This window comes from Rhodosalinus halophilus, assembly GCF_003298775.1.
GTDB lineage: Bacteria > Pseudomonadota > Alphaproteobacteria > Rhodobacterales > Rhodobacteraceae > Rhodosalinus > Rhodosalinus halophilus.
In genome coordinates this window covers 226,134-280,090 of sequence record NZ_QNTQ01000001.1, presented here as the reverse complement: position 1 = coordinate 280,090, position 53,957 = coordinate 226,134, and the positions used below count along the sequence as shown (strand labels likewise).

At 71.0% G+C, this 53,957-nt stretch carries 52 protein-coding genes, 3 tRNA genes and 1 riboswitch (2 of these 56 cut by a window edge); of the genes, 23 read left to right on the top strand and 32 right to left on the bottom strand.

Annotation, left to right across the window (positions count from 1 at the left end; all coding sequences use genetic code 11):
- Positions 1–1,544 carry the 5' portion of a tetratricopeptide repeat-containing sulfotransferase family protein gene (locus DRV85_RS01270; RefSeq protein WP_113287609.1) on the bottom strand. Its footprint begins 214 nt before the window's first position, so 1,544 of the gene's 1,758 nt are visible here — the first part of the coding sequence; it begins with the start codon at positions 1,542–1,544; its stop codon lies beyond the left edge, outside the window.
- A gap of 93 nt (positions 1,545–1,637) precedes the next feature.
- Here DRV85_RS01270 and DRV85_RS01265 point away from each other — a divergent pair, with 93 nt between their 5' ends.
- The 5 genes from DRV85_RS01265 to DRV85_RS01245 all read left to right on the top strand — a co-directional run bounded on the left by DRV85_RS01265 (position 1,638) and on the right by DRV85_RS01245 (position 5,900).
- Positions 1,638–2,303 (top strand): SOS response-associated peptidase, encoded by a 666-nt coding sequence (locus tag DRV85_RS01265; protein WP_113287608.1) that lies wholly within the window; start codon positions 1,638–1,640, stop codon positions 2,301–2,303.
- Positions 2,304–2,355: 52 nt separating this feature from the next.
- Entirely contained in the window at positions 2,356–3,159 is an 804-nt protein-coding gene (locus DRV85_RS01260) for a phytanoyl-CoA dioxygenase family protein (RefSeq protein WP_113287607.1), read from the top strand.
- A 282-nt stretch (positions 3,160–3,441) separates the two neighbouring features.
- A complete protein-coding gene (locus DRV85_RS01255; protein ID WP_233495363.1) occupies positions 3,442–4,578 on the top strand; it encodes a 2OG-Fe(II) oxygenase in 1,137 nt (378 codons plus the stop codon).
- Positions 4,579–4,606: 28 nt separating this feature from the next.
- Positions 4,607–5,149, top strand: coding sequence for a sigma-70 family RNA polymerase sigma factor (locus DRV85_RS01250; protein ID WP_113287606.1), 543 nt, complete (start codon positions 4,607–4,609; stop codon positions 5,147–5,149).
- Positions 5,133–5,900: a hypothetical protein gene (locus DRV85_RS01245; RefSeq protein ID WP_113287605.1), complete on the top strand. Its 768-nt coding sequence runs from the start codon at positions 5,133–5,135 to the stop codon at positions 5,898–5,900. The genes DRV85_RS01250 and DRV85_RS01245 overlap by 17 nt, the downstream gene beginning before the upstream one ends.
- A gap of 121 nt (positions 5,901–6,021) precedes the next feature.
- Here the strand turns inward: DRV85_RS01245 and hutU are convergent, their stop codons facing one another.
- From hutU to hutI, 4 genes are all read right to left on the bottom strand, one after another.
- Positions 6,022–7,692 carry a urocanate hydratase gene (hutU, locus tag DRV85_RS01240; protein WP_113287604.1) on the bottom strand — a complete coding sequence of 557 codons (1,671 nt, stop codon included), beginning with the start codon at positions 7,690–7,692 and terminating at the stop codon, positions 6,022–6,024.
- 67 nt (positions 7,693–7,759) lie between these two features.
- Positions 7,760–8,554, bottom strand: coding sequence for an N-formylglutamate deformylase (hutG, locus tag DRV85_RS01235; protein WP_113287603.1), 795 nt, complete (start codon positions 8,552–8,554; stop codon positions 7,760–7,762).
- Complete coding sequence (gene hutH / locus DRV85_RS01230; protein WP_113287602.1) at positions 8,551–10,080, bottom strand: histidine ammonia-lyase; 1,530 nt, start codon at positions 10,078–10,080, stop codon at positions 8,551–8,553. Before hutH ends, hutG begins: the two co-directional genes overlap by 4 nt.
- Positions 10,077–11,273: an imidazolonepropionase gene (gene hutI, locus DRV85_RS01225; protein ID WP_113287601.1), complete on the bottom strand. Its 1,197-nt coding sequence runs from the start codon at positions 11,271–11,273 to the stop codon at positions 10,077–10,079. Before hutI ends, hutH begins: the two co-directional genes overlap by 4 nt.
- A gap of 68 nt (positions 11,274–11,341) precedes the next feature.
- Between hutI and DRV85_RS01220 the strand changes: the two genes are divergently transcribed.
- Positions 11,342–12,703 (top strand): formimidoylglutamate deiminase, encoded by a 1,362-nt coding sequence (locus tag DRV85_RS01220; protein WP_113287600.1) that lies wholly within the window; start codon positions 11,342–11,344, stop codon positions 12,701–12,703.
- A 4-nt stretch (positions 12,704–12,707) separates the two neighbouring features.
- Here DRV85_RS01220 and DRV85_RS01215 read toward each other — a convergent pair whose 3' ends face one another.
- On the bottom strand, positions 12,708–13,625 hold the full coding sequence (locus DRV85_RS01215; protein WP_113287599.1) for a hypothetical protein: 918 nt from the start codon (positions 13,623–13,625) through the stop codon (positions 12,708–12,710).
- Positions 13,626–13,717: 92 nt separating this feature from the next.
- Between DRV85_RS01215 and DRV85_RS01210 the strand changes: the two genes are divergently transcribed.
- The 3 genes from DRV85_RS01210 (at position 13,718) to DRV85_RS01200 (ending at position 17,698) form a co-directional block, all read left to right on the top strand.
- Positions 13,718–13,791, top strand: a tRNA-Gly gene (locus tag DRV85_RS01210).
- An 86-nt stretch (positions 13,792–13,877) separates the two neighbouring features.
- Entirely contained in the window at positions 13,878–15,671 is a 1,794-nt protein-coding gene (locus tag DRV85_RS01205) for an ABC transporter transmembrane domain-containing protein (protein ID WP_113287598.1), read from the top strand.
- 140 nt (positions 15,672–15,811) lie between these two features.
- Positions 15,812–17,698, top strand: a complete 1,887-nt coding sequence (locus DRV85_RS01200) for an acyl-CoA synthetase (RefSeq protein ID WP_113287597.1) — start codon at positions 15,812–15,814, stop codon at positions 17,696–17,698.
- Between the two features lie 343 nt (positions 17,699–18,041).
- Here the strand turns inward: DRV85_RS01200 and DRV85_RS01195 are convergent, their stop codons facing one another.
- The 11 genes from DRV85_RS01195 to DRV85_RS01145 all read right to left on the bottom strand — a co-directional run bounded on the left by DRV85_RS01195 (position 18,042) and on the right by DRV85_RS01145 (position 28,820).
- On the bottom strand, positions 18,042–18,338 hold the full coding sequence (locus DRV85_RS01195; RefSeq protein WP_113287766.1) for an ArsR/SmtB family transcription factor: 297 nt from the start codon (positions 18,336–18,338) through the stop codon (positions 18,042–18,044).
- Positions 18,339–18,455: 117 nt separating this feature from the next.
- Complete coding sequence (locus DRV85_RS01190) at positions 18,456–19,700, bottom strand: mandelate racemase/muconate lactonizing enzyme family protein (RefSeq protein ID WP_113287596.1); 1,245 nt, start codon at positions 19,698–19,700, stop codon at positions 18,456–18,458.
- A 97-nt stretch (positions 19,701–19,797) separates the two neighbouring features.
- Positions 19,798–20,880 carry a Zn-dependent alcohol dehydrogenase gene (locus tag DRV85_RS01185; RefSeq protein ID WP_113287595.1) on the bottom strand — a complete coding sequence of 361 codons (1,083 nt, stop codon included), beginning with the start codon at positions 20,878–20,880 and terminating at the stop codon, positions 19,798–19,800.
- An 84-nt stretch (positions 20,881–20,964) separates the two neighbouring features.
- Positions 20,965–22,191, bottom strand: coding sequence for an MFS transporter (locus DRV85_RS01180; protein ID WP_113287594.1), 1,227 nt, complete (start codon positions 22,189–22,191; stop codon positions 20,965–20,967).
- Positions 22,188–23,498: a lyase family protein gene (locus DRV85_RS01175; RefSeq protein WP_113287593.1), complete on the bottom strand. Its 1,311-nt coding sequence runs from the start codon at positions 23,496–23,498 to the stop codon at positions 22,188–22,190. Before DRV85_RS01175 ends, DRV85_RS01180 begins: the two co-directional genes overlap by 4 nt.
- On the bottom strand, positions 23,495–24,208 hold the full coding sequence (locus DRV85_RS01170; RefSeq protein WP_113287592.1) for an alpha/beta fold hydrolase: 714 nt from the start codon (positions 24,206–24,208) through the stop codon (positions 23,495–23,497). Before DRV85_RS01170 ends, DRV85_RS01175 begins: the two co-directional genes overlap by 4 nt.
- Entirely contained in the window at positions 24,201–24,989 is a 789-nt protein-coding gene (pcaD, locus tag DRV85_RS01165) for a 3-oxoadipate enol-lactonase (protein ID WP_113287591.1), read from the bottom strand. Before pcaD ends, DRV85_RS01170 begins: the two co-directional genes overlap by 8 nt.
- Positions 24,989–26,158, bottom strand: coding sequence for a 4-hydroxybenzoate 3-monooxygenase (pobA, locus tag DRV85_RS01160; RefSeq protein WP_113287590.1), 1,170 nt, complete (start codon positions 26,156–26,158; stop codon positions 24,989–24,991). Before pobA ends, pcaD begins: the two co-directional genes overlap by 1 nt.
- A 146-nt stretch (positions 26,159–26,304) precedes the next feature.
- Complete coding sequence (locus DRV85_RS01155; RefSeq protein WP_113287589.1) at positions 26,305–27,309, bottom strand: threonine ammonia-lyase; 1,005 nt, start codon at positions 27,307–27,309, stop codon at positions 26,305–26,307.
- Complete coding sequence (locus DRV85_RS01150) at positions 27,306–28,133, bottom strand: alpha/beta fold hydrolase (protein ID WP_113287588.1); 828 nt, start codon at positions 28,131–28,133, stop codon at positions 27,306–27,308. The genes DRV85_RS01155 and DRV85_RS01150 overlap by 4 nt, the downstream gene beginning before the upstream one ends.
- Positions 28,134–28,820, bottom strand: coding sequence for a haloacid dehalogenase type II (locus tag DRV85_RS01145; RefSeq protein WP_113287587.1), 687 nt, complete (start codon positions 28,818–28,820; stop codon positions 28,134–28,136).
- A gap of 186 nt (positions 28,821–29,006) precedes the next feature.
- On the opposite strand from DRV85_RS01145, the gene DRV85_RS01140 reads away from it, so the two are divergent.
- Complete coding sequence (locus tag DRV85_RS01140; protein WP_113287586.1) at positions 29,007–29,435, top strand: FKBP-type peptidyl-prolyl cis-trans isomerase; 429 nt, start codon at positions 29,007–29,009, stop codon at positions 29,433–29,435.
- 45 nt (positions 29,436–29,480) lie between these two features.
- Here the strand turns inward: DRV85_RS01140 and DRV85_RS01135 are convergent, their stop codons facing one another.
- Positions 29,481–30,149, bottom strand: a complete 669-nt coding sequence (locus tag DRV85_RS01135; protein ID WP_113287765.1) for a helix-turn-helix transcriptional regulator — start codon at positions 30,147–30,149, stop codon at positions 29,481–29,483.
- Positions 30,150–30,348: 199 nt separating this feature from the next.
- Between DRV85_RS01135 and DRV85_RS01130 the strand changes: the two genes are divergently transcribed.
- Genes DRV85_RS01130 through DRV85_RS01115 form a run of 4 tightly spaced genes read left to right on the top strand, consistent with a single transcriptional unit; the run spans position 30,349 to position 32,851 of the window.
- Positions 30,349–30,576: a twin-arginine translocase TatA/TatE family subunit gene (locus tag DRV85_RS01130; protein WP_113287585.1), complete on the top strand. Its 228-nt coding sequence runs from the start codon at positions 30,349–30,351 to the stop codon at positions 30,574–30,576.
- A 3-nt stretch (positions 30,577–30,579) separates the two neighbouring features.
- Positions 30,580–31,074 carry a Sec-independent protein translocase protein TatB gene (tatB, locus tag DRV85_RS01125; RefSeq protein WP_113287584.1) on the top strand — a complete coding sequence of 165 codons (495 nt, stop codon included), beginning with the start codon at positions 30,580–30,582 and terminating at the stop codon, positions 31,072–31,074.
- Positions 31,071–31,994 carry a twin-arginine translocase subunit TatC gene (gene tatC, locus DRV85_RS01120; protein ID WP_113287583.1) on the top strand — a complete coding sequence of 308 codons (924 nt, stop codon included), beginning with the start codon at positions 31,071–31,073 and terminating at the stop codon, positions 31,992–31,994. The genes tatB and tatC overlap by 4 nt, the downstream gene beginning before the upstream one ends.
- On the top strand, positions 31,991–32,851 hold the full coding sequence (locus tag DRV85_RS01115) for an ATP-binding protein (protein WP_113287582.1): 861 nt from the start codon (positions 31,991–31,993) through the stop codon (positions 32,849–32,851). The genes tatC and DRV85_RS01115 overlap by 4 nt, the downstream gene beginning before the upstream one ends.
- A gap of 48 nt (positions 32,852–32,899) precedes the next feature.
- Here DRV85_RS01115 and DRV85_RS01110 read toward each other — a convergent pair whose 3' ends face one another.
- From DRV85_RS01110 to DRV85_RS01100, 3 genes are read right to left on the bottom strand one after another with little or no spacing between them, the layout of a single operon-like run.
- Positions 32,900–33,787, bottom strand: a complete 888-nt coding sequence (locus tag DRV85_RS01110) for an NAD-dependent epimerase/dehydratase family protein (protein WP_113287581.1) — start codon at positions 33,785–33,787, stop codon at positions 32,900–32,902.
- Entirely contained in the window at positions 33,784–34,611 is an 828-nt protein-coding gene (locus DRV85_RS01105) for a glycosyltransferase (RefSeq protein WP_113287580.1), read from the bottom strand. Before DRV85_RS01105 ends, DRV85_RS01110 begins: the two co-directional genes overlap by 4 nt.
- Entirely contained in the window at positions 34,608–35,828 is a 1,221-nt protein-coding gene (locus tag DRV85_RS01100) for an NAD-dependent epimerase/dehydratase family protein (protein ID WP_113287579.1), read from the bottom strand. Before DRV85_RS01100 ends, DRV85_RS01105 begins: the two co-directional genes overlap by 4 nt.
- Before the next feature lie 383 nt (positions 35,829–36,211).
- Between DRV85_RS01100 and lon the strand changes: the two genes are divergently transcribed.
- Both lon and DRV85_RS01090 read left to right on the top strand, forming a co-directional pair.
- Positions 36,212–38,614: an endopeptidase La gene (gene lon / locus DRV85_RS01095; protein ID WP_113287578.1), complete on the top strand. Its 2,403-nt coding sequence runs from the start codon at positions 36,212–36,214 to the stop codon at positions 38,612–38,614.
- Positions 38,615–39,066: 452 nt separating this feature from the next.
- Positions 39,067–39,141: transfer RNA gene (locus DRV85_RS01090), tRNA-Val, on the top strand.
- Between the two features lie 166 nt (positions 39,142–39,307).
- Here DRV85_RS01090 and DRV85_RS01085 read toward each other — a convergent pair.
- Entirely contained in the window at positions 39,308–40,063 is a 756-nt protein-coding gene (locus tag DRV85_RS01085; RefSeq protein ID WP_113287577.1) for an MBL fold metallo-hydrolase, read from the bottom strand.
- A 36-nt stretch (positions 40,064–40,099) separates the two neighbouring features.
- On the opposite strand from DRV85_RS01085, the gene DRV85_RS01080 reads away from it, so the two are divergent.
- Both DRV85_RS01080 and DRV85_RS01075 read left to right on the top strand, forming a co-directional pair.
- Positions 40,100–41,233 (top strand): pyridoxal phosphate-dependent aminotransferase, encoded by a 1,134-nt coding sequence (locus DRV85_RS01080; protein WP_113287576.1) that lies wholly within the window; start codon positions 40,100–40,102, stop codon positions 41,231–41,233.
- A gap of 197 nt (positions 41,234–41,430) precedes the next feature.
- Positions 41,431–41,507, top strand: a tRNA-Asp gene (locus DRV85_RS01075).
- 175 nt (positions 41,508–41,682) lie between these two features.
- Here DRV85_RS01075 and DRV85_RS01070 read toward each other — a convergent pair.
- Together DRV85_RS01070 and DRV85_RS01065 are read right to left on the bottom strand one after the other, a co-directional pair.
- Entirely contained in the window at positions 41,683–42,108 is a 426-nt protein-coding gene (locus DRV85_RS01070) for a Fur family transcriptional regulator (RefSeq protein WP_113287575.1), read from the bottom strand.
- 71 nt (positions 42,109–42,179) lie between these two features.
- Positions 42,180–43,019, bottom strand: coding sequence for a PhzF family phenazine biosynthesis protein (locus tag DRV85_RS01065; RefSeq protein WP_113287574.1), 840 nt, complete (start codon positions 43,017–43,019; stop codon positions 42,180–42,182).
- 104 nt (positions 43,020–43,123) lie between these two features.
- Here DRV85_RS01065 and DRV85_RS01060 point away from each other — a divergent pair, with 104 nt between their 5' ends.
- The 5 genes from DRV85_RS01060 (at position 43,124) to dusA (ending at position 47,447) form a co-directional block, all read left to right on the top strand.
- On the top strand, positions 43,124–44,032 hold the full coding sequence (locus DRV85_RS01060) for a DMT family transporter (protein WP_113287764.1): 909 nt from the start codon (positions 43,124–43,126) through the stop codon (positions 44,030–44,032).
- A gap of 71 nt (positions 44,033–44,103) precedes the next feature.
- Positions 44,104–44,308: riboswitch (cobalamin riboswitch) on the top strand.
- A 116-nt stretch (positions 44,309–44,424) separates the two neighbouring features.
- On the top strand, positions 44,425–44,730 hold the full coding sequence (locus tag DRV85_RS01055) for a hypothetical protein (protein WP_113287573.1): 306 nt from the start codon (positions 44,425–44,427) through the stop codon (positions 44,728–44,730).
- Positions 44,731–44,788: 58 nt separating this feature from the next.
- Positions 44,789–45,565, top strand: coding sequence for a cobalamin-binding protein (locus tag DRV85_RS01050; protein ID WP_113287572.1), 777 nt, complete (start codon positions 44,789–44,791; stop codon positions 45,563–45,565).
- Complete coding sequence (locus tag DRV85_RS01045) at positions 45,562–46,239, top strand: adenine nucleotide alpha hydrolase (protein ID WP_199525738.1); 678 nt, start codon at positions 45,562–45,564, stop codon at positions 46,237–46,239. The genes DRV85_RS01050 and DRV85_RS01045 overlap by 4 nt, the downstream gene beginning before the upstream one ends.
- Positions 46,240–46,427: 188 nt before the next feature.
- Complete coding sequence (dusA, locus tag DRV85_RS01040) at positions 46,428–47,447, top strand: tRNA dihydrouridine(20/20a) synthase DusA (RefSeq protein WP_275401706.1); 1,020 nt, start codon at positions 46,428–46,430, stop codon at positions 47,445–47,447.
- A 16-nt stretch (positions 47,448–47,463) separates the two neighbouring features.
- Here dusA and DRV85_RS01035 read toward each other — a convergent pair whose 3' ends face one another.
- The 8 genes from DRV85_RS01035 to DRV85_RS01000 all read right to left on the bottom strand — a co-directional run.
- On the bottom strand, positions 47,464–47,913 hold the full coding sequence (locus DRV85_RS01035) for a MarR family winged helix-turn-helix transcriptional regulator (protein ID WP_113287570.1): 450 nt from the start codon (positions 47,911–47,913) through the stop codon (positions 47,464–47,466).
- Positions 47,913–49,745 carry a feruloyl-CoA synthase gene (locus DRV85_RS01030; protein WP_113287569.1) on the bottom strand — a complete coding sequence of 611 codons (1,833 nt, stop codon included), beginning with the start codon at positions 49,743–49,745 and terminating at the stop codon, positions 47,913–47,915. The genes DRV85_RS01035 and DRV85_RS01030 overlap by 1 nt, the downstream gene beginning before the upstream one ends.
- Positions 49,746–49,836: 91 nt before the next feature.
- Positions 49,837–50,286, bottom strand: a complete 450-nt coding sequence (locus DRV85_RS01025; protein ID WP_113287568.1) for a Na+/H+ antiporter subunit G — start codon at positions 50,284–50,286, stop codon at positions 49,837–49,839.
- 7 nt (positions 50,287–50,293) lie between these two features.
- Positions 50,294–50,563: a K+/H+ antiporter subunit F gene (locus DRV85_RS01020; RefSeq protein ID WP_113287567.1), complete on the bottom strand. Its 270-nt coding sequence runs from the start codon at positions 50,561–50,563 to the stop codon at positions 50,294–50,296.
- Positions 50,560–51,051 (bottom strand): Na+/H+ antiporter subunit E, encoded by a 492-nt coding sequence (locus DRV85_RS01015; protein WP_113287566.1) that lies wholly within the window; start codon positions 51,049–51,051, stop codon positions 50,560–50,562. Before DRV85_RS01015 ends, DRV85_RS01020 begins: the two co-directional genes overlap by 4 nt.
- Positions 51,051–52,658 carry a monovalent cation/H+ antiporter subunit D gene (locus DRV85_RS01010; protein WP_113287565.1) on the bottom strand — a complete coding sequence of 536 codons (1,608 nt, stop codon included), beginning with the start codon at positions 52,656–52,658 and terminating at the stop codon, positions 51,051–51,053. The genes DRV85_RS01015 and DRV85_RS01010 overlap by 1 nt, the downstream gene beginning before the upstream one ends.
- Entirely contained in the window at positions 52,655–53,011 is a 357-nt protein-coding gene (locus DRV85_RS01005) for a Na+/H+ antiporter subunit C (RefSeq protein WP_113287564.1), read from the bottom strand. Before DRV85_RS01005 ends, DRV85_RS01010 begins: the two co-directional genes overlap by 4 nt.
- Positions 53,012–53,013: 2 nt before the next feature.
- A protein-coding gene (locus tag DRV85_RS01000; protein ID WP_113287563.1) for a monovalent cation/H+ antiporter subunit A crosses the window boundary here: on the bottom strand, positions 53,014–53,957 show its final stretch. The gene runs 1,921 nt beyond the window's last position; only the last 944 of its 2,865 coding nucleotides appear in the window; its start codon lies off the right edge, out of view; the stop codon is at positions 53,014–53,016.

Below are 53,957 nucleotides of genomic sequence, written 5' to 3'. Positions count from 1 at the left end.
CTCCAGCCCTCGATGTCCTGCACGAGCTCTGCATAGGGCACGTCGAGGATGCGTTCGGGGAAGAGCGCCTGCCAGCGGGCCATGTAGCGCCGGTAGAGGTTCGCCATCTGCGCGATGGCTTCGAGATCGGCGGTGAAGCCCATTGCGGCGGCGGGGAAATGCGTCCGCCAGATGGAGAGAGCCACGTCGCGCGGGTCGCGCACGAGGTGGACGAAGCGCGCCTCCGGCAGCGCGGTCGCCAGGTAGCCGATCAGCCGGTAATTCGCCGGCATCTTGTCCACGAAGGCGCGCGTGCTCTCGGGCATCTCCGGCAGGGCGGCGCGGTAGGCGCGTGCGAGCGCCGCGGCCTCATCGGCCCCGAATCCCGCCTCGCCCGCCACCTGTGGCATGGTCAGCCGCGCGGCGGTGTCGAGCTCGCCCGCGCCGAAGACCGCCGGATGGGCCGAGATCATCTGCTCGGTCAGCGTGGTGCCGGACCGCATCATGCCGAGAACGAAGATCGGCACGGGCCCTGCGAGGGGTTCGGCCGCGGGCGGTGGGGCATCTTCGGGAAACTGGCTCAGGATGCGCGCGCACTGCGCCTCGGCCGCCGCGAAGTCGTGCGGCCGCAGCCGCGCATCCGCGGCGTTGCCCTCGGCGATGTGCCGGGCCTCCGCCGCGGCGTCGCCCAGCTGGCCGTGGACGCGCGCGGCCGCGAACTCGAGCAGCAGCCTGGCGGAGTCCTCGCGCGCCTTGTGCAGCGCCGTCTCGATCTGCGGAAGCAGCGCCGCGTTCTCTTCGGCGGTCTGAAGCTGGACGAGATCGTAGAGCCCGTCGGGCGACTGCGGCGCAAGGGTGAGCAGACGCTTCAGCGCTTCCTTCGCCTCGTCCGTCCGCCCCGCCTGGTTGAGCAGCACCGCGTGGCGGTGCAGCACCTCGGTGTCGCCCGGATCGAGCGCCGCGGCGCGCGCGATCGCCTCCAGCGCCTCGGCGTCGCGACGCAGGCCCGAGAGCGCCTCGGACAGGCGCATCGCCACCTCCGCGCTCTGCGGCGCGCGCCGCTCGGCCGCGCGGCAGTCCTCCAGGGCGCCCGCGAAATCGCCCCGGTCCATCCGCAGCGCGGCGCGCAGAAGCCACGCCTTCACCATCTTCGGCGCGAGCTCCAGCGCCCGGTCCGCCGCCGTCTCGGCCGTCTCGGCGCGGCCGGCGCGCATGTGGCAGAGTCCCTGCTGATACCAGAGCTCGGGGTCGCGCGGCCGCTTGGCGAGCAGCTTGTCCAGCGTGGCCTGCGCCGTCTCGAGCCGGTCGAGCGCGACCAGCGCCTGGATCAGGTTCTGCGCGGGCTCGGGGAAGCCGGGGTTGAGGGCCATCGCCTTGCGGAAATACGCCACCGCCTGCCGGCTGTCGCCGTCGTGGACCAGCGCGAGTCCGGCGAGATTGGCGAAGAAGGCCTCGCGCGGCCAGCGTTTCATCGCCCCCTTCGCCGCCTTGAAGGCCGCGCGCAGCTTGCCCGCCTGCAGAAGCCCCGCGATCTTCTGCGCCTCCATGCGCGGATCGGCTGCCATGCGCGTCCCCCTTGCCTTGGCCCCTCTGCTAGCGGGCGGGCGGCAGGCGCGCAACTCTGGCGGCCGCAGGGCCGACAGGCTAGGCTCGGGCGTATGTGCGGACGTTTCGCCGTGACCCTGCCCCCGGACGCCATGGCGCAGCTCTTCGCGGCCGTGCCCGCCAACGATCTGCCGCCGGTGCCCAACTACAACGTCTGCCCGACGAACCCGGTGCATGCGGTCTGGTCCGGGGACGGGCAGCGCCGGCTGGGCGCCATGCGCTGGGGGTTCCTGCCGCACTGGTACAAGTCGCCCACGGACGGCCCGCTGCTGATCAACGCGCGGGCCGAGACGGTGGCGGAGAAGGCCGCCTTCCGCACCGCCGCGCGCGAACGCCGCTGCCTGATCCCCGCCTCGGGCTTCTACGAATGGACGAAGGACGCCGAAGGCACGCGCTACCCGTGGTATTTCCGCCGCGCGAACGGCGAGCCGATGGCGTTTGCCGGGATCTGGCAAGACTGGGAAGGCGACGGCGAGGCCTATCGCAGCTGCGCCATCGTCACCTGCCCGGCCAGCCGCGACCTCGCCGCGATCCATCACCGCATGCCCGTGGTGCTGGAGCCCGAGCACTGGGCGCTCTGGCTGGGCGAGGCGGGGCATGGTGCGGCGGCGGTGATGCAGGCGCCGCCCGAGGGGACGCTGGAGTTCTTCCGAGTGAGCCGCGCGGTGAACTCCAACCGCGCCTCCGGACCGGAGCTCATCGCGCCGGTCGAGGCGTGATCTGGACAGCGCGCGCGACGCGGGGCAGGCTCTCGCGGGAAGGAGAGCCGCCATGCCCCACCCGCTGCTGACCGAAGACCTGATCGACGCCTACGCCCGCGACGGCGCCGTGGTGATCCGCGGCCTCTTCGCCGACCAGGTGGAGCTTCTGCGCGCGGGCGTCGCGCGCAACATGAAAGAGCCGGGGCCTTATGCCGCCGAGAACACGCAAGAGGGCGACACCGGGCGCTTCTTCGACGACTACTGCAACTGGACGCGCATCCCCGAGTTCGAGCAGGCGATTCACGCCTCGCCCGTGGCCGAGGTGGCGGCCGACCTGATGCGGTCGGACACCGCGCAGCTCTTCCACGATCACGTGCTGGTCAAGGAGCCGGGGACGTCCAAGCCCACGCCATGGCACCAGGACGGGCCCTACTACTTCGTCTCCGGCCGCCAGACGGTGAGCTTCTGGGTGCCGCTGGACCCGGTGCGCGAGGCGACCCTGCGGCTGGTCGCGGGCAGCCACCTCTGGGATCGCCCGGTGCTGCCCACCCGCTGGCTCAAGGGCGAGAATTTCTATCCCGACCCGGAAGCCTATCGCCCGGTGCCCGACCCGGACGCCGAGGGAATGCGCGTGCTGGAATGGGAGATGGCGCCAGGCGACGCGGTGGCCTTCCACTTCGACACGCTGCACGGTGCGCGCGGCAACGCGGCGGCCGCGCGCCGCCGCGCCTTCAGCCTGCGGCTGGTGGGCGACGACGCCCGTGTCGTCGAGCGACCCGGCCGCACCTCGCCGCCCTTTCCGGGGCACGACATGGTCCCGGGCCAGCGCCTGCGCGCGGACTGGTTCCCGGTGATCTGGCGGCGCGCGGGCTGAGACGCGGGGTCATCGCGCGCGGCCTCCCTCGAGCTGGCAGCTCGCCACCGCCCGCGGCAGCGCCCGAACGGCGCTTCGCAGACTGGTCGACACGGGCGGCGGCGGGACCGCAGTCGCCCTCGGAATTGGCGGTCGGCATCCGTCTTTCGCCCGGCGTCCCGGCCTCTCCGGAGTCTTTCCGCGCGAACTCGGGATGAAAGCGGCCGGGGTCTCCGTATGTATCGCGAACAGACGGGGACACTCGAAATGACTTCTCCTCCGCCGCCGATCGATTCGAGGACCATGCTCACGCCGGGCGATCCGGCGCCCGGCTTCAGACAGCGCAGCGCCGCCAACCCCCGCTTCGTTTTCGACAGCGCGGCGGGGCGGTATCTCGTGCTGTGCTTTTTCGGCAGCGCAGCCGATCCGCATGCACAGGCGGCGCTGGCGGCGGCCTATGGCCGGCCCGAGCTCTTCGACGACGATCGGGCGTGCTTCTTCGGTGTCAGCATCGATCCCGAGGACGAGGCGACCGGGCGCGTGGCCAACCGTATTCCCGGGTATCGGCATTTCTGGGATTTCGATCTGACGGCCTCGCGCATCTACGGCGTCGCCGCGAGGGATGCCGAGCCCGCTGCCGGCCCCATCACGCTGGCGCGGCAATGGGTCGTCATCGATCCGACGATGCGCGTCATCGCCGCGATCCCGTTCCGCAAGGACCGGGGCGATATCACCGAGGTCATGGATCTGCTGGAGGAGTTGCCGCCGCCCGCGCGGTTCGCGGGGGTCGAGATCATGGCGCCGATCCTGTTCCTGCCGCGCGTCTTCGAGCCCGAGCTCTGCCGACACCTGATCGGCCTATACGAGGCGCAGGGCGGGGAGGAGAGCGGCTTCATGCGCGAGATCGGCGGGCGCACCGTCGGCGTCACGGACCCGAGCTTCAAGCGGCGCAAGGACTACGAGATCGAGGATGACGCGCTGATATCCGCCCTGCAGGCGCGGTTCCTGCGCCGCGTCGTGCCCGAGATCGCCAAGATCCACCAGTTCAACGCGACGCGGATGGAGCGCTACATCGTCTCCTGCTACGCCGCCGAGGACGGCGGGCATTTCTCGGCCCACCGGGACAACACGACGAAAGGCACCGCGCATCGCCGGTTCGCCGTCTCGGTGAACCTCAACGACGATTTTGACGGCGGCGAGGTGTGTTTTCCCGAATACGGACCGAGAAGCTTCAAGGCTCCGCCGGGCGGCGCCGTCGTGTTCTCCTGCTCGCTGCTCCACAAGGTGAGCAAGGTGACGCGCGGGCGTCGCTACGCGTTCCTGCCCTTCCTCTACGACGACGCGGCCGCCCGTATCCGGGAAGACAACGCGCGCTATGTCGGCGAGACCGGATCAGGGTATCGTGCGCAAACCGCCGTCCAGACGGAGACGTCCGCATGAACCGAATGGCAAGCCCGGTCTGAGCTGCATGCGCGGGGGCGATCTGGATATCGTGGGTCAGCTCGACAGCCTGCGTCGCTACGCGCGGGTGCTGACGCGTGACCCGGAGGCGGCGGACGATCTTGTCCAGGCGACCTTCCTGCGCGCGCAGGAGCGGCATGCCACCTTCGCCGAGGGCGCGGACCTGCGCGTCTGGCTGATGGCGATCCTGCACAACCTTTTCATAGACGGGCGGCGCAGCGAACGGGCGGCCCAGGCGCGGGATCAGGCCTGGTCCGCGACGCGGCCGGCCTTCGTGCCGCCCTCCGGGGAAATCGCGGCCAGGCTCGCGCAGCTGCGCGCCGCCTTCCTCGCCCTGAACGCCGAACAGCGCGAAGCCTTGCACCTCGTGGCGGTGGAGGGATTCAGTGTGGCCGAAGCGGCGGAGATCCTGGGCGTCCCGCCGGGCACGGTGATGTCCCGCGTCGGCCGGGCGCGCGCGGCGCTCCGGGCCTTCGAGGACGGGGAAAAGGAGACGCGATCGGCGAGCCCCCTGAGGATCGTCGGAGGGCGCGATGAACGACAGGACTGAGCCCGATCCGGAGGTCGAGGCCGATCTGCTCGCGCTTTTGCAGGGGCAGCTCGAGTCGCATCGCACCTGGGCCGTCGCGGAGTACCTCGCCGAGCGGCCCGGGCGGACGGCCGGCCTGCTCAAGGATATGCGCGATGCCGCGGCCCTGCGGCTGGCGCTTTCGATGGAAAACGAGCCGCCGGCGCCCCGGCTCGTGGCCGAGGCCCGCCGTCTTCAGAAGCGGCTTCGCGGACGGCGCCTGCTGCGTCGCGTCGTGCCCTACGCGGCGGCCGTCGTGCTGTTCGGGGCAGGCTGGACGAGCCATGTGGCCTGGGAGGTCACCCGCCCCGCGGGCGCGCCGCCACTGGTCGAGGCCGCGCTCGACGCGCAGGCGGCGCTCGAGCTGCGGCACTGGATGGCGTCGCAGCCCGAGAGCGCGGACCTGGACGCGCAGGAGATCGTCGCCGCGCTGGGCATCGACCTGCCACCCCTGCCGGCGGACTGGACGGTGCGCGACGTGCAGGTCGTCGCGACACCGGAGCGCCCCGGCATCGCGATCGCCGCCGATGCGCCCGAACTGGGGCGGATACTCCTGCTGGCCGTGGCGCGCAGAGCGCAACAGGCCGAGCACCCGCCCACGGCCTTCGAATACGAGGGCAGGACCATAGCGTTGTTCGAGCGCGGCCGGTCGTCCTTCGTTCTCGTCGACGGGTCGGGGCATCCCGAGCAGCTCGCGACCGGTGCGACGAAACTCCTCAGAAGGCTGAACTGAAGCCGGCACGCCCCGGGCCGTCCCGAGCGGGAAAGGGCGTCTCCTCCGCGCGCGCATTGCGGCGGGCCGCGGGCTTGGCTTCTCGCTTCGGTCCGGTGCCGATTGCCGGATTGGCGAAGCGCTACCGCCCCAGGATGCCGGGCAGGCGCAGCCCGTGCTCGCGGGCGCAGGCCAGCGCATCGTCGTAGCCCGCGTCCGCATGGCGCATGACGCCGGTGGCGGGGTCGTTCCAGAGCACGCGTTCGATGCGGCGGTCGGCCTCGTCCGTGCCGTCGCAGCAGATCACCATGCCGGCGTGCTGGGAAAAGCCCATGCCGACGCCGCCGCCGTGGTGCAGCGAGACCCAGGTGGCGCCGGAGGCGGTGTTGAGCAGCGCGTTCAGAAGCGGCCAGTCGCTGACCGCGTCGGAGCCGTCCTTCATCGCCTCGGTTTCGCGGTTGGGGGAGGCGACGGAGCCCGAATCGAGGTGGTCGCGCCCGATCACCACCGGCGCGGACAGCTCGCCGTTGCGCACCATCTCGTTGAAGGCGAGGCCCAGGCGGTGACGCTGGCCAAGGCCCACCCAGCAGATGCGCGCCGGCAGCCCCTGAAAGGCGATGCGGTCGCGCGCCATGTCGAGCCACTGATGCAGGTGCGGGTCGTCGATCAGCTCCTTCACCTTGGCGTCGGTGCGGTAGATGTCCTCGGGGTCGCCCGAGAGCGCGCACCAGCGGAAGGGGCCGATGCCGCGGCAGAAGAGCGGGCGGATGTAGGCCGGCACGAAGCCGGGAAAGGCGAAGGCATCCTCGAGCCCTTCTTCCTTGGCCACTTGGCGGATGTTGTTGCCGTAGTCGAGCGTGGGCACCCCGCGGTTCCAGAAGGCGACCATCGCCTCGACGTGATTGCGCATGGAGGCGCGCGCGGCGGTCTCGACGGCCTGCGGGTCGCTTTCCTGCTTCGCGCGCCACTCCGCGACGCTCCAGCCCTGCGGCAGGTAACCGTGCAGCGGATCATGCGCGCTGGTCTGGTCGGTGACGATATCGGGGCGCACGTCGCGCGCCGCCAGTTCGGCGAAGACGTCGGCGGCGTTGCCGATCAGGCCCACGGATTTCGCCTCTCCGGCCTGCGTCCAGCGCGCGATCATCTCCAGTGCCGCGTCGAGATCGTGCGTCTTTTCGTCGAGGTAGCGGGTGCGCAGGCGGAAATCGGCCCGGCTCTCGTCACATTCCACGGCGAGGCAGCAGGCGCCGGCCATCACCGCGGCCAGCGGCTGCGCGCCGCCCATGCCGCCAAGCCCGCCGGTAAGGATCCAGCGCCCGGTGAGGTCGCCGCCGTAGTGCTGGCGCCCGGCCTCGGCGAAGGTCTCGTAGGTGCCCTGCACGATGCCCTGCGTGCCGATGTAGATCCAGCTGCCGGCGGTCATCTGGCCGTACATCATGAGACCCTTGCGGTCGAGTTCGCCGAAATGCGCCCAGTCGGCCCAGTGCGGCACGAGGTTGGAGTTCGCGATCAGCACGCGGGGGGCGTCCGAATGGGTGCGGAAGATGCCCACCGGCTTGCCCGACTGCACCAGCAGCGTCTCGTCCGCCTCGAGCTCGCGCAGGGCGGCCACGATGCGGTCGAAATCCTCCCAGGTCCGGGCGGCGCGGCCGATGCCGCCGTAGACCACCAGTTCGTGCGGGTTCTCGGCCACGTCGGGGTGGAGGTTGTTCATCAGCATCCGCATCGGCGCCTCGGTGAGCCAGCTCTTCGCCGTGATCTCGGGGCCGGTGGGCGGATAGATGTCGCGGGCGTTATGGCGAGGGTCGGTCATCGGGCGCTCCGGCTGCTGACGGACAAGGTGAAGCGATGCTTCAGGATAAGTGCATAAGCTTCTGAGATCATGTGTGGCACGAGTTTCGGGCGAACCGCTCGACGGCTGCGAGCACGCGGGCCAGGACGGCGCGCAGGCGGGTGGCGCGGCCGGCGTCCCAGGTCCAGGGCGGGGCCTCGGCCATGTAAGTGCGCTGCGCCAGTTCCATCTGGATCGCGTGCAGGCCCTCGGCGGGGCGGCCGTAGTGGCGCGTGGTCCAGCCGCCCTTGAAGCGTCCGTTGATCACGGTGTCGTAGCCCTCGGCCTCGCGGCACAGCTCTGCCACCGCGGCCTGCAACTCGGGCGCGCAGGTGGTCCCGTCGTTCGTGCCGATGTTGAAGTTGGGCAGAACCCCTTCGAACAGATGCGGAATCTCGCCCCGGATCGAGTGGCAGTCGTAGAGCACCGCCAAGCCGTGGCGCGCGCGGACCCGGTCGAGTTCGGCGGCCAGCGCCGCGTGATAGGGCGCGTGCCAGAGCGCGCGGCGGCGCTCGACCTCCGCCGCGTCGGGCGGGTTGTCCCAGATCGGAGTGCCGTCGAAATCGGTGAGCGGGACGAGCCCGGTGGTGTTCTGCCCGGGATAGAGGCTTTCGCCGTCCGGCGGGCGGTTCATGTCGATCGCGTAGCGGTGCACGGTGGTGCGGACCACTGTCACACCGTCCAGCAAGCCGCTGTAAAGCCTGTCGATATGCCAGTCGGTATCTGCCAGCGCGCGGCCGCGGTCGTTGAGCGCCTCGCGCACCCCGTCGGGCAGCCAGGTGCCCGTGTGGGGCATCCCCAGCACCACCGGTCCGTCGCCGCGGATGACCTCCAGAAAGCTCACGCCCCGAGCTCCGGCAGGGCGAGCCCCTGGGTCAGCACGCCCTCGCGGACCAGACCGGCGGCGGCGGCGAGGTCGGGGGCCATGTAGCGGTCCTCGCGCAGGGCCGGCACCTGCGCGCGCAGCCGCTCCAGCACGCCGGCGAGCGCGGGGCTCGTCATCAGCGGCGCGCGGAACTCCACGCCCTGCGCGGCGGCGAGCGCCTCGATCCCCAGGATGGCCTCCAGATTGCCGACCATCCGCCAGAGCCGCCGCGCGCCGTGGGCGGCCATGCTGACATGGTCCTCCTGATTGGCGGACGTGGGGGTGGAGTCGGTCGAGCAGGGATTGGCGAGGTGCTTGTTCTCGCTCATCAGCGCGGCGCTCGTCACCTCGGCGATCATCAGGCCGGAGTTGAGGCCGGGCTCCGGTGTCAGGAAGGGCGGCAGGTCGAAGCTGAGCGCGGGATCCACCATCAGCGCCACACGACGCTGCGCGATGGCGCCGATCTCCGCCAGCGCCAGAGCGATCTGGTCGGCGGCGAAGCCCACGTATTCGGCGTGAAAATTGCCGCCCGAGACGATGCGCCCCTCGTCCGCCAGCACCAGCGGGTTGTCGGTGACGGCGTTGGCCTCGACCTCCAGCGTCCGGCCAGCACTGCGCAGCAAATCCATCGCCGCGCCAGTGACTTGCGGCTGGCAGCGGATGCAATAGGGATCCTGCACGCGGGTGTCGCCCTCGCGGTGGCTTTCGCGGATCGCGCTGCCGGCCATGAGCGCGGCCTGCGCGCGCGCCACCTCGATCTGGCCGGGATGCCCGCGCAGGGTGTGGATCGCGTCCGCGAGCGGGTCGGTCGAGCCCATGATCGCGTCGGTCGAAAGCGCGCCGGTGACGATCGCGGCGCGCGCCGCCTCCCACCCGCGAAAGAGCGCGGCCAGCGCGCAGGCGGTGGAGAACTGCGTGCCGTTGATCAGGGCGAGCCCCTCCTTGGGGCCAAGCTGCACGGGCGCGAGGCCCGCCTGCGCCAGTGCCTCGGCCGCCCGCATCCGCGTGCCCGCGACCTCCGCCTCGCCTTCGCCGATCATCGCGGCGGCCATGTGGGCTAGCGGCGCGAGGTCGCCCGAGGCGCCGACGGAGCCCTGCACCGGGACCACGGGCAGCACGTCGCGCTCCAGCATCGCTTCCAGCAGCGCCACGACCTCCCAGCGCACGCCCGAGGCGCCGCGCCCGAGCGACAGGAGCTTGAGCGCCAGCATCAGCCGCACGGTTTCGGGCTCCAGCGCCTCGCCCACGCCGGCGGCGTGGCTCAGGATCAGGTTGCGCTGCAGCTTGGCGGTGTCGGCGGCGGGGATGCGCACCGTGGCGAGCTTGCCGAAGCCGGTGTTGACGCCGTAGACGGCGGCCTCGCCCTCCGCCGCCTGCCGCACCAGCGCCGCCGCGGCCTCCACCCCCGGCCGCGCCGCGGGGTCGAGCCGTGCGGCGGCGCCGCCGCGCCAGAGACGTTCGAGGGTGGCGAGCGTGGTCGCGCCGGGCGTCAGCACCACGCTCACAGCCGGCCCCCGACGATGCGGCGATGCAGCGGGTTGAAGCCGATGCGATAGGCCAGTTCGGCGGGCTCTTCCACGTCCCAGACGGCCAGATCGGCGCGCTGCCCCTCGGCCAGCGTGCCGCGGTCCGACAGCCCCAGCGCCCGCGCCGCTTGCTTCGTCACGCCGGCCAGCGCCTCTTCCGGCGTCAGGCGGAAGAAGGTGCAGGCCATGTTCATCGTCAGGAGCAGTGAGGTCAGCGGCGAGGAACCGGGGTTGCAGTCGGTGGCGAGCGCCATGGGCACGCCGTGCCGGCGGAAGGCGGCGACCGGCGGCGCCTGCGTCTCGCGCAGGGTGTAGAAGGCGCCGGGCAGCAGCACCGCGACGGTGCCGGCGCCTGCCATCGCTCTGGCATCTTCCTCGGTCGCATATTCGACGTGATCCGCCGAGAGCGCGCCGTAGCGGGCGGCAAGCGCCGTGCCGCCCATGTGCGACAGCTGTTCGGCGTGCAGCTTCACCGGCAGGCCGAGCGCGCGGGCGGCATCGAAGACGCGCCCGATCTGGGCCGTGTCGAAGGCGATGCCTTCGCAGAAGCCGTCCACCGCATCCACGAGGCCCGCGTCCTGCGCGGCACGCAGGGCGGGGATCGCCACCTCGTCGATGTAGGCGTCGGGGCGGCCCCTGTAGTCGGGCGGCACCGCATGCGCGCCGAGGAAGCTGGTGCGCACCGTCACGTCGCGCCGGTCTGCGAGCGCGCGCGCCGCGCGCAGCATCCGAAGCTCAGTGTCGATGTCGAGCCCGTAGCCCGACTTGACCTCCACCGTCACGGCGCCTTCGGCGATCAGCGCGTCGAGCCGGGGCAGGGCGGCGGCGATCAGCGCCTCCTCCGAGGCCGCGCGGGTCGCCTCGACGGTCGAGAGGATGCCGCCGCCTGCGCGCGCGATCTCTTCGTAGCTGGCACCTTCCAGCCGCATCTCGAACTCGCGCGCGCGGTGGCCGCCGGCGACCAGGTGGGTGTGGCAGTCGATCAGCGCGGGCGTCACCAGCCGGCCGCCGAGGTCGGTCGCGGGTTCAGCGCGCCAGGCCTCGGGAAGCGCCTCCCTCGGCCCGATCCAGGCGATACGCCCGGCCTCGATCGCCACCGCGCCGTCGGGAATCAGGCCGTAGCGGTCCGGCCCGGTCATGGTTGCGAGGCGCGCACCGGTGAGCAGGGGCATGGAGCACCTTGATAAACGTGATGTTGGGGATATTATGTCTGCATTTAATATGGAGTCAACGGGGCCGCATGCAGGTGATTCACGCAGCGCAGGCGCTCTTGCCCGCGGGCTGGGCGCGCGACGTGCGGGTGGAGGTGGATGCCGAGGGCCGGATCGCCGCCGTCACCGCCGGCGCGCGTCCCGAGGGGCGGCGCGTCGATCTGCTGCTGCCTGCGCCGGTCAACGTGCATTCGCATGCCTTTCAGCGCGCGATGGCGGGTCTTGCCGAACGGAAGGGACCGGCGCGCGACAGCTTCTGGACCTGGCGCGAGCTGATGTATCGCTTCCTCGGGCGGCTGACGCCCGATCAGGTGCAGGCCATCGCCGCCTTCGTGCAGATGGAGATGCTGGAGGCCGGGTTCGGGGCCTGTGTCGAGTTCCACTATCTGCACCACCAGCCTGACGGCACGCCTTACGACGATCCGGCCGAGATGAGCGGGCGGATCGCCGCAGCCGCGGCGCAGAGCGGCGCGGGCCTCACGCTGCTGCCGGTGCTCTACCGCTTCGGCGGCTGCGACGGCCGCGCGCTCGCCGGCGGGCAGCTGCGCTTCGGCAACGATCCCGAGCGTTTCGCGCGGCTGATGGAGGGAGCGGCGCAGGCCGTGGCGGCGCTGCCCGCCGACGCCGCGCTGGGCACCGCGCCGCATTCGCTGCGGGCCGTCGCGCCCGAGGATCTCGCGCTCTGCCAGGTGCTTGCGGGCGAAGGGCCCGTGCACATGCATCTGGCCGAGCAGCCGGCCGAGGTCGCCGAAGTGCAGGCGGCGCTGGGCGCGCGGCCCGTGGAATGGGTGCTCGCCCATGCCGAGCCCTCGGCGCGCTGGTGCTTCGTTCACTGCACGCAGATGCAGCCGCAGGAGACGGAAGGGCTGGCGCGCACCGGCGCGGTCGCCGGCCTCTGCCCGCTGACCGAGGCGAGCCTGGGCGACGGCATCTTCGACGGGGTGCGCTGGACGGCAGCCGGCGGCGCCTTCGCCGTGGGATCGGACAGCAACATCCGCATCTCGCTGGCCGAGGAACTGCGCCAGCTGGAGACGAGCCAGCGCCTGCGCGACCACACCCGCGCGGCGCTGGCGACGGAGGCCCGCTCGACGGGCCGGCGGCTGCTGGAGGACGCGGCGCGCGGCGGGGCGCAGGCCGCGGGCCGGCAGGCCGGCGCGATCGCACCGGGGCGCTGGGCGGACCTGCTGGCGCTGGACGGCGCGCATCCCGACCTCGCCGGGCTTAGCGGCGACAGGGCGCTCGACACCTTCGTGATGGCCGGGGGGCGCGGCATGGTCGCCGATGTCTGGTCCGCCGGGCGGCACATGGTCCAGGACGGGCGGCACCTGGCGCGCGACGCGATCGTGTCGGCCTACCGCAGGGCCACGGGCGACCTGCGCGCGGCGCCCTGAGGGGTCAGACCCCGGCGAGCCCCGCGCCCGGATAGTCCTGCACGACCCGCCAGACGAGATCGCGCATCCAGGCGGATAGCTCGCGCTCCGGCTGCCCGCGCTTGCCGATCCGCGCGGGAAGTGCGCGCGGGTCACGTCCGTAGATCACCGCGTAATGCGCCAGCGAGACGAGATAGGCGCCCGCGTCGTTGACGTGAATATCGTCTTTGAAGAGGTCCGAGATATCCGAAAGGCCCGGCGCCGCGCCACGCGCGATGGCGTCATGCACGGCGGCCATGATGAGCGGGCCGGGGATCATCCGCATGGCCGGCGCCCCGGCGGGGCGGTTCGCGTTGACATGCGTGCGGATCGCCTCCCAGCGCGCCATTTCCAGCGGGAGCCGGTCGCGGAAGGGGATGTGGCCCTCGGGATCGTTGTGGGGGTTCTCGAAATCGGGCCCGCTCACGACATGCACCCAGCTGGCGTAGAGGATGGTCTCCGCCCCCTTGCCGCCGGCCCCTCGCGTCCAGGCATGGGTGAACCAGCGCAGCGCCATCTCTTCCGAGTCGTGCCATGGCGCGGTGTTCGAAAGCGAGATGCGCTCGGTGAGCACGAGGACGTCGTAATCGGCGATGTCCGCACGTGCGTCGGGCATGCCGGTGATCCGGGTCTCCCAGCGCAGGTCCATCGGGCTGCCCGGTATGGTGGAGCGGTCGATGCGCCGCGCCGCCGCCCGTCCGGCGCCCGCGGCCCCCACGAGCGCCTCGAGCATCGGCACGATCGGGTCGGTCAGGCTGTGCCCCGACTGAACGACGCGAAGGTCCAGCGGGCGCGGGAAGCCGCGATCCGTCGCCGCGGTCGCGCCCGGCAGCATCGCGGCCGTCGCGCATCCGCCGAGAAAAGCGCGTCGCGGGATCGTCGCGGCACGGTGGGCGGTCGGCATTTCGTGCGGTTTCCCTTCGATGAATGTCCTGCGGCGGCGTTGCCGTTCCGCGTTGACGCGCCGCGAAAGAGGGGCTAGAGGCTCGGTCCAGCGCGGGTATAGCTTAATGGTAAAGCCCCTGCCTTCCAAGCAGGTGATGTCGGTTCGATTCCGTCTACCCGCTCCAATCCGCCGCATGCGATCGCATTCCGTCACGGGTTGACCCCTGCGCCCCGCGTGGCATTAACGATCCGACGCGGACAGGGAGAGCGCATGGCCGAGGCCCCGCCAGTTCAGCAGAAGGAGCGCGAGAAATCGCGCCGCATCGGGGCTCTGGCCGAGCTCTGGCCCTTCATCAGGCCCTATCGCGCGCTGCTGGCCGCGGCGCTCGTCATGCTGGTGGCGACGGCGGTCGTCTCGCTCGTCCTGCCTATCGCGGTCCGTCGCGTGGTGGACAACTTCAACGTCGAGGACGGCGCGATCCTCGATCAGTATTTCGCGGCCGCGCTGGGCATCGCCGGCCTCTTCGCGCTGGGCTCCGCGCTGCGCTACGCGCTGGTGACGCGGCTGGGCGAGCGCGTCGTCGCCGATATCCGCAAGGCGATCTTCGACCGGGTGATCGGGATGAGCCCGGCCTTCTACGAGAAGGTGATGACCGGCGAGGTTCTCAGCCGGATCACGACCGACACCACGCTGATCCTCTCGGTGATCGGCTCGTCGGTCTCCATCGCCCTGCGCAACCTTCTGATCTTCTTCGGCGGCCTCGCGCTGATGCTGGCGACCTCGCCCAAGCTCACGGGGCTCGTGCTGCTGATCGTGCCGGTCGTGGTGGTGCCGATCCTCGTGCTGGGCCGGCGGCTGCGCAAGCTCTCGCGCCAGAACCAGGACTGGATCGCGGCCTCCTCCGGCAACGCGTCGGAGGCGCTGACCTCGGTACAGACGGTGCAGGCCTTCACCCACGAGGTGCTGAGCCGGGCCGAGTTCGGCCGCGTCACCGAACTGAGTTTCGACGCCGCGCGGCGCCGCGTGACGACGCGGGCGGTCATGACGGCGATCGTGATCTTTCTCGTCTTCACCGGGGTGGTGGGCGTGCTCTGGATCGGCGCGCGCGACGTGCGCGCCGGCGGCATGACGGCGGGCATGCTCGTTCAGTTCGTGATCTACTCGGTGATGGTCGCGGGCTCGGTCGGCGCGCTGTCGGAGATCTGGGGCGAGTTGCAGCGCGCGGCCGGGGCGACCGAGCGGCTGGTGGAGCTTCTGCGCGCCACCGACGAGGTGCGCGACCCCGAGGTGCCGCAGCCGCTGCCCGATCCGGTGACGGGCGAGATCGCCTTCGAAGACGTGCATTTCGCCTATCCCGCCCGCCCCGATGTCGCCGCGCTCGACGGCGTGAGCCTTACCGTGAGTCCCGGCGAGACGATCGCGCTCGTGGGCCCCTCGGGCGCCGGCAAGACGACGATCATTCAGCTTCTGCTGCGGTTCTACGACCCGGCCTCGGGGCGCATCCTGCTCGACGGCGTTCCGCTCGACGCGATGCGCCGCGATGCCTTCCGGCGGGCCATCGCGCTGGTGCCGCAGGATCCGGTGATCTTCGCGCAGTCGGCGCGGGAGAACATCCGCTTCGGCCGGCCTGAAGCCACCGACGCGGAGGTGGAGGCCGCCGCCCGGGCCGCCGCCGCGCACGACTTCATCAGCAAGCTGCCCGAGGGCTACGACTCCTACGTCGGCGAGCGCGGCGTGATGCTCTCGGGCGGTCAGAAGCAGCGCATCGCCATCGCGCGCGCGATTCTGCGCGACGCGCCCGTTCTGCTGCTCGACGAGGCCACCAGCGCGCTCGACGCGGAATCCGAGCGCGCCGTGCAGCACGCGGTGGACCGGCTGCGCGCCGGGCGGACGACGATCATCGTGGCCCATCGCCTCGCCACCGTGAAGAAGGCGGACCGCATCGTGGTGATGGATCAGGGCCGCATCGTGGCCGAGGGCCCGCACGACCGGCTCGTGGCCGAGGACGGCCTCTACGCCCGACTCGCGCGGCTGCAGTTCACCGACGGGATCGCGGCGGAGTAGGGCGCTCATCGCGCCCCTGAGGGCCCCGTGGCGCGCCGATCCGACGCCCCGTAACCCTTGCGCCGCGTCGCGCCGCGCCGCATCTAGAACGACGACGCAGGCGGCGCGGCCCGCCGCGCCTGGGAGGGAGGATCGCGATCATGGCCTTCGAGTCCGTGGCCGACAAGCACGCCATCGAGTCCGAGATGACCTGGGAGGCGCGCGAGCTGCCGCGCACGATCCACGGCGTCCTGTCCGAGGTGGAGCGGAAGTTCCCCGGCCGGCCGGCGATGAGCTTCCAGATCGAGTCAGGGCCGAAGGACAAGGCCGAGACGCTGACCTGGCGCGAGCTCAAGACCAAGGTCACGCAAGCCGCCAACATGTTCCGCGACATGGGCGTGGGCGAGGAGGATACTGTCGCCTACGTGCTGCCCATCTGCAACGAGGCCACCGTCACCTTCCTGGGCGGGATGATCGCGGGGATCGTCAACCCGATCAACCCGCTGCTCGAGCCCGAACAGATCGGGGCCATCCTGCGCGAGACAGGCGCCAAGGTGGTGGTCACGCTGCGCGCCTTCCCCAAGACCGACGTCGCGCAGAAGGTCTGCGAGGCGGTGCGGCACGCGCCGCAGGTGCATACCGTCCTCGAGGTCGATCTCAACCGCTACCTGACGCCGCCCAAGAGCTGGATCGTGCCGCTGATCAGACCGAAGGCGGCGCATGGCCACCATGCCGACGTGAAGCGCTTCGACGCGGAGCTCGCGAAGTATCCCGGCGACCGGCTGCAGTTCGGCGACTCGGCGGGCGACCGCGTGGCGGCCTATTTCCACACCGGTGGCACGACGGGCATGCCCAAGGTGGCGCAGCACCGTTACTCGGGGATGATCTACAACGGCTGGGTCGGGCACCGCCTGCTCTTCACCGAGGAGGACGCGATCATCTGCCCGTTGCCGCTCTTCCACGTCTTCGCCTGCCACGTGATCGTCATGGCCGCGCTGGCCTCCGGCGCGCATGTGGTCTTCCCGACGCCCGCGGGCTACCGGGGCGAGGGCGTCTTCGACAATTTCTGGAAACTGGTGGAGCGCTGGCGGATCACCTTCGTCATCACCGTGCCCACCGCCGTCTCGGCGCTGATGCAGCGCAAGGTGGACGCCGACATCTCGAGCGTGCAGATGGCCTTCTCCGGCTCGGCGCCGATGCCGCTGGAGCTTTTCAACCGTTTCGAGAAGGCCTCCGACGTCACAATCGTCGAGGGCTACGGCCTCACCGAGGCGACCTGCCTCGTCTCCTGCAACCCGCCGGAGGGCACCAAGAAGGTGGGCTCCGTCGGCATCCCCTTCCCCTATACGGAGGTGAAGATCGTCAGGGCCGGCGAGGGCGGGCTCGTGGAATGCGCCACCGACGAGGTGGGCGAGATCTGCGTCGCCAATCCGGGCGTCTATGTCGGCAACACCTACACCGATGCGGAGAAGAACCGGGATCTCTACTACGAGGGCCGCTTCCTGCGCACCGGAGACCTCGGCCGGCTCGACGAGGACGGCTATCTCTGGATCACCGGCCGGGCGAAGGATGTCATCATCCGCGGCGGCCACAACATCGATCCCGCCGAGATCGAGGAGGCGCTGCTGGCGCATCACGACGTGGCCTTCGCCGGCGCCATCGGCCAGCCGGACGCGCATGCGGGCGAGCTGCCCTGCGCCTATGTCGAGCTGGTCGAGGGCGGCAGCGTGACGGCCGAGGAGCTGATGGAGCACGCGCGCGTGCACATCCACGAGCGCGCGGCCTACCCCAAGCATATCGAGATCCTGGACGAGCTGCCCAAGACGGCCGTTGGCAAGGTCTTCAAGCCCGACCTGCGCAAGCGTGCCATCGCGCGCGTCTATGGTCAGGCGCTCGAGGAGGCGGGACTCGGTGCGCGCGTGGCCGAGGTGGTGGACGACCCCAAGCGCGGTCTGGTCGCCAGGATCGAGGGCGCGGCCGACCGGGGCGAGATCGCGCAGGCGCTGTCGGCCTACACGCGGCCCTGGGAGATGGCGTCGCAGGACTGAGACTCCGCGAAGGGGGGCTGTCTGCCCCCCTCGGCGGCTGCCGCCGCCTCACCCCCCGAGGATATTTCGCTCCAAGAAGAAGGACAGGGGGGCGGCGCGGGGGCGTCCCGATCGCGATGACCCCGAGAGGCGGCGGTATTGGCTGCCGCGTGGCGCGGCGCGCAACGCACGCGCCACAAGGGGCGCGCCTTGGGCGGCGCAGGCCGCTCCGGCCTTCAGGCGGACTCCTTCCACGACCTGACGCTCGGTCAAGCACAGCGCGCTCGGCCGCAGCGGCGGCCTCACCCAGGGATCCGGTGGCGTCTGAAGTGCGCGGGGCGTCGCGGCCCTGCGAGGCTCGCCATCAGGCGGGTTTGTCGGCTTTCTTGCAGAAAACCGAGTAGAGCAGGCCGATGACCTGCCGGGTGCTGTCGTCGGCCAGGCGGTAATAGATCGTCTTGCCCTCGCGTCGGGTGGCGACGAGCTCTTCCTCGCGCAGGCGGGCGAGCATCTGGCTCACGGCGGCCTGGCGCATGCCCAGCAGATCCTCGAGTTCGCCCACGGATTTCTCGCCCGAGCCCAGGTGGCAGAGCACCATCAGGCGCCCCTCGTGCGCGAGGGTCTTGAGATAGGCCGCGGCCTCGCTGGCGTTGCGGGCCATCTCGTCGGGGGGCGCGACATGAGTCGCGTCCTCGGGCCGGGGCGGGGTTCTGACGTTCGCCATGGGCGTCTCCGGTCATATCCGTTTTGTTGTATATGACCCCGGCCCGGCCGCGAATCAAGGCGTGTCGTCGTCGGCCGGCGGCGGGGCGCCGCCGGCGAAGACGTTGCCCTGGGCGTAGTCGCAGGGCGCCTCCTGCATCTCGAGGTGCAGCGCGGTGCCTTCGTAGGGATGCGCGCGCGCCAGATCCTCGTCCACCTCGATGCCGAGGCCGGGGGCCTGCGGGGCGGGGATGTAGCCCTCGTCCACCGCGATCGCGCCGCGGATCAGGTCGCGGTGGAAATCGGTCTCGATGGTCTCGGCGATGAGCAGGTTGGGGATCGCAACCGACAGCTGCACGTTGGCGGCCCATTCGACGGGGCCGGCGTAGAGGTGCGGCGCGATCTCGGCGTTGAAGGGTTCGGCAAGTGCGGCGATCTTGCGCCCCTCCCAGATGCCGCCCGCGCGGCCCAGTGCGGGCTGCAGGATGCGCGCGCCGCCGGTGCGCAGGAGCGTGGCGAATTCGGCGCGCGTGGTCAGCCGCTCGCCGGTGGCCACGGGGATGCGCACGGCCTGCTGGACGCGCTGAAATTCCAGCAGGTTGTCGGGCGGGATCGGTTCCTCGAACCAGAGCGGCGCGTAGGGTTCCAGCGCCTGGCCCAGCCGGATCGCGCCTTCGGTGGTGAACTGGCCGTGGGTGCCGAACAGCAGGTCGGCGCGGTCGCCCACCGCCTCGCGCACCGCCTCGCAGAAGGCGATGGAGAGCGAGATGTCCCACATCGCCGGCTGGTGCCCGCCGCGGAAGGTATAGGGGCCGGCGGGGTCGAACTTCACCGCCGTGTAGCCGCGCTCTACCAGCGCCAGGGCGCTTTCGGCGGCCATCGCGGACGAGGTCCAGAAATCCGCCATCCGGTGATGGGGCAGGGGGTAGAGATAGGAATAGGCGCGCACGCGCGCGTTCATCATGCCGCCCAGCAGCGCCCAGACCGGGCGCCCGCGGTGCTTGCCCAGGATGTCCCAGCAGGCGATCTCGAGCCCCGAGAAGGCGCCCATCACCGTCGGGTCGGGCCGCTGCGTGAAGCCTGCGGAATAGGCGCGGCGGAACATGCGCTCGACGTTCTCGGGATGCTCGCCTTCCATGTGGCGCTCGAAGACGTCGCGAATCACCGCCTCCATTGCGGCGGGGCCGACGGCGGCGCCGTAGCATTCGCCCCAGCCGGTGATCCCGGTGTCGGTGGTGACCTTCACGAGGATCCAGTAGCGCCCGCCCCAGCCCGGCGCAGGCGGCGCCGTGACGATCACGTCGCAGTCGGCGAGTTTCATCGGCGTCGTCCCTCCCTGCGGGCCGGGCGGGGGCGCTGCCCCCGTCGCGCGCCGGGGCGCGCGACTCCCCCGGGGTATTTGCGGACCATTGAAAGGCTCAGAACACGATCACGTTGCGGCGCGCGCCGCCGGCGCGGGTGTCGGCGATGGCCTCGTTGATCTCTTCGAGCCGCCAGCGGCGCGAGACCAGTTCGTCGAGCTTGAGCCGCCCCTGGTCATAGAGGTCGATCATCCAGGGGATGTCGCGGGCGATCACCACGTCGCCCATCTTGGAGCCCACCATGCCCTGCCCGGTGGCGGCGAAGAGGACGGGCTCGTAGTCGGCCGTGGCGCCGGAATGGGGCATGCCCACCATCACCACGCGCCCGCCGGGGGCGAGGTAGCGCGGCGCCGTCTCGTAGGCCGGGATCGCGCCCACGGTGACGATCACCGCGTCGGCGCCGCGGCCCAGGGCGGCCTTGGCGGCCTTCCAGGGCCGGGCCTCGCCCGCGAGCACGCCGTCGGTCGCGCCGAAGGCGCGGGCGTCGGCGAGCTTTTCCTCGGTCATGTCGACAGCCACGATGCGCCGCGCGCCGGCGAGCCGCGCGCCCTGGATCGCGTTGAGGCCCACGCCGCCCGCGCCGATCACCACCGCGTCCTGTCCGGGCCGGAGCCCCGCGGCATAGACCGCTGCGCCCACGCCGGTGATGACCCCGCAGGAGAGCAGGCAGGCGCTTTCCGCCGGCATCGCCTCGGGGATCGGGACGACCTGGCTGGCGTTCACGACTACTTTCTCGGCGAAGGCGCCACAGGCCATGGCGTGAAAGAGCGGCCCGCCCTCGAGGGTGCGCAGGGGGCCGTGCCGCCCGTCTGGCGGGTTCTCGCAGACGGTGGGGCGGTTCGACGCGCAGGCCGGGCAGTGGCCGCAGGGGCGGATCAGGGTCACCACCACCCGGTCGCCGGCGAAAAGCCGCTCGACGCCCGCGCCCAGCGCGGTGATCCGGCCCGCTGCCTCGTGCCCGTAGACCGCGGGCAGCGTGCCGCCCCAGGCGCCCTCGGCATAGGAGATGTCGGAGTGGCAGATCGCCACCGCCTCCAGCGTCACCTCGACCTCTCCGGGGCCGGGGGCTGCGAGCGCCACCTCCTCGACCTCCAGCGGCGCGCCGAAGGCGTGGCACACGGCTGCACGGATCTTCTGCATCTGTTCCCTCCGCGAGTCTCCCGCGCCACGGTGACGCCGCCCGGCGGGGGCTGCAAGCGGGAAACCGAGGCGCCGGCGCGCCGCTCAGGCCGCCGGCGCGCGGCGGGCGAAGACGGCCAGTGCCGTGGCGACCAGGAGCGCCGAGAGCAGGAAGGCCGCGCCGGGGAAGTCCACCGGCGCCTGCGGGTGCGTGAAGGCGGCGAAGGTCGAGGTCATGACGAGCGGCGCGAGGATGACGGCCACGGCGTTCACGCTGGTCAGCACGCCCTGCAGCGTGCCCTGCTCGTCGTCGCGCGCGGCGCGCGACATGATGGATTGCAGCGCGGGCGGCGTGATCGCGCCCAGCGCGGCAACCGGAATGAGCGCCATCACGGCGGCGCCGGAGGTCAGCACCGAGAGCGTCGTGAAGGCGCCGATCGACAGCATCAGGCCCGCGGCGACCATCCGCCGCTCGCCGAGCCGGGGCTGGACCACGCGGATGAGCCCGCCCTGCACCGCGGCCATGCTGACGCCGAAGACGGCGAGCGAGATGCCGATGAGCCCCGGATCCCAGCCGAAACGCGCCTGCGTGAAATAGGCCCAGGTCGCCGGATAGACGTAGAAGGCGAGCTGGTAGAGGAAGAAGACGGTGAGCAGCGCCCGCGCGCCCTCCAGCCGGCCGATCTGGCGCAGCGCGCCCAGCGGGTTCGCGGCCCCCCAGCGGAAGGGGCGGCGCGTGGCGTCCGTGACCGTCTCGGGCAGCACCAGCAGGCCCAGCAGCAGGTTCAGCGCAGAAAGGGCTGCGGCGGCGTAGAAGGGGGCGCGCGTGCCCATCTCGCCCAGCAGCCCGCCGATCAGCGGTCCCAACACGAAGCCCATGCCGAAGCTGGCGCCCACCAGGCCGAAGCGCGCGGCCTTCTCGTGCGGCGCCGAGATGTCGGCGAGAAAGGCGGTCGCGGTCGATTGCGTGGCCGAGGTGACGCCCCCCACGATCCGCGCGGCCAGCAGGAGCCAGATGGTGCCCGCCACCGCCATCACGAGGTAGTCCACCGCCATGATGCCGACCGAGAGCAGCAGCACGGGCCGCCGCCCGTAGCGGTCCGAGAGCGCGCCGAGGAGCGGGCCGCAGAGGAACTGCATCACCGCGAAGGAGGTGGAGAGGACCCCGCCCCAGATCGCCGCGGCGGCCAGCGTGCCGCCGTTGAGTTCCAGGATCAGGTCGGGCAGCACCGGCAGGATCAGGCCGATTCCCATGGAATCGATCATCACCGTCATCATGATGAAGAGGATCGGCAGCCGCGTGCCCACCTGCGGCGCGGCCGGGGCCGTCATGCGCCCGCCCGCACCCGTGCGGCGAAGGCGCGCGCCTCTGCCGGCGCCTGCCCCAGTTGCGCCGCCGCCTCGAAGGTGCCGGGGTCGAGGTCGGGATGCGCGGCGCGCGCCATCTCGGCCAGTGTCCGCCCCGCGGCGGCGGCCAGCTGCGCGAGCCGCTTCGCTTCTGCCTGCGCCTCCGGGCGCGGCATCCGGCGCGCCAGCGCGAAGCTGAGCGCCTCGGCATAGGCGCCGCCGTGGGCGAGACCGAGGCCGGCGGCCATCGCCTCCGGCACGGGCTCGATCCCCTCGGCGAGCGTGCGCGCGTGGCCGAGCGCGGCCAGCGCCGAGAGCCAGAGCCGGGGCAGGGCGATCCATTCGCCGAACCAGGCCGCCCCGTCGCGCTGGCCCAGCGGGCTGGCCGCGGCATGCAGGGCCGCCTGCTGCGCGCGCGCCTGGCCCGCCAGCGCCACCAGCGCCGAGGGGCCGACGGGGTTGGCCTTCTGCGGCATGGTCGAGGAGCCGCCCGTCGCCCCCAGCCGCACCTCGCCGATGCCCGTCTGCGTCAGTGCGATCATGTCCTGGCCCATCTTGGCGAGTGCCGCGGCAAGCCGCGCCGCCCAGTCCGCGAGCCGCAGCACCGGGCCGCGGTCCGCGTGCCAGCTGCGCCCGGGATCGGTGAGCCCCAGCGCCTCGGCCAGCCGCGCGCGCGTCTCCGCCGCCCGCGGCCCCAGCGCGGCGCCCGTGCCGGCCGCACCCGAAAGCGAGACCCAGAGGCTGGATGCGCGCAGCGCCTCCACCTCTTCCAACAGATCGAGGAGCGGCCAGCCCCAGCCCGCCGCCACCGCGCCGAAGCTGGTGGGGGTGGCCACCTGCCCGTAGGTGCGCGCGGCCATCGGAAGCTCCGCGTGCGCCTCTGCCAGCCGCGCGAGCGCTTCCGCCGTGGCGCGCGTCTGCGCCTCGGCCTCGGCCAGCGCCTGCCGCAGACGCAGCATCAGGCCGGTGTCCTGGATGTCCTGGCTCGTCGCGCCCCAGTGGACGAACTGCGCGTGCTCCGGCGCGCCCATCGCCGCGCGGAAGGCCGCGACAAGGCCGGGCACCGGCACCCCGTTCTGCGCCGCCGGCCCCGCAAGCGCCGCAGGGTCCAGCGTGACCTCCAGCGAGGCGCGGTGGATCGCCTGCGCCGCCGTCTCCGGGATCACGCCCAACCGCCCCTGCACCTGCGCCAGCGCCCCCTCGACCACCAGCATCGCGCGGATTTCCGCGCCGTCGGAGAAGAGCCGCGCGGCCTCTCCCGCGCCGAAGAGCCCGTCGTGGAGCGTGCTCATCCGGCCTCCACGATGTCGCCCAGCAGCCGGGCAAGGGCTGCGGGATCGGCGAAGAAGGGTGAATGCCCGGTGCGCAGGCTGTGCACGCGATGCGCGGGCCAGCCCTCGGTCATCGTGACCTGGTATTCCGGCGGGATGGTCCGGTCCTCGGTGCAGCGGATGTAGTCGCGGGGCAGGGCGCGCGACCGCTCCGTGACCTCGAGCGCCGTGGCCTGCGGCGCGATGGGCTGCGGGCAGAGGCGGGGGACGGCGTAGGCCACCGCCGCGTCGGGGCAGTCGTGGTAAAAGACGCCGCGCGCCATGTCCGGCTTCACGGTGAAGCTCAGCCCGTCGGCGGATTTCTCCAGCGCCGGCAGCAGCGGCTGGCGCGGCGCGGCCTGCCGCATCTGGACCAGCGACACGCCGCCTGTGGGCGCGTAGGCGCAGAGGTAGACCAGATGCGCGATCTTCTCCGGCGCCTTCTCCGCGGCCGCCGTGATCGGAAAGCCGGCCATCGAGTGCCCCACGAGCACCACGGGCGTGTCGATCGCGTCGAGGATGGCGTCCGCGTAGCTGTCGAGCGTCACCTCGTCCGCGGGCGTGTCGTCGGCACCATGCCCCGGCAGGTCGATGGCGCGCGCGGAATGCCCCAGCGCCTCCAGCGCCGGGATCACGTCGCGCCAGCACCACGCGCCGTGGCAGGAGCCGTGGATCAGGAGAAACTCAGCCATGCCCGATCGAGGCGAGGAATTCGGTCAGCGCCTCGGCATAGGCCTCGGGCTGTTCGATGCAGGGCAGATGCCCCGCGCGCCGGATCAGCCGGAACTCGGCTCCGGGAATCAGCTCCACCGTCTCGCGCACCAGATCGGCGGGGGTGGAGCCGTCGTCGGACCCCGCGATGCCCAGCGCGGGCAGCCGCAGCCCGCTGGTGGGCGTGTAGAAATCGGTGCCCGCGATCGCCGCGCAGCAGCCGGCGTAGCCCTCCGCCGGCTGGCGGATCAGCATGTTGCGCCAGGCCGCGAACTCGTCGGTCTCGCGGAAGGCGGCGGTGAACCAGCGCTGCATCACGCCGTCGGCCATCGCCTCGATGCCCTGGCCGCGCGCCGTCTCGACCCTTTCCGCCCACATCTCGGCGGTGCCGATCCTGGCCGCCGTGTTCGACAGCACCACCGCGCGCAGCTGGTCCATGCGTTTGACCGCCAGCCCCTGCGCGATCATGCCGCCGATGGAAAGCCCCACGAAGACGCAGTCCCGCACGCCCAGGTGATCGAGCAGCCGCTCGGCATCGGTCACGAGCTGCCCCATCGAATAGGGGCCGCGCGGGCAGTCGCTCAGCCCGTGTCCCCGCTTGTCGTAGCGGATCAGCCGCAGGCCCGAAGGCATCAGCGGGATCACCTTGTCCCAGAGCCGCAGGTCGGTGCCCAGCGAATTGGCGAAGACCACGGGGGCGCCGTCGGGATCGCCGTCCTCGCGCCAGTGCAGGCGCAGTCCGTTCAGGTCCGCCACCCGCATCAGTAGGGCAGCCCCACATAGTTTTCCGCCATCGCCGTCTGCGCCGCTTCGCTATCGCGCAGGAAGGCGAGTTCGGCCTGCTGGATCGCCAGGTCGAACTCCGACTGGTCGGGATAGCGGTGCATGAGCGAGCTGAACCACCAGCTGAAGCGCTCGGTCTTCCAGATGCGCGCCAGCGCGGTCTCGGAATAGTGCTCCAGCCCCGCATCGTCGCGGTCGTGGTAGAAGCGCTTGAGCGCGTTGTAGAGGTAATGGACGTCCGAGGCGGCGGTGTTGAGGCCCTTGGCCCCGGTGGGCGGTACGATATGCGCCGCGTCCCCGCAGAGGAAGAGCCGCCCCCAGCGCATCGGCTCGCAGACGAAGCTGCGCAGGGGCGCGATGGATTTCTCGATCGAGGGGCCGGTTTCCAGCCGCTCGGCGGCCTCCGCGGGGATGCGGCGCCTGAGTTCGTCCCAGAACATGTCGTCGGTCCAGTCGTCGGGCGAATCCGACAGGTCGCACTGGATGTAGTAGCGGCTGAGGCGCGCGTTGCGCATCGAGCAGAGCGCGAAGCCGCGCGCGGAGTTGGCGTAGATGAGTTCGTCCGCGACAGGCGGCGTCTCGGAGAGCACGCCGAGCCAGCCGAAGGGATAGGTCTTTTCGTATTCGCGCCGCACCTCGGTCGGGATCTCCTGGCGGCAGGGGCCGTGATAGCCGTCGCAGCCGGCGACGAAGTCGCAGTCCAGCCGGTGCACCTTGCCCTCGCGCAGGAAGGTGACGAAGGGCGCCGCGGTGTCGAGGTCGTGCGGCTTCACGCCCCGGCAGTCGTGCAGGGTCACCGCGCCGGCCGCATCGCGTGCCTCGTAGAGGTCGCGCGTCACCTCGGTCTGTCCATAGACCATGACGTGCCGGCCGGTGAGCTTCTCGAAGTCGATGCGGAACTGCTCGTCGCCGTTGGCGATCAGCGTGCCGTCGTGGATGAAGCCCTCGCGGTCCATCCGCTCGCCCACCCCCGCCTCGCGCATGAGATCCACGAGACCGGTTTCCAGCACGCCCGCCCGGATGCGCGACAGGACGTAGTCGCGCGAGCGGCGCTCGAGCACCACCGTGTCGATCCCCGCGCGATGCAGAAGCTGGCCCAGCAAGAGCCCCGACGGCCCGCCCCCGATGATCGCCACCTGCGTCCGCATGTCCTGCCTCCCGATCCCTCGCGCGGACAAAACCGCGAAGGCCGGATCAAGTCAATCGCGCGCGTGTCGGAGAAAAATCTTCGTGCGAAGATTTTTCGGAAGCATGCCAGAGCCTTGAAGGCGATTTTTCGATCGAGAAATCGCCTTCACCCCGCCGCGTCCGCCAGCACCCGAGCGAAGAGCGCAGGGTCCATGTTACCCCCCGAGACGGTGACGATCACCGCCTCGCCGCGCATCTCTCCGGGCCGGAAGAGCGCGGCGGCGAGCGCCACGGCGCCGCCGGGCTCCGCCGCGATCTTCAGTCGCGTGAAGGCCAGCGCCATCGCGCGGCGCACCTCGGCGTCGCTCACGGCGAGGCCGGGGCCGGCCAGACGCCGCAGGATCGGGAAGGTCAGCTCGCCCGGCTGGGGCGTCAGGATCGCGTCGCAGAAGCCGCCGGCCTCCACGGTGTTGCGCTCCCGCCGCCCCGAGGCGAGCGAGCGGGCCCAGTCGTCGTAGCCCACAGGCTCCACCGTGCGCACGCGCAGCCCCGGCGCCTTCGCCTCGAGCGCCAGCGCGATTCCGGCAGACAGCCCGCCGCCGCCGGCGCAGACCAGAACGTCGGCCTCGCTGATCCCTTCCTCCGCCGCCTGCTCCGCGATCTCCAGACCCGCGGTGCCCTGGCCCGCGATCACCTCGGGGTCGTCGTAGGGCTTGATCAGCGTGAGGCCGCGCGCGGCGGCGATGCGCGCGCCGATCTCCTCGCGGCTTTCGAAGTTGGCGCGGTCGTAGAGCACCACCTCGGCACCCAGCGCGCGGGTGTTCGCGATCTTCAGCCGCGGCGCGTCCGCGGGCATCACGATCACCGCCGGCACGCCGTGCAGCGCGGCGGCGCGCGCGACGCCCTGCGCGTGATTGCCGCTGGAATAGGCGATGACGCCGCGCGCGCGGACGTCCGGCGCCAGCGCCGAGAGCGCCGACCAGGCGCCGCGGAACTTGAAGCTGCCGGTGTGCTGCAGGCACTCGGGCTTGACCAGCACGCGCCGCCCCGCGATCTCGTCGAGAAAGGGGGAGGAGAGCAGCGGCGTGCGCCGCGCATGACCCGCCAGCCGGGTCGCGGCGGCCTCGATCATGCCGATGTCACAGGCCTCGGGCGCCTCGCGCAGGCTCATCGCATCCGGCCCAGCCAGTCGCGGATCGCGGCCAGCGCCTCGGGCTCGTCGAGAAAGGGGATATGGCCGCGGTCGGGCACCTCGGCGGCGATCATGTCGGGGCGGCGGCGCTGCATCTCGGCCACCGTCTCGCGGCTGAGAAGATCCGAGTTGGCGCCGCGGATCACCCCCACGGGCAGACCCTCGAGCGCGTCGAAATAGGGCCAGAGATCGGCCGCGCCCTGTGCGCCGGCCTCGATCACCGCCTCGCGCAGGCGCGGGTCGTAATTGATCCGCAGCCCCTCGGGCATGATGTGGTAGAGGTGGTCGATCTCCTCGCGCCAGCGGCTCTCGGGCACGTTGGCGAAACCCGCCATGACCCTGGGCCGCTCGGCGAGCGCCTCCCTGACGCTTTTCCAGACCGGGTCGCGGCCGAGATAGCCCAGGATGACATCGAGCCCGCCCGGCTCGAGCACGGGGCCGATATCGTTGAGCAGAACCCCGCGCAGCCGCGCCCTGGCCGTGGTTGCGAGAAACATCGAGATCAGCCCGCCGCGCGAGGTGCCGATCACCGCCGCGGCGTCGAGGCCCAGATGGTCGAGAAGCTCCACCGCGTCCGCCGCCTCGCGGGGGACCGTGTAGGTCAGGTGATCCTCGGCCCAGTCGGAGCGGCCGCGGCCGCGGTAGTCCATGCGGATCAGGCGCACGGCCTCGCGCAGATGCGGCGCCAGGTAGTCGTAGTCGGTCGTGTTCCGCGTGAGCCCGGTGAGGCACAGAACGGGCAGGCCCTGCCCCTCGTCCGAGTAGTGCAGCGAAAGACCGTCGGAGGTGGTGAAGCGGGGCATCTAGACTCCTGCCAGTCGGGGAATGTCGGTGAGGTCGGGACGCACCGTGCCGGGGCGCCAGGGCAGGCGGTCCACCGGATCGCCGGCGCGATTGACCCAGACGGTGTCGAAGCCGTAGCCGGCGGCGGCGGCCGCGTCCCAGCCGTTGGCCGAGACGAAGAGCACTTCGTCCGGCGCCGTGCCGAAGCGCGCGCCCACCAGGTCGTAGACCGCGCGCGCAGGCTTGAAGACGCCGACCTCCTCGACCGACAGCACCGCGTCGAGCCGATCGCCGATGCCCGCGCTCTCCACGGCCGCAGCCAGCATCCCCGGCGCGCCGTTGGACAGGATCGCCGTCCCGAGCCCCCCGGCCTTGAGGCGGGCGAGCATCCCGGGCACCTCGGGGTAGGCCTCGAGCTCGCGGTAGAGGGCGAGCAGCCGCGCCCGCAGCTCCGCATCGCCGTCGAGGCCCGTGGCCTCCAGCGCCCAGTCGAGCCCGTCCTCCGTCACCCGCCAGAAATCCGTGTGCGCGCCGGTCACCGCCCGAAGCCAAGAATACTGCAGCTGCTTGAGCCGCCAGGCCTCGGCCAGGCGCGGCCAGCGCTCCGCGAGCGCCGCGCGCCCCGGTTCGGCCGCCGCGGCGCGGGCCGCGGCGGAGACGTCGAACAGCGTGCCGTAGGCGTCGAAGACGCAAAGGCGGTGGCCCATGTCCCTCTCCCTCGCGGCGGAGACTGGCACGGCCGCGCGCGCAGGGACAAGGGCAATCGCCGGGCCGGGGTTTACATCCTCGGCCGCCTCGGTCAGGCTTGCCGCGACACCCGAGAACCCGCGCGTGTGGCGCGCGGCCTCGAAAGCACGACATCACTTCCCTTCCACAAGACTTCAGGAGGCCGCATGACTGAGGCCAAGACGGGCGATACCGTCAGCATCCACTACACCGGCACGCTGTCGGACGGCACGACCTTCGACTCCTCGCGCGAGCGCGAGCCGCTGCAGTTCACCCTGGGCTCCGGCGAGATCATCCCCGGGCTCGACAAGGCGATCCCGGGCATGTCCGTGGGCGACACCAAGCGCGTCGAAGTGCCTGCGGACGAGGCCTACGGCCAGCACGATCCTTCCGCGCAGCAGGAAATCCCGCGCGAGGGCATTCCGGACCACATCCCGCTCGATCCCGGCACGCGGCTGCAGATGCAGACGCCCGAGGGGCAGGTGCTGCCCGTGACGGTGGTGACCGCGACCGACGAGACGGTGACGCTGGATGCCAATCATCCGCTCGCAGGCAAGGATCTGACCTTCGACGTCGAACTGGTCGAGATCAGCTGACCCAAGCGCGGCGGGCGGCCCGCGAGCATGGCGGTCACGCCATGCTCATGCCGCCCCGCGCGCCTCGAGATCCTCGAGGCGCTTTCCGGGTTCATCCACGAAAAGTTGTGGCAGGACGGTCAGTTCCTCGATGCGGTCGACGCGGAACGTCGTGAAGTCCGCGGCCGTCTCGTCCCAGCCGACCCCGGTCCAGATCCGCCCCCAGTAATCGAGCTTGAGCGGCCGCACGACCCGTGCGCCGCCGCCGCCCGCGAGCTGCAGGCGCAGCTTCTGCCGTGCGCGGATGGCGGCGCGCAGCCGAGGCAGATGCGCGCCGCCCCGTGCCGCCGCGTCGAAGGGATAGGTCGCGAGGCCGAAGCCCTCGACCCGCCGGCCCGGCTCCTCCGGCAGCGCCTCCTCGATCTTGGCCGCGAGCGAGGCCGCCGCCTCGCGCAGCGACGCCTCCTGCGCGCCGCCCATGACCGCGAGCGCGACGTGCAGAACCTCGAGCTCCGCCTCGTCGAGCACCAGGGGCGGCAGCGTCATCCCCGCCTTCGCGCGGTAGCCCTGACCGCGCGTGCCCTCGATCGGGACGCCCGAGGCGGCGAGCGTGTCCATGTCGCGGTAGATCGTCCTGAGCGAGACGCCGAAGCGCCGTGCGAGATCCTCCGCGCGGTGCGGCCCGCCGTGACGCAGGATCTCGATCAGCGCGTAGAGCCGTTCCGTGCGGGCCATCGCTGCCTTCTGATTCGCGTTCCGTTTGGACATTATATTGTCAGTTGACGGATTTTTGGCAGGAGCGGGCGAAAAAACCTCGCGTTCGGACCGGCGAACTGGTGCTTTCCCGCTTTCGCGCGGCGGGTGGAGCCACTACATCTGCCGCGCAGGAGTTGCGGGCGCGCGACGCGTCCGCGCTGCCACGAGGAGAGTCGCCATGCTCAACAACATCGGCCTTCCGGGCCTTCTTCTCATCGCGATCGTCGTTCTGGTGCTCTTCGGCCGCGGCAAGATCAGCTCGCTCATGGGCGAGGTCGGCAAGGGGATCACCGCGTTCAAGAAGGGCGTGAAGGACGGCACCGAGGAACTCGAGAACCAGTCGGCAGAAGGCGAGCCCGCCCGCGACGTGACGCCCGAAGACGAGCGCGAGAAAGACAAGGTCTGATCCATGCTCGACCTGGGCTGGACGGAGCTTCTCGTCATCGGGATCGTCGCGCTGATCGTGGTGGGGCCCAAGGATCTGCCGGTGCTCTTCCGCAACGTCGGCCGGTTCATGGGCAAGGCGCGCGCGATGGCGCGCGAGTTTTCCCGCGCCATGAACGAGGCGGCCGAGGAGAGCGGCGTCAAGGAGGCCACGCAGGGCTTCAAGGACATGACCAGCGCCAAGTCGATGGGCCTCGACGGGCTCGAGAAGTCGCTCCGCGAGAGCGCGCGCTGGGATCCCGACAGCGAGACCGCCAAGCTCGCGCGCGAACGCGCCGCCGAGGCGCAGAAGCGACGCGATGCGCTGCGCGAGAAAAGGGACGGCGAGAGCGGCGAGACGGCGCCCGCGGGTCAGTCCTGGAACAAGGCCAGCGGCGAGACGCCCGATGCGGCGCGACCCGCGGAGCCCGAGGCGGCACCCGCCGGCGATGCGCCTGCCCCTGAGGACCGCAAGGAATGACGAAGGCCGACGAGGTCGACGAGATCGACGATTCCCAGGCACCGCTGATCGAGCATCTGGCGGAGCTGCGCACGCGGCTGATCCGCTCGGTGCTCGCCTTCATCGTCGGCATGGTGATCTGCTTCACCGTCTGGAACCCGATCTTCGACTTCCTCACGCGGCCGCTCTGCGACGCCATGGCGATCCGCGGCATGTCCGACTGCGGCCTGATCCTGATCCGGCTGCAGGAAGGCTTCTTCGTCGCGGTCTCGATCTCGCTTCTGGGCGGGCTGGTGCTGTCCTTCCCGGTGATCAGCTTCCAGATGTGGCGCTTCGTGGCGCCGGGGCTCTACAAGTCCGAAAAGGGCGCCTTCCTGCCCTTCATGCTGGCCTCGCCCTTCATGTTCTTCCTGGGCGCGGCCTTCGCCTATTACGTCGTCACGCCGCTCGCCTTCGACTTCTTCCTGGGCTTCCAGCAGCCGGGCACCGTGCTCGACCAGGGCGAGGTCGAGAACGCCACCGCCGGCATCGCCTTCCAGGGCTCGGCGCAGGAATATCTCTCGCTCACCATCAAGTTCATCGTGGCCTTCGGCCTGTGCTTCCAGCTGCCCGTGCTGCTCACGCTGATGGGCAAGGCGGGCCTGGTGAGCGCCGAGGGGCTCCGGACGGTGCGCAAATACGCCGTGGTCGGCATCCTCGTGCTGGCCGCGCTGGTCACGCCGCCCGATGTCATCACGCAGGTGATCCTCTTCGTCGTGGTCTATGGGCTCTACGAGGTCTCGATCTGGCTGGTGAAGCGGGTCGAGACGAAGCGCGAGGCGGAGCTCAAGGCACAGGGCCTGTGGTTCGAGGACGACGACGATCCCTACGGCGAGGGCCGCGACGAGGACGACCCGCTGATGCGGGAGTTCGACGAGGACGAGGAGGACCGCGGCCGATGAGGGACGCGGGCGGCGACGCCGAGGCGCTGACCCGCATCGCCGCGGCGCTCGAGCGCATCGCGCCCGCGCCGCGGCCTTCGCCCGATTTCGACGGGGCGGAGGCCTTCGTCTGGCATACCGAGCCCGACCGGCTGGAGCCGGTGGGCCGCGTGAACCGGGTGGATCTGTCCCTGCTGGTCGGAATCGAACGGGTGCGCGACATCCTGCTCGCCAACACCCGCGCCTTCGCGCGGGGCCTGCCGGCCAACAACGCGCTGCTCTGGGGCGCGCGGGGCATGGGCAAGAGCTCTCTGGTCAAGGCCGTGCATGCGGAGGTGGTGGCCGAGGGCCATGCGCTGAAGATCGTGGAGCTTCAGCGCGAGGACCTGCCGAGCGTCGGCCGCCTGCTGGGCCTGCTCCGCGCGGCGTCCGAGCATCGCTTCCTGCTCTTCTGCGACGATCTCTCGTTCAGCCAGGACGACCAGCACTACAAGAGCCTGAAGGCGGTGCTCGACGGGGGGGTCGAGGGGCGGCCGGAGAACGTGGTGCTCTACGCGACCTCGAACCGCCGCCACCTGATGCCGCGCGACATGATCGAGAACGAGCGCTCGACGGCGATCAATCCGTCGGAAGCGGTGGAGGAGAAGGTCTCGCTCTCCGACCGCTTCGGTCTGTGGCTCGGCTTCCATCCCTGCAGCCAGGACGAGTATCTGGAGATGATCCGCGGCTATTGCGCGGCCTACGGGTTGGAGATCGCCGAGGAGCGCCTGCGCGCCGAGGCGATCGAGTGGCAGGCCACGCGCGGCGCGCGCTCGGGCCGGGTCGCCTGGCAGTTCTTCGTGGACCTCGCCGGACGCGAGGGCGTGCGGCTGCGCTGAGCCAGCCGCTCATCGCGCCCGTGCGGGCGCTCTTCGCGAGAAGGCCCGTCAGGGCCGCCGAGCGCCCGCCAGGCCGCGCAGCAACGCCGGCAGGCTGGCGCGCAGCCGCGGCATGCCGCCCGGCCGCCAACCCAGCGCCCGCAGCCGGTGGCACCGCATGACGCTCACCGGGGCGTCGCTCGCCGGGGGAAGGGGATGCGCGCAGCCCGTCGCCCGCGCCACCTCCGCCAGCAGATCGCGCCGGTCGAGCAGGATATCCGAGACGTTGAAGACCCCCTCGCCCAGCCGCTCCTCCGGCGCAGTGAGCAGGATCCGCGCGGCCGCGGCGAGATCCTCCCCGTGCACCTCTGTTCCCCGACGGGGGACAATCTCCCCTCCGGCAAGGAAATTGTCGAAGAGATCGGCCCATTTGTGCCGCTGGCCCGGACCCGCCGGCCCGTAGACCCCGGTGGCGCGCAGCGCCACCCCGCCGCGAAGATCCGCCAGCGCCGCCTCGGCCTCGGCCTTCACCTTGCCGTAGAGCGTATCGGGCCGGGGGGGCATCTCCTCGGTGAGCTCGGTGCCGGGCGGGTAACCCCCGTAAACCGCCCGCGAGGAGAGGAAGATCACCCGGCCGACCCCCGCCCGCGCCGCCGCCTCGAAGAGCCGCAGCGTGCCGTCGCGGTTGGCGGAGAGGAAGCCTTCCGGATCGTCGCCCTCCCCGCCGCGATACTTGCCGGGGACGTGGCTTAAGCCTGCGTGGATCAGCGCGTCCATCCCGTCGAGCGCCGGCGGCGGTCCGCCGAGGTCGAAGGCCGCGTGATCCACCGCGCCCGAGAAAAACCCCGGGGCAGGGGGCCGTCGCGTCAGCACCGTCACCCGGTCGCCCGCCGCCAGCGCCTCCTCGACGAGGAAGCGGCCGACGAGACCCGTGCCGCCGGTGATCGCGAGCCTCATGCGGGGTTCTCGAGGGCGGCAAGATCGGGCGCCTCGCCGCGGGCAAAGGCCTGCCAGAGATCGATCAGCGGGCGCAGGCGATGGGCCTTGGCGTGGTCCTCCCACGGCTTTTCATACTGGAAGTGCAGCACCCGGATCGAGGCCCAGTCCCAGAGCGCGGGCAGGTTGAACCAGACGTATTGCAGCATGTTGTCGAAGACCGGCAGCCCGTGCCAGTCGGGGAAGTAGTCCTGCAGGAAGGTCTGATCCGTGCGCCGCCAGAAGGCGCCGGGCGCGTCGAGGCGGGCGAGCATCGCCTCGAAGGTCGCCTGCGACGGCCGCGCGGTGAAGACGCCGGAGTTCATCCGGTGGAAATCGCCGAGGCTCTCGTAGACGTTCGGCGCCGCGCAGAACTCCGGGTAGTCGAAGAGCCGGTCGATCGGGCGCAGCACCAGCGTGTCGGCGTCGAGAAAGACGACGCGCGCGTAGTCGAGCTGCCAGAGCCGGAGCTTGGCGAAATTGTCGAGGGGCGTGTGGAAGGCGGGCTTTTCGCCCTTGGTGAAGGGGGCGATCCCGTGCAGCCGATCGCGCGCGTGTGCCTGGTTGAAGGCGTCCGAGGTGGGCAGCAGATCGGTCGCCACGAGCCGCGCGCCAAGGCCGCGCAGTGGCGCGAGTGCATCATCGCCCACGCCCCCGGTGTGGAGCACCACCCGGTCCGCCGCGCTCCCCGTGCGCGCGAGCGAGTGCAGAAGCGCCCCCGCCCCGCGTGCGAAATCGGCGTTCGTCACCAGCGTGACGAAGGCGCGGTCGGAGCGGGCGGGCCGCTCCGGGCGCAGGCCGGTCATGAGACGGACTTGAGCGCCTTGCCCTCCGGGTCGCGCTCCACCCGCTGCGCGATGTCCCGTGTCCAGGCCGAGACGGCCGGCACGCGCGAGCGGTCGATGCGGTGGGCGTATTTCTTCGCCACGTCCACGACCTCTTCCAGAAGCCCCTCGGCCAGTGTCGTCGGCTCCAGCCCCAGCGCGAGGAACTGCTCGTTGCGCACGATCAGCTCGTTCTCGTCCGCCTCCTTGCGCGGGTTGGGCAGGTATTTCACCTGAGCGCCGGTGAGCTTCGCCACCAGCTCGGCCAGATCGCGCACGCGGTGCGTCTCGGTCATCTGGTTGAAGATCTTCACCCGGTCGCCGGCCCTGGGCGCGTCCCGAAGCGCAAGCTCGATGCAGCGCACCGAGTCCTGGATGTGGATGAAGGCGCGGGTCTGTCCGCCGGTACCGTGCACGGTCAGCGGATAGTCGATCGCCGCCTGGATCAGGAAGCGGTTGAGCACCGTGCCGTAGTCGCCGTCGTAGTCGAAGCGGTTGATGAGCTGCTCGTGGCGGCGCGTCTGGTCGGTGTGCGTGCCCCAGACGATGCCCTGGTGCAGGTCGGTGATCCGCAGCCCGTCGTTCTGCGCGTAGAACTGGAAGAGGATCTGATCGAGGCTCTTGGTCATGTGATAGACCGAGCCCGGCCGGGTGGGGTAGAGGATCTCGAGCCCCTTCTTCTCGCCCTCGAGGTTCTCGATCTCGACGTCGAGATAGCCCTCGGGGATCGCCGCGCCGACGTTCGAGTAGCCGTAGACTCCCATCGTGCCCAGATGCACCAGATGCGCGTCGATTCCCGTCTCCACCAGCGCGGCCAGCAGGTTGTGCGTCGCGTTGACGTTGTTGTCGACGGTGTAGACCTTGTGACGGTCGGACTTCATCGAATAGGGCGCCGCGCGCTGCTCGGCGAAATGCACGATGGCGTCGGGGCGCCACTCCGCCAGCCACTGGCGCAGGCGCTCGTAGTCGCGCGCCAGATCCAGCAGATGGAAGCGGATCGCCTCGCCCGAGACCTCCTTCCAGATGCGGCAGCGCTCCTGGATCGAGTCCATGGGCGTCAGCGACTGCACGCCGAGTTCGGTGTCGATCCAGCGGCGGGAAAGGTTGTCGACGATATGCACCTCGTGGCCGAGGCTCGACAGATGCAGCGAGGTCGGCCAGCCGACGAAGCCGTCCCCCCCGAGAATGGCGATCCGCATGGGCTGCTCTTCCTCCGGTGTCGTTTCCGCGCGCCGCTAGCGCGTGCCGCGGCCTCTGGCAAGTGAACGTTTCACGACACTAAAGGTTGCGCGATGCGCGTGCAAACCTGCCGGCGCGGCGCAGGGGGAATCGCAGGCGCGGGTTCCGCGGCTCGGGGATCCCGTGTCCGGCCCCCGTGGCGGACCGGGCCTGCAGGCGGCCCGGAGTGTCGCGATCCGCTTGCGCCCGGCCCCCGCGCAGCCCATGCTGCGAGTCGCGCCGAGAGGCCGGCGCGGTTGAAATCCGGCGCCGGACCCCCACCTTAACGGTCCGAAGAGGAGAGGGCCGAAGGCTGCCGCCACAGCGGGGTCAGCGCCCTCTTGCCAAGAACAAGGATGCATTCATGCAAGAGCCCCTGAACACCTCCTATCCCGTGCTCCCGCTCAGGGACATCGTCGTGTTTCCGCACATGATCGTGCCGCTCTTCGTCGGCCGCGAGAAGTCGGTGCGCGCGCTCGAGGAGGTGATGAAGGACGACAAGCAGATCCTGCTGTCGTCGCAGATCGACGCGGCCGAGGACGACCCGGCGCCCGAGGGCATCTATCGCACCGGCGTGCTGGCCAGCGTGCTTCAGCTTCTCAAGCTGCCCGACGGCACCGTGAAGGTGCTGGTCGAGGGGCAGTCGCGCGTGCGGATCACCGAATTCCTCGAGAACGAGGAGTATTTCGAGGCGCGCGCCGAGCACATCGAGGAATCCGAGGGCGACGCCGCCGCGATCGAGGCGCTGCTGCGCACCGTCACGGCCGAGTTCGAGCGCTACGCGAAGATCAAGAAGAACATCCCCGAAGAGGCGCTCGCCGCCGTGTCCGAGGCCAGCGATCCGGCCAAGCTCGCCGATCTGGTGGCGGGGCACCTGGGCATCGAGGTCGCGCAGAAGCAGGAACTGCTCGAGACGCCCGCCGTCAGCGAGCGGCTGGAAAAGGTCTATGGCCTGATGCAGGGCGAGATGAGCGTCCTGCAGGTCGAGAAGAAGATTAAGACCCGCGTCAAGAGCCAGATGGAGAAGACCCAGCGCGAGTATTACCTGAATGAGCAGATGAAGGCCATTCAGAAGGAGCTGGGCGACGGCGACGAGGGCGGCGAGGTCGCCGAACTCGAGGAGCGCATCGAGAACACCAAGCTCACGAAGGAGGCGCGCGAAAAGGCCGAGGCGGAGCTCAAGAAGCTCAAGACCATGAGCCCGATGAGCGCCGAGGCCACGGTTGTGCGCAATTACCTGGACTGGATGCTGTCGATCCCGTGGGGCACGAAGTCGCGCGTGAAGAAGGATCTGCACCGCGCGCAGAAGATCCTCGACGAGGATCACTACAGCCTCGAGAAGGTCAAGGAGCGCATCGTCGAGTATCTCGCCGTGCAGAGCCGCTCCAGGAAGCTCAAGGGGCCGATCCTGTGCCTCGTCGGACCTCCGGGCGTGGGCAAGACCTCGCTGGGCAAGTCCGTCGCCCGCGCCACGGGGCGCGAGTTCATCCGTATCTCGCTTGGCGGCGTGCGCGACGAGTCCGAGATCCGCGGCCACCGCCGGACCTATATCGGCTCGATGCCCGGCAAGATCATCCAGTCGATGAAGAAGGCCAAGACCACGAACCCGCTCATCCTGCTCGACGAGATCGACAAGATGGGGCAGGACTTCCGCGGCGATCCGGCGAGCGCGATGCTCGAGGTGCTCGACCCCGAGCAGAACTCGACCTTCGTGGACCATTACCTCGAGGTGGAATACGACCTCTCGAACGTGATGTTCATCACCACGGCGAACTCCTACAACATGCCCGGCCCGCTGCTGGACCGGATGGAGATCATCCCGCTCGCGGGCTACACCGAGGACGAGAAGCTCGAGATCGCCAAGGGGCACCTGTTGCCCAAGCAGGTGAAGAACCACGGTCTCAAGAAGGACGAGTTCACGCTGAGCGACGACGCGATCCTCGAGATCATCCGCCGCTACACCCGCGAGGCCGGCGTGCGGAACCTCGAGCGGGAGATGGCCAAGGTCGCGCGGAAGGCGGTCACCGAGATCGTGCGCGACAAGGTCAAGCGCGTCGAGGTCACGGCCGAGAACATCGACGACTATCTCGGCGTGAAGAAGTACCGCTACGGTCTGGCCGAGAAGGAGGACCAGATCGGCGTCGTCACGGGCCTCGCCTGGACGAGCGTCGGCGGCGATCTGCTGTCGATCGAGGCGCTGCGCCTGCCGGGCAAGGGCCGGATGAAGACCACCGGCACGCTGGGCGACGTGATGAAGGAATCGATCGACGCGGCCTCGAGCTTCGTGCGCTCGATCGCGCCCGACATCGGCGTGAAGCCGCCGAAGTTCGAGAAGTGGGACATCCACGTGCACGTCCCCGAGGGCGCCACGCCCAAGGACGGGCCCTCTGCCGGCATCGCGATGGTGACCTCCATCGTCTCGGTGCTCACGCAGATCCCGGTGCGCAAGGATGTCGCCATGACCGGCGAGGTCACGCTGCGCGGTAACGTGCTGGCCATCGGCGGGCTCAAGGAGAAGCTTCTCGCGGCGCTGCGGGGCGGCATCACCACGGTGCTCATCCCCGAGGAGAACGAGAAGGATCTCAAGGAGATCCCCGACAACGTGAAGGAGGGGCTGACCATCATCCCCGTCTCGAACGTCAAGGAGGTTCTCGAGCACGCCCTCGTCCGCCAGCCCGAGCCGGTCGAGTGGGACGAAACCTCCGAAGAGGCCGCCGCGGCCGAGGCCGCGCGCAGCTCGGAGGCCACCGGCGCGGTCGCGCACTGAGGCCGGCCGGGAACGGATGGCAAAGCGGGGCGCCCGAGCGGCGCCCCTTTTTTCGTCCGGGATCGGGGGCGCATGGCGCCACTCGGCCCAGGTCGCGGTGATCGGCCGTGGTTCGCGCCGGCCGAGGCGGGGGCAGGCTCGTACTGCGCCGCGCCCCCTCCCGCCCGAGCTCGTGCGAGACAGGCTGCGGGCGCAGACTCCGCTTGGCATCGCCCGTCTGGTGCCCGTCGACGAGTCCCGGCCGGTGGCCCGGGACGCGCTGCAGGCCCCTCCTCGACGGGGTCTTCGGTCCGATGGGGGCTCGGCGCGCGTGAAACGGCGCCGTCCGCGTCGCCTGTGTCGAAGACGCGCCTCGAAGGACCGCGGTGCTTGGCGCCAATGGCTGCCCGTTCCCGCAGACGCGTCCCGACCTCTTGCGAAGCCGTGCGAGGCGCGCTAAACGCTGCTCGCGCGGGTGATTAGCTCAGTGGTAGAGCGCTTCGTTCACATCGAAGATGTCGGGAGTTCGAATCTCTCATCACCCACCATCTTGCCACAGCTTCCGGGTCCGGAGCTCGAGCTCCTCGCGCCCCCGGGCGTAGCGGTTCGGCCGATCTGCCGCTCTCTTCGTGGCAGGTCCGCCCGAAGCGGCGTGCGACGCGACGAACGCCTTGTCCGTGGTCGTGACGTCGCTGCGCGAGCTCGCCGCGCAGTTCAGGTGTAGCCGTCCGGCGCCTTGCGCAGCGCGGGCCACTGGCGGGGCCAGTGGCCGTAGATCACGAAGGCGCCGCGCCGGTCGGCGAGATCCAGCAGGCGCTCGGCGTGATGCAGGGCGGTTGCCGCCTCGGTCGTCCCCTCGAACCCTTCCGACACCTCCTCGGGCCGCGAGATCGCGTCCGATGTCAGCAGCACTGGCCCCGTCTCGGGCAGCTCGAGCATCAGCGCGAGCTGCCCGGGGGCGTGGCCGGGGGCGAGAAACACCTCGAAGCCCGGCCCGATCGTGGCATCCGAGTCGAGCGTCACGTAGTCGCGCGCCGGCCAAGCCAGCGGCTGCACATCGCCCCAGTAGAGCGGGCGGGGCAGGGCGCGTTCGGGCGCTCCGATCAGCATCGGCGCCTGCCGGAAGTCTTCCAGCCCGCCCAGGTGGTCGATGTGGGTGTGGGTCAGGATGAAGAGATCGATCTCCTCAGGCGCGACGCCCGCTCTGGCGAGCTGCGCGCGCGCGGTGTTCTGAGGTCCGCAACCGAGCACCTCGCCGAAGGTATCGAGCCGATCCTCACGGCTGGCCGCCGCGGCGTCCTGCGCGTATTTCTCGGGAAAGCCCGAGTCGACCAGCACCTTCTCGCCCCGGTCGGTCTCGATCAGATAGCCGGAGATGCCGATGTCGCGCCCCCCGCCCGCAAAGACGCGGAACAACCCGAAATCCAGCACCGTGAGCCGCGCGGGCCGTCCCCTGAGCAGCGGGTCCATGCACCTCTCCCCCTCGATTGCGGAGGCAGACTGACAGTGACGGTCCGAATTCACAAGCTGTTCCAGTATCTTCTCGACACCGCCGAAACCGGCTTCGACGCGAGCGTGAGCTTTTCCAACGCGCGCGCGCCGCGCCTCGGCGACTTTCTCGGCGCGCTCGATCCCGAGCTGTCGCTCGACTGGAACAATCGCGATTTCCGCGGCCTGCCGGAGCTGCGCGCGCATGTGCTGCGCGCGACCGGCCTCGAAGGGCGCTGCCGGCTCGAGGACGTGCTGATCACCGCGGGCGCGGCCGAGGCCAACTACCTCGCCATCATGCAGCGGGTCGCGCCCGGCGACGAGATCGTCGTGGAGGCGCCGGGCTGGCCGCAGGCCGAGGTGCTGGCCGACGGCATCGGCGCCACAGCGCGGCGCGTGCACCGGCGCGAGGACGAGGGCTGGCGCCTGCCCCTCGACGCCCTGGCCGAGGCCGTCACGCCGCGCACCAAACTGATCTTTCTCAGCAACCCGAACAATCCCACAGGCCAGCTTCTCACCGATGGCGAGATCGAGCGCGCCGCCGGGATCGCCGCGCGCGTCGGCGCCTGGCTCATCGTCGACGAGGTCTATGCCGGGCTGGAATGGGACGGGGTGCCGGCGCCCTCGGTCGCCGGCCTCTACGAGCGCGGCATCACCACGGGCAGCGTGTCCAAGGCGCTCGGGCTGCAGGGCCTGCGCACCGGCTGGCTGATCTGCCGCGATCCGGACCTCGTGATGGATGCGGTGATCCTGCGCGAGAACTCCAGCGAGATCATGAACATCTGCGGCGAGGCGATCGCCGAGATCGCGATGCGCCCGGAGCGGCGCGCGGCGCTGATCGATCGCGCGAAGGCGGAGGGGCTCGCGGCGCTGGACCGGCTCGACGGCATCGTCCGGGCCAGCGACCTTCTGGCGTGGCACCGCCCGCAGGCCGGGCTGATCGGCCTGGCGCGGATCGCGGGGGATCTCGACGGCGAGGCCTTCGCGGCGCGACTGGGCAGCGACCCCTGGCGCACCTTCGCGCTTCCGGGCGCGGCCTACGGCCTGCCGCAGCACGTGCGCCTGGGCGTGGGCGGCGGCGAGGACGTGGCGCTCGACACGGGGATGGCCCGGCTCGAGGGGTTGCTGGGCGACCTCGCGGCGACAGGCTAGCGACGCGCGGCGGCTGCGCCCGACAGGCGCCGAGGACGGCTCGCGGCGTCGGTTCGGCGCCCGGGGCCTGGCCGGGAAGAGCCCCCGCGGGACGGTTGCAGAGGGCTGCGATTTCTGGCGCAGGACCGCTTGACGCCGCCCGTCGCACCGCATAAGACACGGCTCACCGGGCACACGCGGCCCGGTCGCACAAGCGGGCGGTTGTAGCTCAGTTGGTTAGAGTACCGGCCTGTCACGCCGGGGGTCGCGGGTTCGAGCCCCGTCAACCGCGCCACGCTTGCAGCATGATCCGCAAAGCCGCCGTCGGCCCCGCGCCACGGCGGCTTTCCGGTTCCCGAGGCCACTGACGGGCGCCGTCCGGTCCTTCTTCTTGGAGAGAAATATCCCGGGGGTGAGGCCCGCAAGGGCCGAGGGGGCAGAGCCCCCTTTGCGGCGGCACGCCCACGCGCTCAGGTCTTGCCGCCCCCGCGCTTAAGGGGGACGCCGTATAGTTCGAGCTTGTGGCCCTTCAGGCGATAGCCAAGACGCTCGGCGATGCGCTCCTGCAGCTCTTCGATCTCGGGATCGACGAACTCGATCACCTCGCCGGTGGCGAGGTCGATCAGGTGGTCGTGATGCTCGCGGTCGGCATCCTCGTAGCGCGCGCGGCCGTCGCCGAACTCGACCCGCTCCAGGATGCCGGCCTCCTCGAAGAGCTTGACCGTCCGATAGACGGTGGCGAGCGAAATCGCACCGTCGCGCGCGGCGGCGCGGGCGTAGAGCTCTTCGACATCGGGATGATCCGTCGCCTCCTCGAGCACCGAGGCGATGGTCCGGCGCTGACCGGTCATGCGCAGGCCCTTGGCCTCGCAGCGCTCCAGGATCGTCTCGGGCATCGCAGCTCCGCCGATGGGCTTCACCGACACCTGACTTAGGCCAAACTGGCGGGCGGATAAAGGCCTGCAACTCAAAGGAGCAGACGGCCCTCCATGATCCTCCGCGCGCCCCCCGAGACCGTGACGGACCGCCCGTCCGCCTCGAGGCCGATCAGCGAGGGGCGGCCCATGTCTTCGCCCTGCCGCAGGCTCAGGCGCAGCGGTCGCTCGTCCTGCGCCAGGTAGGCCGCAAGCGCCGCGGCCGCGCTGCCCGTGGCCGGATCCTCGGGAATCTGGTCGAGCGGCGCGAACATGCGCGCGTGCACCGCCGCGCCGTCGCGGACATAGGCGTATTGCGCGAAGTCGAGCGCGCCCGGATACGCATCGCGCCCCGCTTCGAAGGCGGCCGTGTCGGGGCGGCAGGCCGAAAGCGCCGCGCGGTCCGCGAGTTCGGTGAGCGTGAAGGGCAGGCCGACCGAGGCCATGACGGGCGGATTGCGCGTCGTCACGATCCGGTCGCCCGGCAGGCCCAGCGCGCGGGCGACGAGCGCCGGCTCGGGATAGGCCAGCACCTCGAGCGGCGCCGCGGTGGTGAAGCGCGCCGCGCCCTGCGCCGCATGGGCGGGCAGGGGGCCGATGCCGAGCTCCAGCACCATCTCGGGGCCCAGGCCCGCCTCGACCAGCGCGACCGCCGTGCCGATCGTCGGATGGCCGGCGAAGGGAACTTCCATCGTCGGCGTGAAGATCCGCACCCGGGCGGAATGCGCCGGATCCTCCGGCGGATAGACGAAGGTCGTCTCGGAGAAGTTGAACTCGCGCGCGACCTGCTGCAGCGCCGCCTCGGGGAGCGTGTCGGCCGCCGGGATCACCGCCAGCTGATTGCCCTCGAAGGGCGCCTCGGCGAAGACGTCGTAGACGAGATAACGGGTCATGCGGGAGTCCTCCTCCGGGCGCAGTGTCGCGCAGGATGCAGCCCCTGACCAGAGCGCGCAGATCGCGGTTGACCTTCCCCGCGCGGCCCGCGCAACTGTGCGCCATGGAGCGCAAGGCGAGCATGGACGCGGCCGGCGCGGCGCTGCTGCTGGGATGCGCGCTGCTCTTCGGCCTCAACAACGTGACGATCAAGGTGGCGAACGGCGGCTTCCAGCCGCTGTTTCAGGCCGGGCTGCGCTCGCTGGGCGCGGTCGTCCTCATCGGGCTCTGGATGCGCCTGCGGGGCATTCCCCTTCCGGGCGCCGGCGTCTATCGCCGGGGCGGCGTGCTGATCGGGCTCTTCTTCACGGCCGAGTTCGTCTGCCTCTACATCGCGCTCGATCTCACGACCGTGGCGCGGGCGAGCATCATCTTCTACTCGATGCCGGTGTGGCTGGCGCTCGCGGCGCATGCGCTGCTCCCGGGCGAGCGGCTGACCATGGTGCGCCTGGCCGGTCTGGGGCTGGCCATGGCCGGCGTCGCCTGGGCGCTTCTCGACCGGCCGGGCGGGCCCGAGGGCGAGGGGCCATCGCTGCTCGGCGACGTGCTGGCGCTGATCGCGGCGATGTGCTGGGCGGGCATTCCGCTGGTGATCCGGCTCACGGGTCTGTCGCGCGAGCGGGCCGAGACGCAGCTGTTCTGCCAGCTCGCGGTCTCGGTGCCGCTCTTTCTCGGGCTGTCGCTGCTGGGCGGTCCGCTGCTGCGCGACCCGCAGTTCGTGCACGTCGCCAGCGTCGTCTATCAGTTCGCCGTGGTGGCGAGCGGCGTCTTCCTCGTGTGGTTCTGGCTGATCTCGATCTACCCGGCCTCCGCGGTCGCCTCCTTCAGCTTCGTCACGCCGGTGGCGAGCGTGGCGCTCGGCTGGGCGCTTCTCGACGAGCCGGTCGGGCCGGGCGTGCTCGGCGCGCTGGCGCTGGTCGCGGCGGGGCTGTTCTTCATCAACCGCCCCGCGCCCGCGCCGAAGGCCGCCTGACGCCGGAGCCGCGGCATCCGCCGCGACGGTCCCGCGGCAAATCTGTCGCAATGGACAAGCCCCGGAGCCTGTGCCAGCCTGCGTGCGATGGTGTCCGGCCCTTCACGGCCGGCTGAAAAGGGAACGCGGTGCGCCCCGGCGGGGCAACTCCGCGGCTGCCCCCGCAACTGTGAGCGGCGAGCGAGACCGGAGACAGCCACTGGGCGAGAGGCCCGGGAAGGTCCGGGGGAGCGACGACCCGCAAGCCAGGAGACCTGCCATCTCCGGCGCGACGCGCCGCAGTCATCTGAACCCGGGCGGGGCGCCCGGAGCGGAGAGACCGGAATGGACCGCGAGCGGCCCGACGGCATCGCCGACACCCCGTGCCCCCGCCCCCTTGCGCGGAGGGCGCGATGCTTCTGGACCATACGATTTCGCAACTCGACATAGGCCCGGTGCCGCCCGAGCGGGCGGCCGAGATGGGTCGCCTGGGCTACATGCAGTGGCTGGGCGCGCTGCCCGGCCATTCCGACTACAGGCAGGAGGCCATGCGCGCCCATGCGCAGGCCTTGCCCTTCGCCCGGCGCTCTCCCGCGGTCGCGGCCTTCTGCGAGCTTCTGGTCGCCTCGACGCGCATGCCGCCCGCGCCCTTGCCCCTGTCGCTGCCCTTGCGACACCGGCGCGGCGGCGCGCGGGCGCGGCGTGCGACCGATCGGTGACGGCGCGAAGCCTGCGCGAAACGACGACGGCGCAGGGCGAACCGAAAAGAGGAGCGGCATGAGGAGCTTTCCGCCGGAGCGCATCGTCTGCCTGACCGAAGAGACGGTGGAGACGCTCTACCTGCTTGGTGAGGAAGACCGGATCGTGGGAGTCTCGGGCTACGCGGTGCGGCCGAAGCGTGTGCGCCGCGAAAAGCCGCGCGTTTCGGCCTTCACCTCCGCCGACATCCCGAAGATCCTGGCGCTCGAGCCCGATCTCGTTCTCACCTTCTCGGACCTGCAGGCCGACATCGCGGCGGAATTGCTGCGCGCAGGCGTGACCGTCACCGGCTACAATCAGCGCGACGTGGCCGGCATCCTGGCGATGATACGGCACCTGGGCGCCACGGTCGGGCAGGCTGGCCGGGCCGACCGGCTCGCGGCCGACTACGAACGCCGCCTCGAGGCTGTCGCGGCGCAGGCCCGGGGCGGGTCGCGTCCGCTGGTCTATTTCGAGGAATGGGACGAGCCCATGATCTCGGGGATCAAATGGGTCTCGGAGCTGATCGAGATCGCGGGCGGGCGCGAAGCCTTCCCGGAGCTCGCCGCACAGGGGGCTGCGCGCGACCGCATCGTCGGGGCCGAACGGGTGATCGACGCCGCGCCGGAGGTGATCCTCGCCTCCTGGTGCGGCAAGAAGGTCCGGCCCGAGAAGATCGCCGCGCGACCGGGCTGGAGCGCGATCCCCGCGGTGCGCGACGGCCGCATCGCGGAGATCAAGTCGCCCCTCATCCTGCAGCCGGGGCCGGCCGCTCTGACCGACGGGCTCGACGCGATCCGGGCGGCGCTGGCATGACCCCGCGGCCTGCCGTGATGTCCTGGAGTTCGGGCAAGGACAGCGCGATGGCGCTGCACGCGGCCCGGCAGGAGCCGGCGCTGGAGGTCGTGGCGCTCCTGTCGACCTTCAACGAATGCGCGGCGCGCGTGGCCATCCACGGCACACGGCGCGAGGTGGCGCGGGCGCAGGCCGCCGCGCTGGGGCTGCCGCTGATCGAGGTCGATCTGCCCGCGCCTTGCCCGAACGCCGTCTATGAAGAGCGCCTCGGCGCCGCAACGCGGCGCCTGCGGGACGACGGCGTGGAGGACTGGATCTTCGGCGACCTCTTCCTCGACGACATCCGCGCCTATCGCGAGGCGCAGCTCGCGCCCCTCGGCCTTGCGGCGCATTTCCCGCTCTGGGGCCGGGATACCCGCGCGCTCGCGCAGGAGATGCTGGCGGCGGGGATCGACGCGCGGATCGTCACGCTGGACCCGCAGCGCCTCCCGCCAGCGCTCTGTGGCGCGCGCTTCGACGCGGGGTTTCTCGCCGCGCTGCCCGAGGGCGTCGACCCCTGCGGCGAGCGTGGCGAGTTTCACACGGTCGTCGCCCAGGCCCCGGGCTTCGCGGCGGCGCTCGATCTCCGCCGCGGCGCGACCGTGGCGCGCGAGGGCTTCGTCTACACCGATTTCACCCTCGGCGCGGCGGGCTGATCCGGGCGTGCCTGGGTCGCGTTCCGCGCGCGGCTTGTATCGGGCAGGCGGCGACCACATTTGTCGGGGTGGCACGGCCTGCGCGTTCCTTGCTAAAGTGGCAGGACGATCGCGCCGCCGCCCCGGAGCCGCAGGCGAAGCGGCCCCGAGAGCGGTGACGCGCCGCATCACGAAACGGATCTTACGCCTTGAACGCCAAGACCTCGCCAGCCGCGCGCCTCTCCGTCGCGCCCATGATGGACTGGACCGACAGCGCCTGTCGGGTGTTCCATCGTGCGCTCTCGCGCCGGGCGTTGCTCTACACCGAGATGGTGACATCGGCCGCGCTCGTGCGCGGGGGGGCGGTGCATCTGCTTCGGCACGCGCCCTGCGAGCACCCGGTGGCGCTGCAGCTCGGCGGCTCGGATCCCGACGAGCTTGCGCAGGCCGCGAGGCTGGGCGCGGAGGCAGGCTTCGACGAGATCAACCTCAACGTGGGCTGTCCCTCGGACCGCGTGCAGTCGGGCTGTTTCGGCGCGGTGCTGATGCGCTCGCCCGGCCTCGTCGCCGATTGCGTCGCCGCGATGCGCGCCGCGGTCGCGGTGCCCGTCACCGTGAAATGCCGGATCGGCGTGGACGATCAGGATCCCGAGGCGGTGCTGCCGGATTTTCTCGAGCGGATGCGCGCGGCCGGCGCCGCGCATGTGATCGTGCATGCGCGCAAGGCCTGGCTTCAGGGGCTCTCGCCCAAGGAGAACCGCGATGTGCCGCCGCTCGACTATGATCTCGTGCGCAGGATGCGCGCGGCCTTTCCGGACCTGCCGCTCTCGATCAACGGGGGCGTCGGCACGCTCGACGCGGTGGAACGTCTTCTGGCCGAGGGCTTCGACGGCGTGATGGTGGGGCGGGCGGCCTATCACCGCCCCTTCGACATTCTCGGGCAGGCCGACGCGCGGATCTGGGGCGAGGATCGCGTCGCCTCGCGGGAAGGCGCGGTGCGCGCGATGCTGCCGCATATCGAGCGGCATCTGGCCGAGGGCGGCCGACTCCATCAGGTGACGCGGCACATGCTCGGGCTTTTCGCAGGCCGGCCCGGCGCCCGGCGCTGGCGCCAGATCCTGTCGGAGGGCGCGAGCCGCCGCGGTGCCGGACCGGACCTGCTCGAGGCTGCGCTGGCGCAGGTCGCGCCGGAGCCTGTGCCTGCCTCGGCCACCCGCGCGGCGGTCTGATCGCGGCGGGGCGCGGTCAGTCCGCGCCGACGTATTTGCGCAGCAGCCGCAGCAATTCCCCGCGCTCGGCAGCGGTCAGCCGCGCGCCCTGGCGGGCGTCGTGTTCGAAGAGCGCCGGACGCAGCGCCGCCACCCGCCGCGCCCCCTCTTCGGTGAGATGCAGGGCGAGCGAGCGGCGGTCGTCCGCCGGCCGCCGCCGTTCGACGAGCCCCTCGGCCTCGAAGCGTTGCAGGAGCTTCGACATGTGCGCGAGGCGGATGTGCAGCGCCGCTGCCAGCCGCCCGTGCCGGATGCCCGGATTCGCGCCGATGAGGATCAGCGCCGAGGCCGCGCCGGGACTGAGCCCGTGCTCGGCCAGATCGGCATGAAACGCCTCGAACATCTCGACCTGCGCGAGCCGGAGGTAGAAGCCCGTCGCTTCCTCCAGCCCGCCGTAGTCGAGGCTCTCGGGCCCTGCGTCGCGCATCAGGCGGGCGCGATCCAGCCCGCCGGGTCGGTGCCGAACAGCGCGGCGAGGTCGTCGGCGCGGTTGGTCAGCATGGCGCGCTGGTTCATGTAGGCCTTGTCGGTGATCTCGCCGCGGTCCGGGTCCGGCGCCGCGGTGAAGCGCGCCCGCGCGGCATAGCGCGAGCTTCCGCCGCCCTCGGCCTTGAGACGGGCCAGCCCCCGGGCCACATGCGCGCGCACCGCCGCGTCCGCCAGCGCGTCCTCGAGCGGCGCGTCGGGCGTGCCGGCGATCTCGCGCGCGGCGGCCTCCGCCGGCACGATCAGGAAGCCTACCTCGTCCTGGCCTTCGCCGGCCACGACGATGTCCTGCGCGAGCGGGCGCAGCGCGTCGATGCCGCGCAGGCGCAATTCGCCCACGTTCACCCAGGTGCCGGAGGTCAGCTTGAAGTCCTCGCTCACCCGCCCGTCGAAGAAGAGCCCCTTCACCGGATCGTCCGGGTCGGCGAAGCGCACCGCGTCGCCGGGCTTGTAGAAGCCTTCCTCGTCGAAGGCTTCGGCCGTCTTCTCCGGGTTGCGGAAGTAGCCCGGCGTGACGTTGGGGCCCTTCACCCGGATCTCCAGCTTGCCCGCATTGGGCACGAGCTTGATCGTGGTGCCGGGGTTGGGAATGCCGATGTTGCCCGAGGTCTCCGCCTGCCAGTGGCAATAGGTCGAGGAGGGCGCCGTCTCGGTCGTGCCCCAGGACGACACCAGCGTGACGGCCCGCCCGGTGGCCTGCGCGGAGAGCTCCAGCAGCTTGTCCCAGCACGAACGCGGCAGGGCGGCGCCCGCGTAGAACATCAGATCCGCCGAGAAGAAGGCGCGCGCGAAATCCGCGTCCTTCTCGGCGGCCTCGGCGAGCAGTTCGTAGCCCCTCGGCACGTTGAAATAGACCGTGGGCCTGAGCTCGCGGATGTTGCGGATGGTGTGATGGACGAGGTGCGGCGCAGGCTTGCCGGCGTCGATGTAGATCGCGCCGCCGTTGGCCAGCGCGGCGTTGAAGACGAAGTTGGCGCCGAAGGTGTGCGACCAGGGAAGCCAGTCCACCAGAACCGGCGGACGCGCGCCGATCGCGGGGAAGACGGCGCGATGCGCCATCTGGTTCGAGGTCAGCATCCGGTGCGTGTTGATGACGGCCTTCGGCGTGCCGGTCGAGCCGGAGGTGAAGAGCAGCCGCGCCACCGTGTCGGGCGTGAGCGCCTGGAAGGCCGCCTCGGTCGCCGCAGGGTCGGGATCGGCGAGCTCGGCGACAGCCGTCGCGCGCCCCGCGGGCGCGCTCGCCACGATCTGCGCCGCGTGCACTCCGTCGAGCGCGGCCAGCGCTCGGGCGTAGGCCGTCTCGTCCGAGACGAAGATCGCCGCGGGCTTCAACAGGCCGATCATCGCCTTGAGCTTCGCGTGGTCCGACGACATCAGCGAATAGGCGGCCGAGACGGTCGCCGCCGGCACGCCCGCGTGCATCGCGCCGAGCGCCATGACCGCGTGATCCACGCTGTTTTCACTCAGGATGGCGAGCGGGCGCTCGGGGCCCGCGCCGATCGACAGCAGCCAGCCCGCCACGGCGCGCACCCGCGCGCGTGCCTCGGCATAGCTCAGCCGCTGCCACTCGCCCTCGCCGCCCGCGCGCTCGGCGAGGAAGGTGGCCTCGGGCGTGTCAGACGCGTAGCGCTCCAGCCAGTCGCCGAGCGCGCGCGGCGCCGCGGGCAGGGGCTTGGGGCTCGTCAGGTAGATGGTGCCGTCGGGGCGCCGCTCGGTCACGACCTCCGGCACGGCGAAGAGCGCGCCGGGGGCGTCTCGGGTCGCGTCGTCCATGTCTCCTCCCCTCGGTTCCCGCCGCCGGGGGCGGGGTTTACTTTCCGTGGAAAGAGAATGCCTGTCGCACGCCCGCCGCGCAAGGGCGGTGTCAGCCGCGCTCTGCCTTCAGGCGCGCCTCGCTGGTGGCCGCCTCGCCGCGCTCGGCGGCCTCGACGGCTTCGCGCATCTCGTCGGTCTCGAAGGTCGCCCAGGGCCGCGCGCATCCCGTGGGCGGCGTGCTGTCGGGCGATTCGTGGCGATGGATATGCGCCTTGGCGATGAAATGCGCCACCACCGGCGCGGTCAGGAAGAGAAAGATCGTGATCAGCAGTTCGTGAAAGGACAGCGTGCCCTCGAAGAGCAGGAAATAGAGCATCGAGGCGATCAGGATGCCGCCCACGCCCAGCGTGGTCGCCTTGGTCGGCGCGTGCAGCCGCGCCATCGTGTTGTCGAGCTTCAGCAGCCCGAAGCTGCCCACCAGCCCGAAGACCCCGCTGATCACCAGAAAGACCGAGACGAGGATCTCGGCGGCACTCGCTTCGGTCAGGATCTCCGTCATCGCGCCCTCACTCGATCACGTCGCCGCGCAGCATGAAGCGCGCGTAGGAAACCGTGGAGACGAAGCCCGTCATCGCGATCAGCATCGAGGCCTCGAAATAGACCGCCGTGCCCTCGAGGATGCCGTAGAGCCCCAGCAGCGCGATGGAGTTGATCACCAGCGTGTCGAGCGCGAGCACGCGATCCACGACGCCCGGCGCCACGACGATCCGGTAGAGGTTGAACAGCAGCGCCAGCCCGAAGCAGGCGAAGGCGAAGGTCAGCGCATGGTCGATCATTCGAAGATCTCCTTCAGCCGGCGCTCGTAGCGGTTCTTGATCTGGTCGCGCACGCCCTCGGGGTCGTCGGTGTGCAGGCAATGCACGAGCAGCGCGCGCCCGTCCGCCGAGACGTCGCTCGACACGGTGCCCGGCGTCATGGTGATGGTGCCCGCGAGCACCGTGATCGCCTCGGGCGTCTTGAGGTCGAGCGGCACCGTGACCCATTGCGAGCGGATCGTCGAGTTGCGCTTGAACAGGATGATCGCGGCGACGATGACGTTAGCCACCACGATGTCCCAGAGCACGATCAGAATGTACTCGACGATGCGGAAGGGACTGCTCAGCCGCGGCCGGTCGGGCCAGTAGGCGGCGGTGATCCAGGGCACCACGATGCCCAGGATCGCCCCGAAGACCAGCGTGCCGGTGGTCACCGTGTTGGCGAGCATCTGCCAGACGGCGATGAGGACGAGCGTGAGCCACGGGTGGGGCAGGAACTTGCGCAGCATCAGGCGCCCCCCTCGTCCTGCGGCGCGGCAGATGCCGTGGGCGCGCCTTCGCCGGTGCCGTCCGGGGCGGGCGGGATCTCGGGCGCCTCGGGGCCCAGCACTGCGGCGATGTAGTCGCTCGGGTCGTAGAGCTGGCCCGCTGTGGCCTCCAGATAGGCCACCACCGGGGCGGCGAAGACGGTGAGCCCGACGATCGCTCCGATCAGCGTGAAGGCCGCGACCGCCGGCAGGGCGAGCGGCGGCGGTGCCTCCGCCGGGGCGTCGCCGGCTACTTGCGCGGGCTCGGTCGTCTTCCAGAAGATCTGGCTGCCGGCCTGCGCCAGCCCCAGGATCGCGAGCAGCGAGCTGGCCAGCACCACGGTCCAGATCAGCCACATCCAGTCGTCACCGCGGACCGCGTCGAGGATCAGAAGCTTGCCGACGAAGCCCGACAGAGGCGGCATGCCAGCTGTCGCGATGGCCGCGCCGAACCAGAGCGCCGCGATCATCCCGCCCGCCGCGATGGGCGGCGCGGAGACCAGCGCGTCGCCGGCCGCGCCGCGCCGTTCGCGGACCATGTCCACCACGAGAAAGAGCAGCGCGCCCGCCAGCGTGGAGTGGATCGTGTAGTAGAGCGCGGCCACCGTCGTCTCCGGCGTGAAGAGCGCGAGGCCGGCCAGCAGCGTGCCGACGGAGCCCACCGTGGCGAAGGCGGCGAGCCGGCCCAGCCCGTCGGCGCCCAGGATGCCGATCATGCCCACGGCCAGCGTGATCAGCGCGGTAAAGAGCAGCAGGCCCGACAGGATCCCTGCCGTCGCCGTGACGTCCGGGCCGAAGATCAGCGTGTCCACCCGCAGGATCGCGTAGGCCCCCACCTTCGTCATGATCGCGAAGAGCGCGGCCACGGGCGCGGGCGCAGCGGCGTAGGTCTCCGGCAGCCAGAAATGCAGCGGCAGGATCGCGGCCTTGACGGCGAAGACCGACAGCAGCAGCACCGCGCCCACGCGCAGCAGCGCGGTGTCCTCCGTCGGGATCGCGGCCACCCGCTCGGCCATGTCGGCCATGTTGAGCGTGCCGGTCACCCCGTAGAGCGTGCCCAGCGCGAAGAGGAACAGCGTCGAGCCCAGGAGGTTGTAGACGACGTACTGCACGCCCGCCCGCATCCGGCGCGCTCCGCCCGCGTGGATCACCAGCCCGTAGGAGGCGATGAGCAGCACCTCGAAGAAGACGAAGAGGTTGAAGAGGTCGCCGGTGAGAAAGGCGCCCAGGATGCCCATGAGCTGGAAGTGGTAGAGCGCGTGGAAATGCGCCCCCCGCGCGTCCCAGTTGGCGCCGATCGCATAGAGCAGCACGGCGACCGCCAGAACCGTGGTCAGCAGAACCATGAGCGCCGAGAGCCGGTCGAGCACCAGAACGATGCCGAAGGGCGCGGGCCAGCCGCCCAGCTCGTAGACGCCGACCGCGCCGCTCGCCGCCTGCGCGGCGAGTCCCATCGCGATCGCCACGAGCACGCCCGCGCCGCCCAGCGAGAACACCCGCTGCAGCCCGAGATGATGGCGCATCGATAGCACCAGAAGCCCGGCGATGATCGCCGGCAGCAGGACGGGCGCGATGATCCAGTGGCTCATGGCCGCGCCTCGCTTTCGGCCTCGCCGCCGATGTCGGAGCGGTCGGTGCGCGAGGACAGATAGGCGCCCAGCGCCATGAGCACGACGACCGCCGTCATGCCGAAGGAGATCACGATCGCCGTCAGCACCAGCGCCTGCGGCAGCGGATCGGCGTAGGTGCCCGTCGCGTATTCGTCGCCGACGAGCACGGGCGGCATGTCGAGCGCCAGCCGCCCCGAGGTGAAGAGAAAGACGTTCACCGCATAGGACAGAAGCGCCACACCGAGGATCGCCGGAAAGGTGCGCTGACGCAGCACGAGGTAGATCCCCGCCGCGGTCATCACGCCGATGGCGATGGCCACCAGAAGCTCCATGCTCATCCCTCCCTGCTGCTGGCGGCGTCGGCGGCCGGGTTGACGTCCATCGGCTCGACGTTCACCGGCTCGCCGGTCCGGCGCGCCATGCGCGACAGGCTCCACAGCGCCAGCATCACCGCGCCCAGGACCGTCAGGAAGACGCCCACGTCGAAGGCCACCGCGGTGGACAGGTGCAGCTCGGCGATACCGGGCACGGTGAAATAGTCATGCGCCGAGGTCAGGAAGGGCACGCCGTTGAACCATGCGCCGATGCCCGTCGCCGTGGCGATCAGCACGCCCAGCGCGATGGTCGAGTGATAGGGCACCCGCTGGCGCGCCTCGGCCCAGGCGAAGCCGGAGGCCATGTACTGCATCAGAAGCGCGATGGCGACGATCAGCCCGGCGATGAAACCGCCGCCGGGTTCGTTGTGCCCGCGCAGGAAGATGTAGACGCCCACCATGAGCGCCATGGGCATCATCACGCGCGTGGCCACAACCATCATGAGCGGATGCCGGTCGCCGGCCTCTCCCCCGGGCCGGCCCTGGCTCTCGAGGAAGCGCCCGCCCGCGCCCCGCAGCACCGTCTGGGTCAGCGCGAAGATCACCAGCGCCGCGATGCCGAGCACGATGATCTCGCCATAGGTGTCGAAGCCCCGGAAATCGACGAGGATCACGTTGACGACATTGGTGCCGCCGCCGCCCTTGTAGGAGTTCGCCAGGTGATAGGACGAGATCGAGGGCAGGGCGAAATCGCGGGTCATCATGGCATAGGCGAGCGCGGCCACCGCGCCGCCGCCCGCGACCGCCAGCACGCCGTCGCGCAGGCGCCGCGCGCCGGAGCTCTCGCGCGGCGTCTCCCTCGGCAGGAAGTTGAGCGCGAGCAGCAGCAGGATGATCGTGACCACCTCGACCGAGAGCTGGGTCATGGCGAGATCGGGCGCCGAGAAATAGGCGAAGCCCACCG

What these genes read in the sequence shown, in the direction of transcription:
- DRV85_RS01190 (WP_113287596.1), bottom strand. Translation starts at nt 19,700, where the DNA reads ATGAAACTCGCCGACTGCGACGTGATCGTCACGGCGCCGCCTGCGCCG.
- DRV85_RS01050 (WP_113287572.1), top strand. Translation starts at nt 44,789, where the DNA reads ATGAGGAGCTTTCCGCCGGAGCGCATCGTCTGCCTGACCGAAGAGACG.
- DRV85_RS01130 (WP_113287585.1), top strand. Translation starts at nt 30,349, where the DNA reads ATGCTCAACAACATCGGCCTTCCGGGCCTTCTTCTCATCGCGATCGTC.
- DRV85_RS01155 (WP_113287589.1), bottom strand. Translation starts at nt 27,309, where the DNA reads ATGAGCCTGCGCGAGGCGCCCGAGGCCTGTGACATCGGCATGATCGAG.
- DRV85_RS01135 (WP_113287765.1), bottom strand. Translation starts at nt 30,149, where the DNA reads ATGGCCCGCACGGAACGGCTCTACGCGCTGATCGAGATCCTGCGTCAC.
- DRV85_RS01105 (WP_113287580.1), bottom strand. Translation starts at nt 34,611, where the DNA reads ATGACCGGCCTGCGCCCGGAGCGGCCCGCCCGCTCCGACCGCGCCTTC.
- DRV85_RS01100 (WP_113287579.1), bottom strand. Translation starts at nt 35,828, where the DNA reads ATGCGGATCGCCATTCTCGGGGGGGACGGCTTCGTCGGCTGGCCGACC.
- pcaD (WP_113287591.1), bottom strand. Translation starts at nt 24,989, where the DNA reads ATGCGGGTGGCGGACCTGAACGGACTGCGCCTGCACTGGCGCGAGGAC.
- lon (WP_113287578.1), top strand. Translation starts at nt 36,212, where the DNA reads ATGCAAGAGCCCCTGAACACCTCCTATCCCGTGCTCCCGCTCAGGGAC.
- DRV85_RS01115 (WP_113287582.1), top strand. Translation starts at nt 31,991, where the DNA reads ATGAGGGACGCGGGCGGCGACGCCGAGGCGCTGACCCGCATCGCCGCG.
- DRV85_RS01065 (WP_113287574.1), bottom strand. Translation starts at nt 43,019, where the DNA reads ATGACCCGTTATCTCGTCTACGACGTCTTCGCCGAGGCGCCCTTCGAG.
- DRV85_RS01245 (WP_113287605.1), top strand. Translation starts at nt 5,133, where the DNA reads ATGAACGACAGGACTGAGCCCGATCCGGAGGTCGAGGCCGATCTGCTC.
- DRV85_RS01085 (WP_113287577.1), bottom strand. Translation starts at nt 40,063, where the DNA reads ATGGACCCGCTGCTCAGGGGACGGCCCGCGCGGCTCACGGTGCTGGAT.
- tatC (WP_113287583.1), top strand. Translation starts at nt 31,071, where the DNA reads ATGACGAAGGCCGACGAGGTCGACGAGATCGACGATTCCCAGGCACCG.
- DRV85_RS01220 (WP_113287600.1), top strand. Translation starts at nt 11,342, where the DNA reads ATGCAGGTGATTCACGCAGCGCAGGCGCTCTTGCCCGCGGGCTGGGCG.
- DRV85_RS01060 (WP_113287764.1), top strand. Translation starts at nt 43,124, where the DNA reads ATGGAGCGCAAGGCGAGCATGGACGCGGCCGGCGCGGCGCTGCTGCTG.
- DRV85_RS01055 (WP_113287573.1), top strand. Translation starts at nt 44,425, where the DNA reads ATGCTTCTGGACCATACGATTTCGCAACTCGACATAGGCCCGGTGCCG.
- DRV85_RS01140 (WP_113287586.1), top strand. Translation starts at nt 29,007, where the DNA reads ATGACTGAGGCCAAGACGGGCGATACCGTCAGCATCCACTACACCGGC.
- DRV85_RS01175 (WP_113287593.1), bottom strand. Translation starts at nt 23,498, where the DNA reads ATGAGCACGCTCCACGACGGGCTCTTCGGCGCGGGAGAGGCCGCGCGG.
- DRV85_RS01045 (WP_199525738.1), top strand. Translation starts at nt 45,562, where the DNA reads ATGACCCCGCGGCCTGCCGTGATGTCCTGGAGTTCGGGCAAGGACAGC.
- DRV85_RS01255 (WP_233495363.1), top strand. Translation starts at nt 3,442, where the DNA reads ATGCTCACGCCGGGCGATCCGGCGCCCGGCTTCAGACAGCGCAGCGCC.
- DRV85_RS01215 (WP_113287599.1), bottom strand. Translation starts at nt 13,625, where the DNA reads ATGCCGACCGCCCACCGTGCCGCGACGATCCCGCGACGCGCTTTTCTC.
- DRV85_RS01185 (WP_113287595.1), bottom strand. Translation starts at nt 20,880, where the DNA reads ATGCAGAAGATCCGTGCAGCCGTGTGCCACGCCTTCGGCGCGCCGCTG.
- DRV85_RS01200 (WP_113287597.1), top strand. Translation starts at nt 15,812, where the DNA reads ATGGCCTTCGAGTCCGTGGCCGACAAGCACGCCATCGAGTCCGAGATG.
- pobA (WP_113287590.1), bottom strand. Translation starts at nt 26,158, where the DNA reads ATGCGGACGCAGGTGGCGATCATCGGGGGCGGGCCGTCGGGGCTCTTG.
- DRV85_RS01205 (WP_113287598.1), top strand. Translation starts at nt 13,878, where the DNA reads ATGGCCGAGGCCCCGCCAGTTCAGCAGAAGGAGCGCGAGAAATCGCGC.
- DRV85_RS01010 (WP_113287565.1), bottom strand. Translation starts at nt 52,658, where the DNA reads ATGAGCCACTGGATCATCGCGCCCGTCCTGCTGCCGGCGATCATCGCC.
- DRV85_RS01015 (WP_113287566.1), bottom strand. Translation starts at nt 51,051, where the DNA reads ATGCTGCGCAAGTTCCTGCCCCACCCGTGGCTCACGCTCGTCCTCATC.
- DRV85_RS01145 (WP_113287587.1), bottom strand. Translation starts at nt 28,820, where the DNA reads ATGGGCCACCGCCTTTGCGTCTTCGACGCCTACGGCACGCTGTTCGAC.
- DRV85_RS01265 (WP_113287608.1), top strand. Translation starts at nt 1,638, where the DNA reads ATGTGCGGACGTTTCGCCGTGACCCTGCCCCCGGACGCCATGGCGCAG.
- hutU (WP_113287604.1), bottom strand. Translation starts at nt 7,692, where the DNA reads ATGACCGACCCTCGCCATAACGCCCGCGACATCTATCCGCCCACCGGC.
- DRV85_RS01070 (WP_113287575.1), bottom strand. Translation starts at nt 42,108, where the DNA reads ATGCCCGAGACGATCCTGGAGCGCTGCGAGGCCAAGGGCCTGCGCATG.
- DRV85_RS01250 (WP_113287606.1), top strand. Translation starts at nt 4,607, where the DNA reads ATGCGCGGGGGCGATCTGGATATCGTGGGTCAGCTCGACAGCCTGCGT.
- DRV85_RS01025 (WP_113287568.1), bottom strand. Translation starts at nt 50,286, where the DNA reads ATGACGGAGATCCTGACCGAAGCGAGTGCCGCCGAGATCCTCGTCTCG.
- DRV85_RS01110 (WP_113287581.1), bottom strand. Translation starts at nt 33,787, where the DNA reads ATGAGGCTCGCGATCACCGGCGGCACGGGTCTCGTCGGCCGCTTCCTC.
- hutI (WP_113287601.1), bottom strand. Translation starts at nt 11,273, where the DNA reads ATGCCCCTGCTCACCGGTGCGCGCCTCGCAACCATGACCGGGCCGGAC.
- DRV85_RS01005 (WP_113287564.1), bottom strand. Translation starts at nt 53,011, where the DNA reads ATGGAGCTTCTGGTGGCCATCGCCATCGGCGTGATGACCGCGGCGGGG.
- DRV85_RS01150 (WP_113287588.1), bottom strand. Translation starts at nt 28,133, where the DNA reads ATGCCCCGCTTCACCACCTCCGACGGTCTTTCGCTGCACTACTCGGAC.
- DRV85_RS01180 (WP_113287594.1), bottom strand. Translation starts at nt 22,191, where the DNA reads ATGACGGCCCCGGCCGCGCCGCAGGTGGGCACGCGGCTGCCGATCCTC.
- DRV85_RS01195 (WP_113287766.1), bottom strand. Translation starts at nt 18,338, where the DNA reads ATGGCCCGCAACGCCAGCGAGGCCGCGGCCTATCTCAAGACCCTCGCG.
- DRV85_RS01030 (WP_113287569.1), bottom strand. Translation starts at nt 49,745, where the DNA reads ATGGACGACGCGACCCGAGACGCCCCCGGCGCGCTCTTCGCCGTGCCG.
- DRV85_RS01020 (WP_113287567.1), bottom strand. Translation starts at nt 50,563, where the DNA reads ATGATCGACCATGCGCTGACCTTCGCCTTCGCCTGCTTCGGGCTGGCG.
- DRV85_RS01170 (WP_113287592.1), bottom strand. Translation starts at nt 24,208, where the DNA reads ATGGCTGAGTTTCTCCTGATCCACGGCTCCTGCCACGGCGCGTGGTGC.
- tatB (WP_113287584.1), top strand. Translation starts at nt 30,580, where the DNA reads ATGCTCGACCTGGGCTGGACGGAGCTTCTCGTCATCGGGATCGTCGCG.
- DRV85_RS01035 (WP_113287570.1), bottom strand. Translation starts at nt 47,913, where the DNA reads ATGCGCGACGCAGGGCCCGAGAGCCTCGACTACGGCGGGCTGGAGGAA.
- DRV85_RS01260 (WP_113287607.1), top strand. Translation starts at nt 2,356, where the DNA reads ATGCCCCACCCGCTGCTGACCGAAGACCTGATCGACGCCTACGCCCGC.